This window comes from Methyloceanibacter sp. (assembly GCF_041573655.1).
Lineage (GTDB): Bacteria > Pseudomonadota > Alphaproteobacteria > Rhizobiales > Methyloligellaceae > Methyloceanibacter.
The window spans coordinates 1-41,797 of sequence record NZ_JBFFQD010000021.1 but is presented as its reverse complement, the minus strand read 5'-3'; the positions used below and the strand labels follow the sequence as shown (position 1 = coordinate 41,797).

Annotated in this window: 34 protein-coding genes and 2 pseudogenes; 17 read left to right on the top strand and 19 right to left on the bottom strand. The window is 63.0% G+C overall.

The genetic code is table 11. The features are described 5' to 3' along the window. Together gltB and ABY454_RS07010 are read left to right on the top strand one after the other, a co-directional pair. The coding region (gene gltB, locus ABY454_RS07015) for a glutamate synthase large subunit (RefSeq protein ID WP_372929464.1) at nt 1-3,622 on the top strand (3,622 nt) is incomplete at its 5' end. A gap of 149 nt (nt 3,623-3,771) precedes the next feature. Beyond that, the gene (locus ABY454_RS07010; RefSeq protein ID WP_372929463.1) at nt 3,772-5,187 is read left to right on the top strand and encodes a glutamate synthase subunit beta; all 1,416 of its coding nucleotides are present in this window, start codon (nt 3,772-3,774) and stop codon (nt 5,185-5,187) included. 20 nt (nt 5,188-5,207) lie between these two features. Here ABY454_RS07010 and ABY454_RS07005 read toward each other — a convergent pair whose 3' ends face one another. The 3 genes from ABY454_RS07005 to ABY454_RS06995 all read right to left on the bottom strand — a co-directional run bounded on the left by ABY454_RS07005 (nt 5,208) and on the right by ABY454_RS06995 (nt 9,498). Next, on the bottom strand, nt 5,208-6,407 hold the full coding sequence (locus ABY454_RS07005; RefSeq protein WP_372929462.1) for a DUF459 domain-containing protein: 1,200 nt from the start codon (nt 6,405-6,407) through the stop codon (nt 5,208-5,210). A gap of 72 nt (nt 6,408-6,479) precedes the next feature. Beyond that, on the bottom strand, nt 6,480-8,081 hold the full coding sequence (locus tag ABY454_RS07000; RefSeq protein ID WP_372929461.1) for a lytic murein transglycosylase: 1,602 nt from the start codon (nt 8,079-8,081) through the stop codon (nt 6,480-6,482). Between the two features lie 76 nt (nt 8,082-8,157). After that, complete coding sequence (locus ABY454_RS06995; RefSeq protein WP_372929460.1) at nt 8,158-9,498, bottom strand: lytic transglycosylase domain-containing protein; 1,341 nt, start codon at nt 9,496-9,498, stop codon at nt 8,158-8,160. Between the two features lie 217 nt (nt 9,499-9,715). Here ABY454_RS06995 and galU point away from each other — a divergent pair, with 217 nt between their 5' ends. After that, nucleotides 9,716-10,588: a UTP--glucose-1-phosphate uridylyltransferase GalU gene (gene galU / locus ABY454_RS06990; RefSeq protein ID WP_372929459.1), complete on the top strand. Its 873-nt coding sequence runs from the start codon at nt 9,716-9,718 to the stop codon at nt 10,586-10,588. Here galU and ABY454_RS06985 read toward each other — a convergent pair. Beyond that, complete coding sequence (locus tag ABY454_RS06985) at nt 10,585-12,027, bottom strand: outer membrane beta-barrel protein (protein ID WP_372929458.1); 1,443 nt, start codon at nt 12,025-12,027, stop codon at nt 10,585-10,587. The two genes, galU and ABY454_RS06985, sit on opposite strands and share 4 nt — an antisense overlap. Nucleotides 12,028-12,460: 433 nt before the next feature. On the opposite strand from ABY454_RS06985, the gene ABY454_RS06980 reads away from it, so the two are divergent. The 3 genes from ABY454_RS06980 to ABY454_RS06970 are packed head-to-tail and all read left to right on the top strand — an operon-like array spanning nt 12,461 to nt 15,225. Next, the gene (locus tag ABY454_RS06980) at nt 12,461-13,468 is read left to right on the top strand and encodes an SIS domain-containing protein (protein ID WP_372929457.1); all 1,008 of its coding nucleotides are present in this window, start codon (nt 12,461-12,463) and stop codon (nt 13,466-13,468) included. A gap of 12 nt (nt 13,469-13,480) precedes the next feature. Further along, nucleotides 13,481-14,980, top strand: a complete 1,500-nt coding sequence (glpD, locus tag ABY454_RS06975; RefSeq protein WP_372929456.1) for a glycerol-3-phosphate dehydrogenase — start codon at nt 13,481-13,483, stop codon at nt 14,978-14,980. A gap of 11 nt (nt 14,981-14,991) precedes the next feature. Beyond that, nucleotides 14,992-15,225 (top strand): hypothetical protein, encoded by a 234-nt coding sequence (locus ABY454_RS06970; RefSeq protein ID WP_372929455.1) that lies wholly within the window; start codon nt 14,992-14,994, stop codon nt 15,223-15,225. Nucleotide 15,226: 1 nt separating this feature from the next. On the opposite strand, the gene ABY454_RS06965 is transcribed toward ABY454_RS06970, so the two are convergent. The 11 genes and pseudogenes from ABY454_RS06965 to ABY454_RS06915 all read right to left on the bottom strand — a co-directional run bounded on the left by ABY454_RS06965 (nt 15,227) and on the right by ABY454_RS06915 (nt 22,884). Next, nucleotides 15,227-15,676, bottom strand: a complete 450-nt coding sequence (locus tag ABY454_RS06965; RefSeq protein WP_372929454.1) for an NfeD family protein — start codon at nt 15,674-15,676, stop codon at nt 15,227-15,229. 15 nt (nt 15,677-15,691) lie between these two features. Beyond that, nucleotides 15,692-16,663, bottom strand: a complete 972-nt coding sequence (locus tag ABY454_RS06960; protein WP_372929453.1) for an SPFH domain-containing protein — start codon at nt 16,661-16,663, stop codon at nt 15,692-15,694. Between the two features lie 104 nt (nt 16,664-16,767). Continuing rightward, a complete protein-coding gene (locus tag ABY454_RS06955; protein WP_372929452.1) occupies nt 16,768-17,139 on the bottom strand; it encodes a hypothetical protein in 372 nt (123 codons plus the stop codon). A 91-nt stretch (nt 17,140-17,230) separates the two neighbouring features. Further along, nucleotides 17,231-18,283: a ferrochelatase gene (gene hemH / locus ABY454_RS06950; protein WP_372929451.1), complete on the bottom strand. Its 1,053-nt coding sequence runs from the start codon at nt 18,281-18,283 to the stop codon at nt 17,231-17,233. 55 nt (nt 18,284-18,338) lie between these two features. Continuing rightward, complete coding sequence (locus tag ABY454_RS06945) at nt 18,339-18,791, bottom strand: NUDIX domain-containing protein (RefSeq protein WP_372929450.1); 453 nt, start codon at nt 18,789-18,791, stop codon at nt 18,339-18,341. A 400-nt stretch (nt 18,792-19,191) separates the two neighbouring features. Next, the gene (locus tag ABY454_RS06940) at nt 19,192-19,854 is read right to left on the bottom strand and encodes a peroxiredoxin (RefSeq protein WP_372929449.1); all 663 of its coding nucleotides are present in this window, start codon (nt 19,852-19,854) and stop codon (nt 19,192-19,194) included. A 144-nt stretch (nt 19,855-19,998) separates the two neighbouring features. Next, nucleotides 19,999-21,078, bottom strand: coding sequence for a nickel/cobalt transporter (locus ABY454_RS06935; protein WP_372929448.1), 1,080 nt, complete (start codon nt 21,076-21,078; stop codon nt 19,999-20,001). After that, nucleotides 21,075-21,761 carry a DUF1007 family protein gene (locus ABY454_RS06930; protein WP_372929447.1) on the bottom strand — a complete coding sequence of 229 codons (687 nt, stop codon included), beginning with the start codon at nt 21,759-21,761 and terminating at the stop codon, nt 21,075-21,077. Before ABY454_RS06930 ends, ABY454_RS06935 begins: the two co-directional genes overlap by 4 nt. Before the next feature lie 157 nt (nt 21,762-21,918). After that, nucleotides 21,919-22,088, bottom strand: a pseudogene (locus ABY454_RS06925) (Flp family type IVb pilin). A gap of 234 nt (nt 22,089-22,322) precedes the next feature. Continuing rightward, on the bottom strand, nt 22,323-22,481 hold the full coding sequence (locus ABY454_RS06920) for a L,D-transpeptidase (RefSeq protein WP_372929465.1): 159 nt from the start codon (nt 22,479-22,481) through the stop codon (nt 22,323-22,325). Further along, nucleotides 22,465-22,884 carry a L,D-transpeptidase gene (locus ABY454_RS06915; protein ID WP_372929466.1) on the bottom strand — a complete coding sequence of 140 codons (420 nt, stop codon included), beginning with the start codon at nt 22,882-22,884 and terminating at the stop codon, nt 22,465-22,467. The genes ABY454_RS06920 and ABY454_RS06915 overlap by 17 nt, the downstream gene beginning before the upstream one ends. 317 nt (nt 22,885-23,201) lie before the next feature. Here ABY454_RS06915 and ABY454_RS06910 point away from each other — a divergent pair, with 317 nt between their 5' ends. The 9 genes from ABY454_RS06910 (at nt 23,202) to ABY454_RS06870 (ending at nt 34,403) form a co-directional block, all read left to right on the top strand. Further along, nucleotides 23,202-23,957 (top strand): ImuA family protein, encoded by a 756-nt coding sequence (locus ABY454_RS06910; RefSeq protein ID WP_372929446.1) that lies wholly within the window; start codon nt 23,202-23,204, stop codon nt 23,955-23,957. After that, nucleotides 23,863-25,428, top strand: coding sequence for a DNA polymerase Y family protein (locus ABY454_RS06905; RefSeq protein ID WP_372929445.1), 1,566 nt, complete (start codon nt 23,863-23,865; stop codon nt 25,426-25,428). The genes ABY454_RS06910 and ABY454_RS06905 overlap by 95 nt, the downstream gene beginning before the upstream one ends. Further along, complete coding sequence (locus tag ABY454_RS06900) at nt 25,425-28,880, top strand: error-prone DNA polymerase (protein ID WP_372929444.1); 3,456 nt, start codon at nt 25,425-25,427, stop codon at nt 28,878-28,880. The genes ABY454_RS06905 and ABY454_RS06900 overlap by 4 nt, the downstream gene beginning before the upstream one ends. 36 nt (nt 28,881-28,916) lie before the next feature. Next, complete coding sequence (gene ggt, locus ABY454_RS06895; protein WP_372929443.1) at nt 28,917-30,650, top strand: gamma-glutamyltransferase; 1,734 nt, start codon at nt 28,917-28,919, stop codon at nt 30,648-30,650. 56 nt (nt 30,651-30,706) lie between these two features. Then, nucleotides 30,707-31,714, top strand: a complete 1,008-nt coding sequence (locus ABY454_RS06890; RefSeq protein WP_372929442.1) for an FAD-dependent oxidoreductase — start codon at nt 30,707-30,709, stop codon at nt 31,712-31,714. Further along, entirely contained in the window at nt 31,692-31,889 is a 198-nt protein-coding gene (thiS, locus tag ABY454_RS06885; protein WP_372929441.1) for a sulfur carrier protein ThiS, read from the top strand. The genes ABY454_RS06890 and thiS overlap by 23 nt, the downstream gene beginning before the upstream one ends. Nucleotides 31,890-31,900: 11 nt before the next feature. Continuing rightward, nucleotides 31,901-32,689, top strand: coding sequence for a thiazole synthase (locus tag ABY454_RS06880; protein WP_372929440.1), 789 nt, complete (start codon nt 31,901-31,903; stop codon nt 32,687-32,689). Between the two features lie 8 nt (nt 32,690-32,697). Continuing rightward, a complete protein-coding gene (locus ABY454_RS06875) occupies nt 32,698-33,330 on the top strand; it encodes a thiamine phosphate synthase (protein WP_372929439.1) in 633 nt (210 codons plus the stop codon). A gap of 77 nt (nt 33,331-33,407) precedes the next feature. Beyond that, nucleotides 33,408-34,403 carry a CHAD domain-containing protein gene (locus tag ABY454_RS06870; protein ID WP_372929438.1) on the top strand — a complete coding sequence of 332 codons (996 nt, stop codon included), beginning with the start codon at nt 33,408-33,410 and terminating at the stop codon, nt 34,401-34,403. On the opposite strand, the gene pqqB is transcribed toward ABY454_RS06870, so the two are convergent. From pqqB to ABY454_RS06850, 4 genes are all read right to left on the bottom strand, one after another. After that, nucleotides 34,400-35,338 carry a pyrroloquinoline quinone biosynthesis protein PqqB gene (pqqB, locus tag ABY454_RS06865; protein ID WP_372929437.1) on the bottom strand — a complete coding sequence of 313 codons (939 nt, stop codon included), beginning with the start codon at nt 35,336-35,338 and terminating at the stop codon, nt 34,400-34,402. The two genes, ABY454_RS06870 and pqqB, sit on opposite strands and share 4 nt — an antisense overlap. Nucleotides 35,339-35,461: 123 nt before the next feature. After that, nucleotides 35,462-36,154 carry a response regulator gene (locus tag ABY454_RS06860; protein ID WP_372929436.1) on the bottom strand — a complete coding sequence of 231 codons (693 nt, stop codon included), beginning with the start codon at nt 36,152-36,154 and terminating at the stop codon, nt 35,462-35,464. Further along, nucleotides 36,151-37,596 carry a histidine kinase gene (locus ABY454_RS06855; RefSeq protein WP_372929435.1) on the bottom strand — a complete coding sequence of 482 codons (1,446 nt, stop codon included), beginning with the start codon at nt 37,594-37,596 and terminating at the stop codon, nt 36,151-36,153. Before ABY454_RS06855 ends, ABY454_RS06860 begins: the two co-directional genes overlap by 4 nt. Nucleotides 37,597-37,832: 236 nt before the next feature. After that, nucleotides 37,833-40,661: a TonB-dependent receptor family protein gene (locus tag ABY454_RS06850; protein ID WP_372929434.1), complete on the bottom strand. Its 2,829-nt coding sequence runs from the start codon at nt 40,659-40,661 to the stop codon at nt 37,833-37,835. A 415-nt stretch (nt 40,662-41,076) separates the two neighbouring features. On the opposite strand from ABY454_RS06850, the gene ABY454_RS06845 reads away from it, so the two are divergent. Next, a complete protein-coding gene (locus tag ABY454_RS06845; protein ID WP_372929433.1) occupies nt 41,077-41,526 on the top strand; it encodes a hypothetical protein in 450 nt (149 codons plus the stop codon). An 11-nt stretch (nt 41,527-41,537) separates the two neighbouring features. Beyond that, nucleotides 41,538-41,797, top strand: a pseudogene (locus ABY454_RS06840) (flagellar motor protein MotA); the annotation flags it as partial.

Genomic DNA, 41,797 nt, shown 5'->3' with positions numbered 1-41,797 from the left:
GTGGGACGGCCCTGCCGCCATGGCCTTCACCGACGGCCGTCAGATCGGCGCCACGCTCGACCGCAATGGCTTGCGGCCGGCGCGCTACTTCGTGACCGACGACGGTCTTGTGGTGATGGCCTCGGAGACCGGCGTGCTGCCTTTCGCCGAAGAGAAGATCGTCGAGAAATGGCGGCTTCAGCCCGGCAAGATGCTGCTCATAGACTTGGAGAAGGGCCGCATCATCTCCGACGAGGAGATCAAGGCGGAGCTGGCCGGAGCCAATCCCTATCAGCAATGGCTCGACCGCACGCAGATCCACGTGCACGAGCTGCCGGGCAGCCCTGCACCACCGGCGCGCACCAATGTGAGCCTGCTCGATCGCCAACAGGCCTTCGGCTACACGCAGGAGAGCGCCAAGTTCATGATGATTCCCATGATCCAGACGGGTCAGGAACCCATCGGCTCCATGGGCACGGACACGCCGATCGCGCCTTTGTCCGACCGGCCCAAGCTGCTGCACACCTATTTCAAGCAGAACTTCGCGCAAGTGACGAACCCGCCGATCGATCCGATCCGCGAGGAGCTCGTCATGTCGCTGGTGACCTTCATCGGGCCGAGGCCGAACCTTCTCAACCTGGAAGGCACCTTGAAGGACAAGCGCCTGGAGGCGGCCCATCCCATTCTCACCAACGAGAACCTGGAACGCATCCGCGCCATCGGCGCGGTCGCCGACAATCAGTTCCTGACCGTCACGCTCGACATGACCTATCCGGTCGAGGACGGCGCCGACGGCATGGCCGGTGCGCTCGAGACGCTGTGCGAAGAAGCCGAGAAAGCCGTCCGCGAGGGCGACAACATTATCATCCTGTCGGATCGCGCGACGGGGCCCGATCGCATTCCGATCCCCTCGCTGCTGGCCACCAGCGCCGTGCACCATCACTTGATCCGCGAAGGTCTCAGGACCTCCGTTGGTCTCGTCGTCGAGACGGGCGAGACCCATGAGGTCAATCAGTTCTGCACGCTCGCCGGTTATGGCGCCGAGGCGATCAATCCTTATCTGGCGTTCGAGACCATCGAAGCCATCGTGCCGGAACTCGACGAAGACCTGACGGTCGAAGAAGCCATCACGCGCTACATGAAGGCCGTGGACAAGGGCACCTTGAAGGTCATGTCCAAGATGGGCATCTCGACCTACCAGTCCTATTGCGGCGCGCAGATCTTCGACGCGGTAGGCCTGCACTCGGACTTCGTCGCCAAGTATTTCACCGGCACCAACACGCAGATCGAGGGCGTCGGACTCGAAGAGATCGCGCGGGAGACCGTGGAGCGGCACAAGCTCGCGTTCAGCGACGCGCCCGTCTTGAAGAATGCTCTCGACGTTGGCGGCGAGTATGCCTTCCGTGTCCGCGGCGAAGCGCACACCTGGCGTCCCGAGGTGGTCGCCGACCTGCAGCACGCAGTGCGTGGCGAGCTTCCGGAGAAATACCGCGAATACGCGGAAGCCGTGAACGAACAATCTCAGCAGCTGCTGACCCTGCGCGGCCTGTTCCGCATCAAGAACGCCGACGAGATCGGGCAAACGCCGATCCCGCTCGACGAGGTCGAGCCTGTTTCCGAGATCGTCAAGCGCTTCGCCACCGGCGCCATGTCCTTCGGTTCAATCAGCCGCGAGGCGCACACCACGCTGGCCATCGCCATGAATCGCATCGGCGGCCGGTCAAACACCGGCGAAGGCGGCGAGGAAGTGGACCGCTTCACGCCCATGGAGAACGGCGACTCCATGCGCTCGGCCATCAAGCAAGTGGCATCGGGCCGTTTCGGCGTGACGACCGAGTATCTCGTCAATGCCGACATGATGCAGATCAAGATGGCGCAAGGCGCCAAGCCCGGCGAAGGCGGCCAGCTGCCTGGTCACAAGGTGGACGCCACCATCGCCAAGGTGCGCCACTCGACGCCGGGCGTGGGGCTGATCTCGCCGCCACCGCACCACGACATCTATTCGATCGAAGATCTTAAGCAGCTCATCTTCGACCTGAAGAACGTGAACCCTCAAGGCGACGTCTCGGTCAAACTTGTCTCCGAGGTCGGCGTCGGCACGGTTGCCGCGGGCGTGGCCAAGGCCATGGCGGACCATGTGACGATTGCCGGTTTCGAAGGCGGCACGGGCGCATCGCCCCTCACCTCGATCAAACATGCAGGCAGCCCTTGGGAGATCGGCTTGGCCGAAACTCAGCAGACGCTGGTGCTGAACCGCCTGCGCGGGCGTATCGCCGTGCAAGTGGACGGCGGCTTGCGCACGGGCCGCGACGTGGTGGTGGGCGCACTGCTCGGCGCCGACGAGTTCGGCTTCTCCACCGCGCCTCTGATCGCGGCGGGCTGCATCATGATGCGCAAGTGTCATCTGAACACCTGCCCGGTCGGCATCGCGACGCAAGACCCCGTGCTGCGCAAGCGCTTCACGGGCACGCCCGAACACGTGATCAATTACTTCTTCTATGTCGCCGAAGAGGTTCGCGAGTACATGGCCGCGCTCGGCTTCCGCAGCTTCGATGAAATGATCGGCCGCAGCGAAGTGCTCGACAAGGAGAAGGCGATCGACCACTGGAAGGCACGCGGTCTCGACTTCACCAAGCTGTTCCACAAGCCCGACGTGGCCGCCTCTTTGCCGATCAGAAACACCGAGCGTCAGGACCATGGCTTGGAGAGCGTCCTCGACATGAAGCTCATCGAGCTTTGCCGCGATGCTCTCGAAGAGAAGAAGCCGGTCAAGCTCGACCTGCCGATCAAGAATGTCGACCGCTCCACGGGCGCCATGCTGTCCGGCGAGGTCGCCAAGCGCTACGGCCATGCGGGGCTGTCGGACGACACGATCTGGATCCGCTTCAAGGGCTCCGCCGGGCAAGCCTTCGGCGCCTGGCTGGCCAATGGCGTGACCCTCGATCTCGTCGGCGAGGCGAACGACTATGTCGGCAAGGGGTTGTCGGGCGGGCGCATCATCGTCCGGCCGCCGGAGGAGTCCGGCATCGATCCGGAGAAATCGATCATCGTCGGCAACACGGTGCTGTATGGCGCCATCGCCGGTGAGTGCTATTTCCGCGGCGTCGGCGGCGAGCGCTTTGGCGTGCGCAACTCTGGCGCCATCGCCGTGGTCGAAGGCACGGGCGATCATGGCTGCGAATACATGACGGGCGGCGTGGTCGTGGTGATCGGCCCGACGGGCCGCAACTTCGCGGCCGGCATGTCCGGCGGCATTGCTTACGTTCTCGACGAGAGCGGCGACTTCGAGCAGCGCTGCAATATGGCCATGGTCGACCTCGAGCCGATTCCGGGCGAGAACCAGGCGATGGAGCAGCAGCGCCACCAGGGCGGCGATCTGGAGAGCCACGGCCTTGTCGACTTGACCGACATGACGCGTCATGACGAGGAGCGGCTGCACCGGCTGATCGAGAACCACCTGCACTACACGGGCTCGACCCGCGCGCGGGAGATCCTCGACAACTGGGCCACGTATCGTCCGAAATTCATCAAAGTCATGCCGGTCGAGTACCGGCGAGCCTTGCAGGAGATGGCGCGCCAGCAGGCCGCCGATGCCACGAGCCTCGGCGAAATCGAGATCGGCCTGCGCGGCAACGGCAAATAACCAGGCAGGGATGCGGCCACGCCCTGGAGCTCCAAGCGCCAGGCCGGTGGTCCTGCCACGCGAAGATGCGATACGCTTGAGTGAAGAATGGGAGCGCGGGTCTGTTCGCGCTTCTTTGGTTGAGATTTTGGGGCGGAGAACGTGACCTAATGGGCAAGATCACGGGCTTTTTGGAGATCGAGCGGCAGGAGCGGGGCTATGAGCCGGCCGCCGATCGCGTGCGCCATTTCAAGGAATTCGTGATTGCGCCGGGCGAGGCGGAGCTTGTGCGCCAGGCCGCCCGCTGCATGGATTGCGGCATTCCGTATTGTCACACCGGCTGCCCGGTGAACAACCAGATCCCGGACTGGAACGACCTCGTCTATCAGGACGATTGGTTGGACGCGGCGCGGAACCTGCACTCGACCAACAACTTTCCGGAAGTGACTGGGCGCATCTGCCCCGCTCCGTGCGAGGCCGCCTGCACGCTCAACATCATCGACGAGCCGGTCACCATCAAATCCATCGAGTGCGCCATTGCCGACCGGGCCTTCTCCGAAGGCTGGGTCAAGCCGCAGCCGCCGGAGAAGACCACCGGCAAGCGCGTGGCCATTGTCGGCTCCGGCCCTGCGGGCCTTGCCGCCGCGCAACAGCTCGCGCGCGCCGGCCACGACGTGCATGTCTACGAGAAGCATGCCGAACCTGGCGGCCTGCTGCGCTACGGCATTCCGGACTTCAAGATGGAGAAATACGTCATCGAACGCCGCGTGGCGCAGATGCAAGCCGAGGGCGTGACGTTCCATTGCAACGTCAATGTCGGCAAGGACGTCGCCATCGGCGAGCTGGAGCGCGGCCATGACGCAGTGCTGCTGGCCGGCGGGTCGGAAGCGCCCCGCGATTTGGCCGTGCCGGGCCGCGATCTTCCGGGCGTCCACTTCGCCATGACATTTCTGCCGCAGCAGAACCGCCGTGTGTCGGGCGAGCCTTTAGGCGACGTGGAGGAGATCGTCGCCGACGGCAAGCAAGTCGTGGTCATCGGCGGCGGCGACACGGGCTCCGACTGCATCGGCACCTCGTTCCGTCAGGGCGCGACATCGGTGACGCAGCTGGAGATCATGCCAGAGCCGCCGGAGATGGAGAACAAGGCGCTGACCTGGCCGCACTGGCCGCTGAAGTTCCGCACCTCGTCCAGTCAGGCCGAAGGCGCGGAGCGCGATTTCAGCGTTGCAACCAACCGCTTTCTCGGCGACGGCAAGGTCGAGCAGCTCGAATGCGTGCGTCTCGACGATCAGATGAAGCCGATTCCGGACAGCGAGTTCACCATTCCCGCCGATCTCGTGTTCCTCGCCATGGGCTTCTTGCATCCCGTGCACAAGGGCATGATCGAGGATCTCGGGGTCGATCTCGACCAGCGCGGTAACGTCAAGGCCAATGAGCTGGACTACCGGACCTCGCGGCCGAAGGTCTTTGCCGCCGGCGACATGCGCCGCGGCCAGTCGCTCGTCGTCTGGGCGATCCGCGAAGGCCGCCAGGCGGCGCACGCCATCGACAAATTACTCATGGGAACGACGACACTGCCCCGCTAATTGCCGGGACTCCGAGAACCCTAGCTCGGCGGCCAGGCGAAATCGTCTGCCCGGCCCGACTTCGGCTCCAGCTGTTCGCCCTGGATCAGAACCCGGTAATAGGGCCGCTGCTTCAGCGGCAGTTGCGGCCGCGATGAAGCCAGCGTGAGGTCGGTGACGGCCGAAATGGTCGCCATGGAGGTGAAGCCGCCAGGCAGCTGGCTCGTAATCACCTCAGGCTCCGTCGTCGTCGCGGCCTGCTGCGCCGTGAGCCGATCGGCTGGGGCTGCCACACTTGGCAACGCCGTGGGCCTCACCACGCTGACGTCGCCGACTTGGCTTTCACGCAGCGCGTCCTCTTCCTCGCCACCCTCGGCAACGTTCTGCGTCTTCTTGGGCGCCACCGGCTTCGGCGCGACGAAGCGGTCTTTCACCTTGGCCTGTTCCTGCTCGTTGCCCGCAAGAGGAATATTCCGCTCCGCCTTGGCCAAGTTGATGTCCTTGCGCAGCTCCTTCTCGACGAAATGCGCAAGCTTGACGTTGCCGCGCATGGTGAAGTGCTTCCCATCATTGGCGCGCAACCGTTTCGACTTGCCCGACATGTCCGGCCCATATGCACTGTAGCGGCCCTGCTCGTCGGCGAACCCTTCCCACGTATCGATGAACTTGGCACCGTTGACGAACGCCTTCTCACGGAAGACCTCGTTGAGCTTTTCTGCATTGGAACTCTGGCCGGGGCTGCGCATCACCGGTAGGCCGACCCAGTACACCGCAACATTTGCGGCACGCAGCTTCTTGATGAATTTCTCAACCCGCGCGCCATAGGCCTCACGCCACTCTTCGGTGCCGACCTTCAGCACCTTGCCGTCCTGCTTGATCGGCTGCGCGTCATTGGCGCCGAACATCGCCACGGCAACTTGGTAGTTGCCGTCCTTCATAATCTTGTCGATTTCCCCGTTCCAGTTGTAGCGGCGGGTGTTCACGAACCCCGTCGACTTCTGGGAACGCTGGATGAAGTCCAATGTCGGATCGGCCTCGAAGGCACGATATAGGCCACCCCACAGTCCCTCGCCGAGGGAGTCGCCGACCACGACGATCCGGTAGCGATCGCCGTTCGGAAACGGCGTGATGTAGCTGCGGTGAGCGGTCTGGTTGGTCTGCGCCAGTGCGGGCTGGCCGGAAAACCCCAGCATGAGCGCGGGCAAAAGGCCGAACGCGGCGGCTCCGATGAGAGCCCGCATCAGGCGAAGACCGAACGCACTAAGAACCATCGTCAATCGGACCTCTCCAGAAACGAGAGCAAACCTATAGCATCAATTCGCCGAGGGCGCGCGCTCGAGGGTCATGGTGACAGGCTGCCCAGCGGGCGCACTTTTCGGCACGACGACACTTGCCGGCTGATTGGCCGGGACGGCAGGCGCCTGCGGTGGCGCGACAGAAGCCGGCGGCGCCGGCATTGCGGGCGCGGCCGGGGCCGCAGCCGGGGCTGCGGCAGCAGTCGGGGCCGGAACAGCCGCAGCCGGAGCAGCCGGAGCGGCCGGAGCCGGAACAGCAGCCGCCGGAGCCGGCGCAGCAGGCGCTTGCGCCGGGGCAGGCATCGCAGGCGCGGCTTGCTGGTTCGCAGCACCAACGGGTTGCGGGGCGGCGGATTGCGGGTCGGCAGGCGGCGGGGTCACGGCGCCGATGGGTTCCGGGTCCGCGACGGGTGGCAGCGGTGGTGCATCGGCACGCAGCTTCTTCAAAATGGTCTGTGTCGGATAGCCGTCGACAGGCAGCTTCTTGACGCGCTGATAGGACCTGACGCCCTCCAGCGTACCGCTGCCGATAATGCCGTCCACATCGCCTTCAAGATGGCCGAGCGCGATCAGCAGACGCTGCAACTCCATGCGCTGCTCCATGGACAGCCGCCGCTCACCCGTAGGCCAAGCCTGAACAAATGGCCCATAGCCAGCGAGCCGGTCCGCCAAATGTCCAACGGCAAGAGCATAGGAGTCCGCTTGGTTGTAGCGCAGCAGCGAACGGAAGTTGTTGAGGAGCAGAAATGCCGGCCCGTTCTTTCCCTCCGGCGCAAAGAGCTGCGCCTTATCGCCTGGACGCGGGAAGGGCTTTCCGTTGATCCGTTTGATCCCGGCCTTTTGCCACTGCGCCACAGTCCGGTAGGTCTTCCGGCTGACGCGCTTCGGATTGAACTTCTTGGGTAGCTTGACCTCGTAGCCCCACGTCTGGCCCGGCTTCCATCTGGACTTGCGCAAATACGCGGCGGTCGAGCCAAGCGCATCGGGAATGGTGTCCCAGATGTCGCGGCGGCCATCGCCGTCGAAGTCCACGGCATAAGCCGTATAAGTTGTCGGAATGAACTGGGTATGCCCCATGGCGCCGGCCCAAGAGCCGTTCATGTTCTCAAAGGTCGTGTCACCGCGTTGCAGGACTTTGAGCGCCGAGACGATCTGCCCGCGCGCGAACTTGGCTTTGGTGCCGGAGCAGGCAAGCGTCATCAGAGATTGGATGACGCCCTTTTCGCCTTTGTTGTCGCCGTAGTTGGACTCAACGCCCCAAATGGCAACCACGATATGCCGGTCGACGCCATACTTTGCCTCGACCTGATCGAGCAGCGGCTTGTACTCGATGAGCTTCTCTTTGCCGGTCGCGAGGCGCTTGGGCGAGATGGCGCGGTCGACATACTCGCCGATCGGTTTTTTGTACTCGGGCTGATATTTGGCCGCCTCGATCACCTCTTTATCGCGGGTGATGCCGGCCGTGGCGCGCTGAAACGTGTCCCGGCTGACACCGGCACGCTTGGCGGCGGGCCAGAAGCCCTTCACGCAGTTCTGGAACCTGTCTGCGTGGGCGGGCCCCGAAGGCGCCAGCAGGAACGCCGAGACAGCCCCAAACATCAAGGCCTTAGAAATGTTCATGATTCGCATGGCGGGAACCTAGCAACGGGTGCGGGCGAAACCTAGGCAACATCACCGCCAATTTATGGGGATTTCCCTAATTCGCCGCCTTCAGCACCTGGTTCACCAGGGCATGGCTCGGGTAGCAGGTGAGCGGCTTGCCGAGCTCCTTCTCCTTCTTGCCGATGCTCTGCCGGGTCTTGAACCCCACCAGGCCGTCCACCTTGCCCACGTCGTGCCCTTCGGCCACCAGGACATTCTGGAACTTCAAGATGCGGTCGCGGGTGAACCGCTCCACCGGCTTCCACTTGCCGACAAAGGCGGCCGGAGAGCCATAGGCGATCATGTCCGCCACGTGGCCGACGAACATCGCGTACACGTCCGAGTTGTTATAGAGCTTCAGCACCGAGAAGTTGGTTGTGGCAAGAAAGGCAGGCCCCTTGAGCCCCGCTGGCAGGACCAGGAAGGTCCAGTCCTCCAGCCGCTCTTTGGGAAAAGGCCGCCCCTTTACCCGCTCGACGCCAAGATCGATCCACTCGCGGATCGGCAGCGATTGGTCGGGACCTTGCAACGTGCAGTCGAAATTCTTCGGCAGCGTCACCTCGTAGGCCCAAGGCTGATTGCCGTCCCAACCTTGGCTCTTGAGCGAGTTGGCCGCCGACGCCAAGGAATCCGGAACCGAGTTCCAAATATCGCGCCGACCATTGCCGTCGAAGTCCACGGCGTAATTCTCAACGTCACCAGGCAGAAACTGGACGTGCCCCATGGCGCCGGCCCATGAACTCTTCATCTGCGCGCGCGTCGCATGTTTGAGTTCGATGATCTTCAACGCGCCGATGAGTTGCGGGCGGAACTCGTCCGCGCGCCGGCCCATGAACGCTTGCGTGGCAATCGCCGTCAGCGCGTCGTGGGGCAGCGCGGCACGGCCGAAGCCTGTCTCACGCCCCCAGATGGCAAGGACGACGCTCCCCGGCACGCCATATTGCGCCTCGATTGCCTTGAGGGTCGGTGCGAGTTTTTTGGAGCGGGCACGGCCGGCCGCCGCCAGGCCGTTCAGACTGCGCGCCTTGAAATAGTTCTGCGGCACGCCGAACTCCGCTTGCGGCTTCGGTTTCGGCTTCATGGCCGCAGGCAGCGCGGGACCGCCGGGAACTGCCGGATCCGGCGGCTCGATCTGCGGCAACGACCAATCGAGCTTGAGACCTTTCATCTCACGATCGAAGGTCGCGCGCGAGACGCCCGCCGCTTCGGCCTCCGGCCAAAGATCTTGCAGCCATTGGCCAAAGCGCGCGTCGACCGCGCGCCGATAGTCGGAGACAGCATCAGCTTTTGTGGGCACCGGCAACAGGACCAGCGCGGCCAAGGTGAGCGCAGACAAGGAGGCAAGCGCGGATAAGGCAAGCGCGGCCCTTACCCTCTTAAGCGAAGATTCCCACATGTGCGTTCCCGACCGATTCGCGTTAGGGCGCCGATTGTGACGGGTGGTTTTGACGCTGCAAAGGCAAAAAGGCTCTCGCGGTATAGCCAGCCCCCGGTCACCGTCCCCAGTTGCATAACCTGCAATTCGCTCTTGCTATCGCAAAGCTGTTGGGGGACTTCTAGGTCCTCAAGGGGAATGGAACCCGCTGGTTACGGATCAGTCCAACGAGGAGTGAATGACCGCTCGCGTCCGCAAGGCCGTGTTTCCCGTCGCGGGGCTCGGCACGCGCTTTCTTCCCGCCACCAAGGCGATGCCCAAGGAAATGCTGACAGTGGTCGACCGGCCGCTGATCCAGCACGGGGTCGATGAGGCCTGCGCGGCCGGCATCGAGCATTTCATCTTCGTCACCGGCCGGAACAAGGGCGCCATCGAAGACCACTTCGACATGCAGCCCGAACTGGAGGGGACGCTTCGCGCGCGGGGCAAGACGGCCGAGCTAAAACTCCTGAGCGAGGCCCTGCCCGAGGCCGGCAGCGCCAGCTTTGTCCGCCAGCAAGCGCCGCTGGGCTTAGGCCACGCCGTTTGGTGCGCTCGTGACATTGTCGGTGACGAGCCCTTCGCCGTGGTTTTACCCGACGTCTTGGTGCAGTCGCCCGGCAAGGGATGCCTGGCGCAAATGCTCGACGTTTACGACAAGCATGGCGGCAATATTCTCGCCGTGGAGCCCGTGCCTGACGACGAACTGAAGAGCTATGGCGTGGTGGCGGTCGGCGACGCCGACCGAAACGTCTTTCCCGTGACTGGCATGGTGGAGAAGCCCGCGCCGGGCACCGCACCGTCGAACCTGACCATTCTCGGCCGCTATGTTCTTCAGCCGGAGATTTTCGGACTCCTCGGCGAGCAGGAGAAAGGCGCCGGCGGCGAGATCCAGCTGACCGACTCCATGCTGGCGCTGCTCAAGAGCCAGTCCGTCTATGCGGTGGAGTATGAAGGCCGCGCCTTCGACTGCGGCTCGAAGGTTGGCTTTCTTGCCGCCAACGTGGCCTTTGCGCTGGAACGGCCCGATTTGCGCGATGCGGTTGCCGTCGAAATCAAGAAGCTGATCTAGCGCCGAATGCGCATGCCGATCCGCACGCGGTTCTCCGTGAAGTCATCAAACTCATTGTTGGAGAAGAAGTCCCTGTAGTCATACTCCGTGTATACGGACATATACGGATTGAAGTAGCACTCCGCCGATGCGCCGGTGCTGAAGCGCTGGTCGACCTGAGGCGTGGCAGCGTAGTCGGCAATTTCGTAGCTGACAAAGGTGCCGAGGACAAGATAGCGCCAAATCGCCTGCTGTAGAGATAGCTCATAAAAGCGGTCGATGGCCCCAAGAGAATCCACGAGCGTCGTGGTCGAGACCTGCGACCGTGCAATAAACTCAACCAAAGTCATCGGGGTCGGCTGCCAGATGACGTTAGCGTTTAGCAGGAGTCCCTCGATGGGACCGACGGAGTCATCGATCGAGGTCTGTTCGCCCCAACCGAAATTTATGTCGCCGCTGAGCGCGTCGCTGAATGCGAAGGTAACGCCGGAGAGAGCCGCAAAGCCGTTGGAGTCGCGTGTTATCCCACTCACGGCGATCGGCTGCTCGTATTCCTCCCGGCTAATCTCTCCTTCCACATACGTCGTTAGCCTCGGGTTGAACTCATAGGAGGCACGCAGCCGCAGCTCATCCTCACGGTAGTCCCTGATGTCCTGTTGCGGAATGATTGTATCAAGCACCGGATCAAAGATCCCAAGGCCCGCGTCCCCATAGTGATAGTCCGTCACGGCTCCCTGGACCCGCAGCGTCAAGCGATTGAATGTGTGTTCCGCTGCCGCGTTGATGCCCTCTTGCTGTATGCTCGTCCGAAAGCCCGCGATGTCTACCAGACTGACCGAGTTTCGGCCTTCCTGCGTTTGCGACTTAGTCAAGTCGAGTTCAAGACTGGAACTCCGCATTATATCGAGCCGGCCCCGAAGAGCCGCCGCGTAAGTCTTGGTGTCCTCGACGGGGAACTCCTTGTACCAACTACGGTCGGCCTCGAACGAGGCGGTGAAGGAGTGCCGGGTCCAATTCGATTGCAGCACGAGGTTCGGCGCAAACTCTAAGGCATAGTCCGAGCGCGGAATAGGCGTTCCCAGCACGTTGTCGGTCAGGATCGTGCCGACCTCAGTCTCGGCGTAGAGCAGGAAACTGCCAAGCTTCATCCCGATGGGCATGTAAGGGTCAAGCCGAGTTCGCTCCGGCAGAACCGGCCGGTTGTCCAGAACATTGTCGGACGCGCGTGGCGCTCCCACCAAAGGCGTTCCGGCCGGCATGGTGATCCCAGGGCCCTGTTCCCGAGCCACGTCGACTGCCTGATCGTCTCCATCGCCCAGGCCCCCGAGCGGGGGCGGCGGGGTAGGTGCGGCCGGCAGCGCGGGCAAGGCCGGCGGCGCGGGGGTCAAGGCTGGGTCGTTGGCCAGATTGCCGGGTGTCTGGGTGTTAAAGACGCCATCGGACGTGACGCTCCTGTTCACGGCGTTCCGCTCGGCCTCCCGGCGCTGCCTGGTACGAGAGAGGGGCGGCGTCGCCTCAGAACCACTCTGCGCGCCGATGCTGCCGCGCAAAGGTGGAGCGGCCGGAAGCTGGGCCCCGGGGAACCGACGCATCTTGAGCGGCGGCCGGCGCACAAAGAGCGGCGAGTAAGGCTGCAGCGAGCGCGCCCGCTGCGCTGGACGTGTGGCGACGCGGCAAGGACGCACCTCGATCGAAAAACTCGGTGAAAGGCCTAGAATCCGCGAAAAATCGCGAGGTCGGCACCAACACCCGTGGATACTCAAGCCTAGGAGCAAGAGGGTTAACGGGCCGTTTAGAGGTGTTTCGAAATGGCGCGGGGCCTTGGCGCGCGGCTTGGACCTTTCGTCGCCGCATTCCGTGCTAAAATCGACGCCTCGAGGGGAGAAAAATCACATGTCAGCCGGGTTGAAGCAGGATCTCTCGCACACCGAGAACAGCAGCGAAGCCGTGGCCTCGGCCACGCGGACCCTGCAACTCGAGGCCGAGGGCTTGAGCGCGCTTCAAGCGGCTCTGACGGCGCATCTCGCCGAGAACTTCACCCAGGCCCTCGATATCCTGCGCGGCTGCCGCGGCCGGGTCATCGTCACCGGCATGGGCAAGAGCGGCCATGTCGGCTTGAAGGTCGCCGCCACCCTCTCCTCCACGGGCACGCCTGCCCTTTTCGTGCATCCGAGCGAAGCGAGCCATGGCGATCTAGGCATGATCACAAGGGACGATGCCCTCCTCGCCTTCTCCTGGTCCGGCGAGACCGTGGAGCTTGGCAACATTCTATCTTACTCGCGGCGTTTCGCCGTGCCGCTTATCGCCATCACGTCGAAACCAGACTCCACGCTGTCCCAAGCGGCCGAGGTGGTTCTCGCCTTGCCACAAGCCAAGGAGGCCTGTCCGCATGGGCTGGCACCCACCACGTCGACCATGATGCAGCTCGCCCTCGGCGACTCCATCGCCATCGCGCTGCTGGAGAGCAAGGGCTTCACGGCGCTGGACTTCGGCGTTTTGCATCCCGGCGGTCAGCTCGGGGCACGGCTGAAATTTGTCGGCGACCTGATGCACCACGGCGATCATCTTCCCCTGACGTCCGTAGACACCGTCATGTCAGAGGCGATCGTCGTCATGACCGAAAAAGCGCTCGGCTGCCTCGGCGTCGTCGACAACGACGGCGTCCTCAAAGGCATCATCACGGACGGCGACTTGCGCCGTCACATGGGCGATGGCCTGCTCGTCGCCCGCGCGGCCGACATCATGACGCCCGGACCCAAGACGGTCACGCCCGACCTCATGGCCTCCGCCGCACTCGAGGTCATCAATTCCTCGTCGATTACGGCGTTGTTCGTGGTCGAGAACGGACGACCTGTCGGCATCATCCACATCCACGACCTGCTGCGCGCCGGCGTGGTGTAGGACCCCGCGCGGGTGGGCGGCTCAAGCTTCGATCTCCTTGTTGTCGGCGGCGGGATTCACGGCGCTGCGGTCGCACGTGATGCGGCCGGACGCGGCCTCAAGGTAATCCTCGCCGAGAAGGGCGACTATGCGTGCGCCACTTCGTCAGCGTCGTCGAAGCTCATCCATGGCGGCCTGCGTTATCTTGAGCACGTGGAAGTCGGCCTGGTGCGCGAATCTCTCACCGAACGTGCCGAGCTCTTGCGCACCGCACCGCATCTCGTCGCGCCGCTAAAGTTCTTGCTGCCCATCTATAGCTGGCAGGAACGCAAAGCTTGGTTCGTGCACGCAGGTCTAACCCTCTACGATCTTCTGTCGTTTGGCGATGGGCTCCCGGCCAGCGGCCGGGTCTCGGCAGCAGAGACCGCACACCTACCTCGCCTGCGCCAAGAAGACTTACGCGCGGTGCTGCACTATCACGACTGCCAGACCGACGACGCGCGGCTCACGTTGAGCGTTCTCCTCGATGCGCGCAGCCGGGGTGCCGATATTCTCAACCGCCGCACCGTGACGGCGATCGCGGCGGCGGAAGACGGCTACACCGTGGAGCTCGATGAACGCGGGACGAAGCGCCAGATCACGGCGCGCTTCATCGTCAACGCGGCCGGCCCCTTCGTCCCCAACATCGATGCCATGACGGAGGCCGCCCCGCCGCCACAAGCTTTGCGCCTGGTGCGCGGCAGCCACATCGTACTTCGTATGCCGGACCCGCCGGAGCCTTGCGCCTATACGCTGCAAGACCAGGGCGAACGCATCGTCTTCGTTATTCCCTGGATCGACGGCCGCTTCCTCATCGTCGGCACGACGGATGTCCCCCATGAGGGCGATCCCGGCACCGCCGAATGCTCGCCGGATGAGAAGTCCTATCTCGTCCACGCCTATAATCGCTATTTCACCACGCCGGGCCGCACCGTCACCGAGAGGGATATCGTCTTCACCTGGTCGGGCGTGCGAGCACTGCATGGCGGGACGGAGACGAAGCCGAGCCGCATCAGCCGGAGCCCCACATTGGTCGCGTGCGCCCAAGGCAGCGGCGGCTTCCTCACGATCTATGGCGGCAAGCTCACCACGCATCGCGCTCTCGCTGAAGACGTGCTCGCAAACCTGGAGACGTTGGGCCTCAGCATGAGCGGCTCTTGGACCAAGAATGTGCCGCTTTATGGCGGCAAGCTCGACCGCGCGGCCTTGGAGGCAAAGGCCGAGGCGGGGCCCGACAGTGTTCCGGCCGCGACACGCCACCGCTGGGCTTTCACCTATGGTGACCGGATCGAGGATCTGTTCGCGCGCCTCAAAGCCGACCGCGCATCGGCCAAGGACGTCGCGCCCGGCGTTCTTGAGGCCGAGCTTGAATATGCAGCCGAAGCAGAGGACGCCATGACGGCGGACGACTTTCTGCTCCGCCGCACCAAACTTCATTTGCTGCTTGACGAACCGGGCCGTAACGCGGTCAGAGAATGGTTCGCTGGAACCTGAGTGGAGAAGACATGCCGCAGTTCACCGTCGAAAAGGGAAAACGCTACCGCGCAACCCTCCAGCTCAGCCTCCTCCAGAGCATCGCGACCAACGAAATGGTTGCCGACGAGTTCCGTAAGGCTGGCTTCACCGATGTGGCGGTCGAAGGCTCGGGCAGCACTCGATACGCAACAGGCTTATGGTCCCAGGACAATGCCACCGCTGAGATGCCCAGCGAGGTCTCCGAGATCACAACGATCGCGTAGCTCAAGCCTCGTCGGCTTCGACCGTTAGAACCGAGCCGTCGGTACCGACCACTTTGACGCGCGCACCCTTGGGCAATTCCGGCCCCTTCACCCGCCAAATCGTATCGCCGACATGGACGCTGCCGCGTCCGTTCTCGATAGGGTCGACAAGCTCGTACGACTGGCCGACCAGCTGCGTGGCGCGCTTGTTGAGCAAAGGTTTGTCGCTCTTAAGCGGATTGCCACGTAAATAGCGGCCGACCAGCAGGATCGAGGCGAGCGACAAACCGCAAAACCAGATGAGCTGCCACTGCCAGGTGATGTCGTAGCGGAAGACGATCAGCGCGGTCGCCAAGGCGGCAGCACCGAACCACATAAAGAAGATACCCGGCGCGACCAACTCCAGCACAAACAGAATTGCTGCTGCGATCATCCAGCTCCAAGCACCAAGCTCAGCGAGCGTCTCCATCATCTCTTGTCCTTCGCGTTAGGCCGAGGGAACCGACCCGCCGGAGCGTCCACCGCGCGGCTTCGATTCCTTTTTTGAGTCGCCGAACGCCTCACGAGCGATCTCGCTGACGCCGGCAATCGCGCCGATCACGGACGAGGCCTCGAGCGGCATGAGGAGCACCTTCTGGTTGTCGGCCGCGGCCAGCTCTTTCAGCGCATCCACATAGTTGTTGGCGACAAAGTAATTGATCGCCTGGACGCTGCCCTTGTTGATGGCCTGACTGACCATGTGAGTGGCCTTGGCTTCGGCCTCGGCCTCGCGCTCGCGGGCCTCGGCATCCCGATAGGCCGCTTCGCGGCGGCCTTCGGCGGCCAAAATCTGCGCCTGCTTGGAACCCTCCGCGGACAGGATCTCCGACTGCCGCTCGCCTTCGGCCTCAAGGATGGCGGCACGCTTGTCGCGCTCGGCCTTCATCTGCCGCGCCATGGCGTCGACCAGGTCGCGCGGTGGCTCGATATCCTTGATCTCGATGCGCGTGACTTTAACGCCCCAAGTGTGGGTGGCGTCGTCGACCACTTTGAGCAAGCGATGGTTGATCTCGTCGCGTTCGGACAGAAGCTTGTCCAAATCCATGGAGCCCATCACCGTGCGGATATTCGTCATGGTGAGGTTGAGGATGGCGCGCTCCAAATCGGTCACCTCGTAGCTGGCGCGCGGCGCATCGAGCACTTGGAAGAAGGCCACGCCGTCGACCCGCACCATGGCGTTGTCGCGGGTGATCACCTCCTGGCTCGGCACGTTGGTCACCTGCTCCATCATATTGAGCTTGCGCCCGATACGATCGATGAAGGGGATGATCAGACTGAGGCCCGGAACGAGCGTTCGTGTGTACCGGCCGAAGCGTTCGACCGTGTAGTTGTAGCCTTGCGGCACGATCTTGACCGCCGCGATGACGATAATCACGAAGAGAACAAGCAGGGCGAGGACGAAGATATCGAAGCCGAACATAAGGCACGCTCCCGTGGTATCCGGCGGCGGCGCCGGGTCTTCAATCAACAGATGGGCGAGTTCTATACCGGATTTACGGCCCGCGGGAGTTCAAACGAACGGTTCTACAGCCCCGAATCTCGTGGAGGAAGGAGCTTGAAGATATCCTGGGCGGCCGCCTCCGCGGCGGCATCCGCGGCAGGCCCCCAGCGGCGGCTGAGCGAGCCTTTGCGGATAACCCGGGACTGGGTCACATTGCTAAGCCGGGTGCCGTCGGGGCCGAATACGATCCAATTGATCCGGATATTCTCCTTGCCCCGGGCCGCAGGCGAGAGGCTGACGATGCCTTGGATCTCATACGCATTGATGGCGGGGCTGCCGGTTACCGTGAAACCCCGGTCGAGCAGACGGTTGGACAGCGCCCGCTCCAGCGCCTCTTTGCCGTCGCCCGGCGCGCCGACCACGTCGACATAGGCGGCAAGTTCGTCGGGGGCCAATTCACCGGCACCATGAGCGGGTATTGCCACGAGCAAGCCAACACAAATGCCAAGCACTGAAAACGCGTTCCAGATCATCCCCCGTGCACTCCTACTCGTCGATCCAGCCTTTGAGTTCTCTCTCGATGAGGTGGACCAGGACGCGAATACCGTCATCGCTGTCATTCAGACACGGAATGGAGCTGAACTGTTCGCCGCCATGCTCCAGAAAAATTTCCCGAGCCTCGCCGTCAATCTCTTCCAGAGTCTCCACGCAATCGGCCGCGAAGCCAGGCGTCAAAATGACCATGCGCTTCACCCCATCGCGCGCCAGCGCCTCCACGGTCTTGTCGGTGTAAGGCTGTAGCCACTCCGCACGACCAAATCGTGACTGGAACGTCGTCTTCAGCGCGTCGCCAAGTGGTCCCAATGCCTCCCGCAAAGCATCCGACGTATCCATGCATTGGCATTGATAAGGATCGCCTTTGTCCACGTATTCCTTCGGCAGGCCGTGATACGAGGCAAGGATCACCTCGGGCTCGAAGTCGAGATCGGCCAGATGCGCCGTGATCGAATTCGCAAGCGCCTCGATATAGACGGGGTCCTTGGGGTATGGCGGCACCGTGCGCAGCGCCGGCTGCCAGCGCATGGTCTTGAGCTTGTCGAAGACCGTGTCGTTGACTGTCGCCGTGGTCGCCGCGGCGTATTGCGGATAGAGCGGAAACACGAGCAGCTTTTCGCAGCCCTGCTTGATCAGCGCTTCCACCCCGGAGGCAATGCTGGGCGTGCCGTAGCGCATCGCCCAATCGACGACGATCTCCTCGCGGTGGCCAAGCGTGTCCGCAACCTTCTCGGCTTGCGCGCGCGTGACGGTGCGTAACGGAGACTCGTCGAGTTCCTCGTTCCAGATGGAGCGATAGGCCTCGCCGCTTTTCGACGGACGTGTGGTGAGCACGATGCCGTTCAAGATAGGCCACCACAGGAGCCGATTGACCTCGATGACGCGGCGGTCGGACAGGAACTCCTTGAGGTAGCGGCGCATCGACCAATAGTCGGTGTCGTCCGGCGTGCCGAGATTGACCAAGAGCACGCCGATCTTTCCGTAGGCAACCGAGCGACAGTCAAAGGTGTCGGAGAAAGCTTCGGTTCGCGGCGCTTCGTTCATTTGCGGCATCCTAAAGAGCCCTGGCCCCTTAGATAGGCCATCGGGCCGGATCCGCCTAGCCTTCTTGAGGCGTACCTTGAGCCGCACCTGGAGCGCCGCGTTCCGCCAATTTCTCGGCATCTACCAGAATTTGAGCGTGGTCGAAGGCAAGCGTGTGCGCCCGCCAATCGCCAACCCAGGCCGCGGAGGCGGCATCGTCGCCGGCCACCGGCGCCGGGGCGGCGGGGAGCTTTGCCAGAAAGGCCATAGACACCGTATGTCCACGGGGGTCGCGATGCGGATCGGAATAGACGCCGACCAGCTGGAGATCCCCGACATCCAGGCCCGTTTCCTCATGCACTTCGCGGCGGCACCCCGCCTCGACGGTCTCGCCGAGATCGACAAACCCGCCGGGCAACGCGAACGCGCCCTTGAACGGATCGTTCTTGCGGCGGATGAGGAGGACGCGCGATTGTGAATCGAAGATGACGCAATCGACGGTCACCGCAGGGGTCTTCGGAAATCCCATGGCAATGAAATCTCGGCGAGAATCTGTGGTGAAGTCTTGTAGCGCTGTCTATGCGGCGTGGGCCTAGCGCGTGTCCTGCACCAGCCGCCTGACTTCTCTCAGCGCCATGGCCAGGACATAGGCGAGGAAGTCGAACCGTTCGGACCGCGCCCCGTCATGAGAAGCACGATCTGATCGGCCATCTTCTTCGCACGCTCACGCGAAGCCTCCCCTGCTCCAGGCGGAGGTAGGTCATGAAAGTCAGACATCGATTTCGCCCGGTGATCCGGCCGGCCCCGAAGGCACCGACACTTCGTTCCTAAAATTTGGCTACGAACCGGTTACTCCGCATGCATCCCTTTTACACAAAGTGGCGTGGTGCTTCCAATCTAAACCGATGACTTATCCTCGGAGTTTCAACCTATCCCTTAGGTTGTGGAACGATCCGAATGTAAGGCCGCGGCGCCTTCCAGCCATTCGGGTAGATGGTCTTGGCCTCGTCGTCGGATACAGAACCGGCAATGATCACGTCGTCGCCTTCGTTCCAGTTCACCGGCGTCGCCACGCGGTGCTTTGCGGTGAGCTGCATTGAGTCGATCACGCGCAGCACTTCGTCGAAGTTTCGGCCCGTCGTCATCGGATAGACCAGGATCAACTTGACCTTCTTGTCCGGTCCAATGACGAAGACGTTGCGGACCGTCTGATTGTCGGCGGCCGTGCGCCCGTCCGAAGTGTCGCCGGCGCTCGCCGGCAGCATGCCGTAAAGCTTGGAGACCTTGAGGTTGGGATCGCCAATCATCGGATAGGTCGGCGCCGTGCCTTGCGTGTCCTTGATGTCCTCGATCCACTTCTTGTGGGACGAGACCGGATCGACACTGAGACCGATGATCTTGACGCCCCGCCTGTCGAACTCAGGTTTGATCTTGGCCATATAGCCAAGCTCGGTGGTGCAGACCGGCGTGAAGTCCTTTGGATGGGAGAAGATCACGGCCCAGGAATCGCCGAGCCATTCGTGGAAACGGATCGAACCTTCCGTGGTGTCCGCCTCAAAGTCCGGGGCGGTATCGCCGAGTTGAAGCGTCATGACTGTTCTCCTCACTGTGATACGGGCGCTGGCTTCAGATGTAGGCGGTCCTACGCCCTGACTGCAATTGGCGTGCGGCAAAAAAGAAACGCCATGCTCACATATGCTCCTTTGGGACAACCTACTTTCTGCCCGCGAGGCATCTCAGAACGGGCGCGACGGGCCGAGCGATGCGGCAAACAAGAGAAGGCCGAGCGTGAACACCAACAGCGCCCCGCCGATGGCGCAGACCGTCCAGACCGCGTCAGCCCAGCGGGCGTTGCCGCCGCCGAGCCTGAGCGCAAGTTCACGCGAGCCCAGCGCCATCGTTGCGAGGATCGACACGGTGATCGCTGTCCCGAACGCCATGGCAAAGGTTGCGGCGACGCCTGCCCAGAACAGGCCTTGCGCGAGAGCGAAGATGAGAACCAGCACCGCGCCAGAGCACGGCCGGATGCCGACCGAGAATACGACAGCAGCGATCTTCTTCCACGAGAACGGTCCGGCAAGCTCGCGCGCATCGACCATGTGATTGCAGGGCTCACAGTCTTCATGACCGTGGTCATGATCGTGGTCGTGATGATGATGATCGTGGTGGTGATGTCCGTGGCTATGCGCGCCACCTCCGCGCCGGCGGGGCCAGAGCCGAATGATCTCGGTCACCAACAGATAGAGGCCGACCAGCGCGATGAGCGCGTAGCTCGCGCTCTCCAATTGATTGACCCAGGCAGTAACCTGGAAGCCGGTTGAGTTGAGCGCGACCACCAGAATGCTCACGAGCACAACCGCCGTGAGCCCCTGGAGCGCGGCGGCAAGAAAAGAAATGTAAATGCCCCGGCGCACGGTCTCCTCGTTGGCCAGCACATAAGAAGAGATGATCGCCTTACCGTGTCCGGGACCGGCCGCATGAACGATGCCGTAGACAAAGCTCAAGCCAGCCAGGAAAAGTCCCGCGGCAAGCGCATCGCCCTCCTTCAGACGCTTGACGGCCGCGGCCAATTCCCGCTGCAGCTTCTGCTGGGTCTGTGCAATCCGACTCAGAAGACCGCCCAACGGTCCCCTTGCTTGAAGCGGCGCGGCTTTCGGTGCGGCAGCCTCTGGCGCAGTGAAGGCAGGCGGTGCGGCTGATGGCTGAGACGGAGTACCGAATGCAGACGGCGGACTCGCTTGCGCCATCGCCTCGGCCGAGGCGCCGAAGAGAAGGGCCACAGCCAAAACCACGACCATCAAAGGGAGCCGGGTCATGACGATGCGCAAGTGACGTTGACGGTCTGGGCAAACTGGGAGCCGTAGTCCGACCCAGGCCCAAGCTCGCTAAAGAAAGACTCGCTGAGGGCCTTGGCGGCCTCGGTAGCTTCCGAATCGGGAGTATCCACCTTGGCTGTGCACCCTTCCGCCGGCGTGCCGGAAACCTTCACCGGAGCTTTCTCGGCGAACCCGAACGCCACAAAGAAGGAGGGGTCGTAGACGTCAATCGTGACATCTTTTGCCTTCGGATCGACAGGGGTCTGCAGCGGCAGTGTGAAGTGCAGCGTGATCGCAGTGCCGTCGTAATCGATCAAATAGTCTTCGGGCGGCTTGAGCGGCAGGAATTTGTCGTTTCCCGCCTCGCGCACGAAGGTGAAGTAGCCGAACTCGTTCAGCGATTCGACATTCACCTTGGCGAGCGGGTCGAGCTCCTCCTTGGAATATTTGCCGTCGCCATCCGCATCGAGTCCCTGCACCGCCATGGCGCTATAGAACTCATCGAATGTCCAAGCGTGGCGGATGCCGGTGACTTTTTGATCCGGCCCGAAAATGATCTCCGAGCGCACCGTCGCCCACACATGAGGGTGTGCGGAAGCACTCGGCGCAAGCCCTGCCACGGCCACGCCGATCACCCACAGGCTCAAGAAGAAATGACGCCCGTGATGGGTCCCGTCAATCAACGCCTAAGCTCCCTCGACTGCGAGCGTGTGCTTAAGCCTGAATTATGGAGGATTGGGGGCTTGGCCAGCAACGCTGCGGCCAGGCCCTGCACAAAAAACAAGCGGGACCCAGCTCCGAAAAGCTGGATCCCGCTCATTGTAGAAATCTTTGCGTGGCTTAGCCGCCTGCCATGCTGTTCGCGACGGACTGGAAAGTAGCCGTCAGGTTGGTACGACCGTACCGACGACGGTGATGATGGCGACGGCGATACCGGCAGCGATGAGGCCATATTCAATGGCCGTGGCACCAGACTCGTCCTTGACGAAACGCACAACAGAAGTCCCCATTTTCGACACTCCCTTCCGAGTTCAAACATCCTCACAACGGCCCCGCCCCGGCCAGTCGCCGTTGGAACCTTGTGCGAAAGCTAGCATTGAACTATTATGTACTGGTTAAACTGATCCAACAGCGACGTAGCTTCTATAGTAAACAAACAAAAAACAAAAAATTTGAGAATCGAGCAAATTCGCCGTTTTTTTTAGTCGAATTAACCCACGCTTTACATCGGCTTTACTTAGCGTTCACCACATCACGACAACTCGGGTTCCGACAGGCACGCGCTGATAGAGATCCGCCACGTCCTGATTGAACATCCGGATGCATCCGTGGCTGACTTCATGCCCCACCGTCCAGGGCGCGTCGGTGCCATGGATCCGGTAGAGGCTATGGCCGAGATACATGGCCCGCACGCCTAAGGGATTCTTGGGGGTGCCCTCCCGGGACATGGGCCGGCAGATTGGGGTTTTCGCGCCGCATCTCAGGCGTGGGCGTCCAGCCGGGGTTCACCCGCTTTTCTCGAACATAGGTCTCACCGGACCATCGCGCATCGCTCTTCGGTGCCCCGATGGGATAGCTGATGGTCTGCTGCTGGGGCAGCACGTAGTAAAGCCGGCGCTGGCTAAACTGGACGATGATGGTCCCAGGCCTATAGCCAGGCGGAAACGTCACCAAATGGCGGGCCGGTACCGGCCGGCGCTGGCTAGAGGCTCCGAAGTCGAAGAGCCCCGCCGAGACTTGGTCCGGCGAAAAGGCGAAAAACACGGCGATTACGGCCGCAAAGGGCCGAAGACCGAGGATACGCATCACAAAAACCCCCGTCTGACTTGTTCGTCCGTTTTGGAGCGATTCTGGTTACTGGAATGCAAACGGCTGTCCTGCCGCGGGAAAAACCCCCGAAAAGACAGGCGAAAGGCGCCCCGCCTTGACTTCGGCCCGACTCAAGGGTAAGAACAAAACAGGAACGAGAGTGGAGTACCCTAGTCATGCGTAACAACGTTCCAGACGGCGACCCCAGTGCCCTCGTTCCGCCGGCTGACGTTGACCAAAGAGCAAGCGGATCCACGGGGAGGGTCCTGATTGAGCAGCTACGGGCTTCGATTCGTGCGCTTGAGCAGGTTCCCGTGTCTCTGGCCACACCCCCCGCACCGGGCGCGGCCCCTCCCCGTCCCGCTTGCTCTTTAACGTCGCCCTCCGCCTCCAACGACAACGCGGAAAGCCCTTTTGGCGCCTTCGAGCAAGGCGGCCTGCACGAGGTCAAGCCGCACGCCTATCGCGATACGCCCGCGGCCCTCGGCTTTGCGCTGTCGGTCATTGCCGAGGCCATGCAGACCCGGCGTGAGGGTCTCGTGCTGTGGTGCCTCACGCAGACCGCCATGCGCGAATGGGGCCGCCCCTATGGACCAGGCCTCTTGCGCGCAGGGCTGGACCCGTCGCGCTTTCTCATTGTCGAGACCCGCACCGCCGAAGAAGCGGCCTGGGCGCTGAAAGAAGGCCTGAAGAGCGGCGCGCTCATCGCCGGCCTGGCGCAGACGGACGTCAAGACACACCTCATTGCCCGGCGCCTCGGCCTTGCCGCGCAAGCCGCCCGCACCCCGTGCCTTCTCCTCTCCTCCCACGGGACTGCGGGCGTGCCCGGGACGCTGACCCGCTGGCGCATCGCCACGGAAGGCAGCGCTCACGTCCCTTTCGATCGAAGCGCACCAGGCACGGCCTGTTGGCGCCTCTCCTTGGAGCGATGCCGTGGGACCGCACCCGGCCGGGATTTCCGTGTGGAGTCGCCGCATGAGCCGGGTGGTCTGCGTGTGGCTCCCCCATCTTCCGATCGAACGGCTGAAGCGGGAGAGAGCGCGCTTAAGGATTACACCGCCGCCGGATGACCGGCCCTTTGCTCTCGTGGGCAATGAGGCGCGCGGTCTCAAACTGACAGCCGTCAACGCGGCGTGCGCCCGGAACGGCCTCTCACCCGGCCTCGGGCTTGCCGATGCCCGCGCCATCTGCCCGCAGCTTCTCACCGCCCCCGCCGCACCGGACAACGATGCCGAGATGCTGCTGGCGCTCGCCCGCTGGGCCTCGCGCTACAGCCCGGCCCTCAACGTGGACGGCGATGACGAGCTGTGGCTCGACATTGCCGGTGTCTCTCATCTCTTCGGCGGCGAAGACGCGCTCCTTGCCGATCTCGCAACGCGGCTCGCGCGCCTTGGCCTGACTGCGCGGCTTGGAGCCGCCGAGACGTTGGGCGCCGCGCACGCGCTGGCCCGCTTCGCGAAAGAGACACCCTCCGTCGCACCCGAAAGCGCTGTGCCCAATGAAACGCTCCACAGCACGCTTGCCTCCTTTCCCGTCGAGGCGTTGCGTCTGGAGTCTGACACCGTGCATCTGCTGCGGCGGCTCGGTCTCAAACGCATCGGCCAGCTTTATGCGCTGCCGCGCGCGAGCCTTGAGCGGCGCTTCCATTCGAAAGCGACCGCGGAATGCGTCCTGCGCCGTCTCGATCAGGCGCTGGGGGCGCGGCATGAGCCGCACGACGCTCTCCTTCCGGCGCCGGACTTTGTTGTGCGGCGCGTCTTTGCCGAGCCGCTCATCACCCATGACGGCATCGTCGCCCATCTCGACCAGCTGGCGGCGGCGCTGTGCCAAACCCTAACGAAGGCCGGCCATGGCGCACGGCGCGTTGTCTTGTGGGCCGCACGCACCGACGGCTCCACCGCCGCGATCGAAGCAGGCATGAGCGCGCCCTCGCGCACCGGCTCTCACCTCGTGCGGCTGTTGCAGGACAAACTCGAAGACATCGACCTGGGCTTCGGCGTCGACTTGATGACGCTGGCCGCGCTTGCCACCGAGCCTCTGCGCGAGGCTCAGGCAAATATCACCGTGGACGCCACTGTCATCACGCCCGAAATCCTGATCGATGCGCTGACCAATCGCTTAGGCCTTCGCGCCGTGCGCCGTCTCTTTCCGCAGGCAAGTCACATCCCTGAGCTTGCGCAAGTGGCGCGTGACGCCTTCGCCGGGCTGTCAGACTGGAGCGATGACGCCGGCAAGCCGCAGCGCCCGCTCTTCCTCTTGGCAAGACCGGAACCTTTATCCGTCATGGCCGAGATCCCGGAAGGCCCGCCCGCCCGGTTTACCTGGCGCCGCATCAGCCGCCGTGTGACCAAGGCGCAAGGGCCGGAGCGCATCGCGCCTGAATGGTGGCGCGCGATCACCGCTCACACCACCGCACGGCCGCGCGACTATTACCGCATCGAGGACACCGATGGCTGCCGCTATTGGGTGTTTCGCGAAGGCCTCTATCAAGACAGTGCGGAGGAAACCCCGAGCTGGTTCTTGCATGGGGTGTTTCCATGAGTGGCCCGCGCTACGCCGAGCTCGACGTCACCACGAACTTCACTTTCTTACGGGGCGGATCTCATGGCGAGGAGCTGGTGGCGGCGGCGAAGGCACTTGGCTACGAGGCCATCGCTATCGCCGATGCCAATACGCTGGCCGGCGTGGTGCGCGCCCATCTCGCGGCGAAAGAAGTCGACATCAAGTTTATCGTCGGTGCGCGGCTGCATTTGCAGGACGCTCCGTCTCTACTCGCCTATCCGACAGACCGCGCAGCTTACGGCCGGCTCTCTCGCCTGCTCACCCTCGGCCAGCGCCGCGCCGAGAAAGGCGACTGCACCCTCTTCCTCGACGATGTCGCCGCGCACGCAGAGGGGCTCATATTCATTGCGCTGCCTGACGATGATCCCTCCCCCTGCAAGGGGGAGGGAGTCGCTGCACGAAGTGCGGCGGCGGGTGGGGGTCAAACCACAGCTTTGCGTGACCCCCTCCCCGACCCTCCCCCTTATAGGGGGAGGGAGGATGCGTTACGCGCATTCGAGACACAGCTCTTGCGTCTCAAGCAGAAACTTTCCGCGCCTCTCTATCTTGCCGCGCATCACACCTATCACGGCGAGGATCGCGCTCGCATCGCACAGCTTGCCGACCTTGCACAACGCGCAGGCACGCCGCTCGTCGCCACCGGCGCCGTGCTCTATCACGCAAGCCACCGCAGAGCTTTGCAGGACGTGCTTACCTGCATCCGCGAGAAGTGCACGATTACGGACGCCGGCTTTCACCTTGAAGCCAACGCCGAGCGGCATCTGAAGCCTCCGCAGGAGATGGCGCGCCTGTTCGAAGGACACGAAGACGCGATTGCCCGCACGATCGAGATCGCCGACGCCTGCTCATTCTCGCTGGACGAACTGAAATATGAATACCCGGACGAGCCGGTGCCGGAGGGCAAGACGCCGCAATCGCATTTGGAGGATCTGACCTGGGAAGGCGCCACATGGCGTTTTTCCGATGGCGTGCCCGACAATGTCCGCAGCACGATCAAAAAGGAACTCGCGCTCATCGCCGAGCTCAACTACGCGCCATACTTTCTTACTGTCCACGATATTGTGCATTACGCGCGGCAGGTCGGCATTCTCTGTCAGGGCCGCGGCTCCGCCGCCAACTCCGTCGTTTGCTACTGCCTCGCCATAACCAATGTGAACCCCACGGAGATCGACCTTCTGTTCGAGCGCTTCGTCTCGCCCGAACGTCAAGAACCACCCGATATCGATGTCGATTTCGAGCATGAGCGCCGCGAGGAGGTGATCCAATATATCTACGCGCGCTATGGCCGCGACCGCGCTGGGCTGGCGGCGACCGTCATCTCTTATCGCGGCCGCTCCGCAGTGCGCGAAGTCGGCAAGGCACTTGGCCTCTCGGAAGATACGGTCGCCGCGCTCGCCACCACCATCTGGGGCTTGAGCAACGCTGAGCTGCCGGAGAAATATGTGCGCGAGGCTGGGCTAGACCCTGCCGATCCGTTGCTCGCGCGCTGCCTCGAACTGGCGCACGAGCTGATCGGCTTTCCTCGCCATCTGTCCCAGCATGTGGGCGGCTTCGTCCTGACGCGCGGCCCTCTGTCGGAGACGGTCCCTATCGGCAACGCTGCCATGGAGGACCGTACCGTCATCGAATGGGACAAGGACGATCTCGATGCGCTGGGAATCTTGAAGGTGGATGTGCTGGGGCTCGGCATGCTCACCTGCATCCGCAAGGCCTTCGCGCTACTGAAAGAGCATTACGGCAAGGAGATCACGCTCGGCACCGTGCCATGGGACGACCCGGACGTGTACGACATGCTCTGCCGCGCGGACTCCATCGGCGTCTTTCAGGTGGAAAGCCGTGCACAGATGAACATGCTGCCCCGGCTGAAGCCCCGCACCTTCTACGACCTCGTCATCGAGGTCGCCATCGTCCGCCCCGGCCCTATCCAAGGCGACATGGTGCATCCTTATTTGCGCCGGCGCGACGGCATCGAACCGGTCGAGTTTCCCTCGCCGCATCCGGACCACGGGCCTCATGACGAACTCCACAAAGTGCTCGGCAAGACCATGGGCGTACCGCTATTCCAGGAGCAAGCCATGCGCCTTGCCATGGTGGCGGCGAAGTTCTCCGGGAGCGAAGCCAACGAGCTGCGCCGCGCCATGGCGACGTTCCGGCGCCGCGGCACGATCGGCACGCTGAAGGACAAGATGGTCGGCCGCATGACCGCGCGCGGCTACCCGCCCGATTTCGCGATGCGCTGCTTCAACCAGATCAAAGGCTTCGGCGAATATGGTTTCCCCGAAAGCCACGCGGCGAGCTTCGCCCATCTCGTCTATGTGTCGTCCTGGCTCAAATGCCATTACCCGGATGTCTTCGCCTGCGCGCTGTTGAATTCACAGCCCATGGGCTTTTATGCGCCCGCGCAGATCGTGCGTTGCGCACGCGAACACGGCGTCGAAGCGCGCGAACCCGACATTAATGCGAGCCTGTGGGACTGCACGCTGGAGCCTCGCGCTCAAGGTGCGCGAAGCGAGGGTGTGCAGACAAATCGCGCTCAAGTAGCGCGAAGCGCGGTAGCGCAAACAAAATGTGCGCTGCGCCTTGGGCTTAGACAGATCGACGGCCTGCGCGAGGAACATGCGCAAACGCTCATCGACAAACGCAGCCACGCGACCTATCGCGACGTGCCGGATCTGTGGCGGCGCAGCGGCGTGGGGCGCGCAAGCCTCGAGACGCTTGCCGCGGCGGATGCCTTCCGCAGCATCGGCCTCGACCGCCGCCAAGCTTTGTGGGAACTGCGCGGGTTGCCGAAGGACATTCCCCTGCCGCTGTTCGAGCATGCCAAGGCCGCCGAGACGGGCACGGAGACGAACATCGCCCTTCCCATCATGTCGCTCGCCGAGCACGTGGTGAACGACTACCGCACGTTGCGGCTTTCGTTGAAAGCGCACCCGATGAGCTTCTTGCGCGCGGACGCCACCGCCGCGCGCATTCTGCCGTGCATCGCACTCAAAGAGACACGCAACGGCGCGCGCGTTTCCGTCGGCGGTGTCATTCTCGTGCGTCAACGCCCGGGCTCCGCGTCCGGCGTGGTATTCATGACCATCGAGGACGAGACCGGCATCGCCAATGCGGTGATCTGGCCCAAAGTGCTGGAGCGGCAACGCAAGGTCGTCATGGGCGCACGGCTCATCGTGGTACATGGCCGCGTGCAGCGCCACGAGGACATTATTCATGTGGTGGCCGAGCGGCTGGAAGACCGCAGCCATTGGCTCTCCCGGCTCGACGACGATAGCGCCTCCATGGAGATCAGCCTCGCTCCTGCCGACCACGTCAAACGTCCCGAGAGCGGCGAGCCGGCCCACAATGGAGAGGCGCGTCATCCGCGCTGGCACCCGCGCTGCCATCCCCGCGAGGCACGCATTGTCCCCAAATCCCGCGACTTTCACTGACTGGCGGGCGCGGCTAAACCCGATATGCTGCCGCGCATGAAACACCTCATTATATGCGCGACCCTCGCCGTCCTCGTGTCGGCCGCGCCGACGCACGCCCTAGAGCTGCCCGAAGGCGAAAGCGGCTTTGCGCCGAAGCCGCTCGTCAAGGCCGAGAACCACATGATCGTCGCCGCGCACCCGCTCGCGGCGGAGGCGGGGCTCAAGATGCTGCGCGACGGCGGCTCTGCCATCGACGCCGGTATCGCCGCGCAGATGGTGCTGACCCTGGTCGAACCCCAATCGTCCGGCATCGGCGGCGGCGCCTTCATGCTCTATTGGGAAGCAGCGGCGAAGACGCTCACCAGCTATGACGGGCGCGAGAAGGCGCCGATGGGCGCAACGCCGGAACTCTTTCTCGACGAAAATGGCAGCCCGCTGTCGCGTCCCGGCGCTATGCGCAGCGGCCTTTCGGTCGGCGTGCCAGGCGTGCTTGCCGCGCTGAAACTCGTGCACGACGAGTACGGCAAGCTGCCCTGGGCGGCGCTGTTCCAACCCGCGATCAAATTGGCCCGCGATGGATTTCAAGTATCGCCTCGTCTGTCCAAAATGCTGAGTAGTGCGGGCGCGGACAGTTTTGCGCCGTCCGCAAGCGACTATTTCTTCGACGCGGACGGGCGCCCGCACCAACCGGGCTTCACGCTCAAGAACCCGCAGCTTGCCGACACGTTCGAGATCGTGGCGCGCGATGGCGCCGACGCCTTCTATGAAGGCGCCATCGCCACCGATATCGCAAAGGCCGTGCAGAACGATCCGCGGCAACCCGGCACGCTGAGCATTGAGGATATGAAGAACTACCGCGCCGTGCCGCGCGCACCGCTCTGCGTTCCTTATCGCGGGCGCAATGTGTGCGGCGCCGGCCCGCCCTCCTCCGGCGCCGTCGCCGTGGGCCAAGTCCTCCGTCTCGTCGAGCCGTTCGATCTCGGCGCTACGCCCTTCACGCCGGAAGCCGCGCATGTGATCGCCGAAGCCGAACGTCTCGCCTATGCAGACCGCGCGCGTTATCTGGCCGACCCCGACTTCGTTCCCGTTCCGCTGGAAGGGTTGCTCGACCAAGATTATCTCGCAGGCCGCCGCGCTTTGATCGACAAGACCCGCGCGCAAGACAAGGTCGAGCCCGGCAAGCCGCCCGTGGTGCCACCGAGCGCGTTCGGCCGCGACCGCACCAAGGAGCGAGGCGGCACCAGCCAAGTTTCGGTGGTCGATGGCGCAGGCGATGCCTTCTCTCTCACCACGAGTATCGAGCATGCCTTCGGCGCACGCACCATGGTGCGCGGCTTTCTGCTGAACAATCAGCTCACCGACTTTTCCTTTCTGCCGAAGGATGCGCTCGGCCGGCCGATCGCCAACCGCGTCCAGCCGGGCAAACGCCCGCGCAGCTCCATGGATCCGACCATGGTGTTCGGCAAGGACGGCGCGCTTGAGTTCGTTCTAGGCTCCCCGGGCGGACCCGGCATCATTCTGTTCAATCTCAAGACGCTCTTCGCCCTGATCGACTGGCAGATGAACGCCGCGGACGCCGCAGCCCTTTTCAATTTCGGTAGCACCCAGGACGTGGCGCTCATGGAGCCGGACGCGAAGTGGGATGCGCTCGCTGACGAGCTCGAGGCCTTGGGTCACAAGGTCCGGCGCTTTCCTCTGACCAGCGGCGAACACATCATTGCCGTGACGGAGGACGGCCTTGAAGGCGGCGCCGACCCGCGCCGCGAAGGCGTCGCATTAGGCGATTAGGGGAACTGGACAGACGCGCCCGTCAAAGGCACCCCGTAGAAGGCAGCCCATAGAACATGACCAACCCCCTCAAGATCGCGATACGCGGCGCCGGCGTCGCCGGACTGTGGCAGGCGCTCACCCTCGCGCGGCGCGGCCACGGCGTCGCAATTGTCGAGCGCTCCGTTGAGCCCTTTGTCGACGCGTGCAGTCCTTACGCCGGCGCCATGCTTGCGCCCCGCTGCGAAGAAGAAAGTGCCGAAGCCGTAATCCGCGAACTCGGGACGCGGGGCATCGCCCTGTGGCAGGCCACCTATCCCGACCTTATGACACATGGCAGCCTCGTGGTCGCGGCACCGCGCGACCGTAGCCTGCTCGACCGCTTTGCGCGCATGACGCAAGAGCCCACACGGCTCGACGGGAGCGCCCTTGCCGCGCTGGAGCCCGGGCTCGCGCCGCGCTTCGGCAGCGCTCTCTATTATGAGGACGAGGCACATGTGAACCCGAACACCGCGCTGTCCTTCCTGCTTCGCGCTGTGCAGGAGGCCGGCGTCCAGGTGCACTTTGGCGTGGGCGACATGCCTCAAGGTGCCGACATCGTCATCGACTGCCGCGGCCTTGCCGCCAAGGACGCCCTGCCGACCTTGCGTGGCGTGCGCGGCGAACGCATTCTCGTGGGCGCGCCGGAGATCGCCATCCAGCGGCCGGTGCGGCTCCTGCATCCGCGCTTTCCGCTCTACCTCGTGCCTTGGGGCAACGGGCTTTTCATGGTCGGCGCCACGGCCATCGAGCGGGATGATGCCGGGCCCGTCACGCTGCGCTCGGCGCTAGAGCTGCTCAGCGCCGCCTATGTGCTCGATCCGGCCTTTGGCGAGGCCGAAATTTTGGCGCTTGGCGCCGGCGTCCGGCCCGCCTTCCCGGACAACCGCCCTAGGATTATCCCGGCGAAGGGGTATATCTATGTCAACGGCCTCTACCGGCACGGCTTTCTGCTGGCGCCGGTCCTGGCCGAGATGGTCGCCGATTTTCTTGAGACCGGCGCCGCCGATCCGGAGGTGTTCCTTGCAGATCCTGCTCAACGGTGAACGCGTCACGACCGACGCTTCTACGCTCGATGAGCTCTGCGCCAGGCTCGGCTTTGGCGAGGCGAAGGTCGCCACGGCGGTCAATGGCAGCTTCGTGGCGGCCGGCGCACGGGAGCGCACGGCGCTATCGGAAGCAGACGAGGTCGAGATCGTGGCGCCAAGACAGGGCGGGTGACAGGACAGCATATGCTCGAACTCTACGGCAAAAAATTCACTTCGCGCATGCTGCTGGGCACGGCCGGATACGCCTCGCCCGACATCTTGCGTCAAGCGGTGGAAACTTCGGGCGCCGAGATCGTCACCGTCTCGCTCCGGCGCGAATCCGCCCGCGCCCGCACCGGCCAAGGCTTCTGGGAACTGATCGAGAAGCTCGGCCGGCTTGTGCTACCCAACACCGCCGGTTGCCGCACGGCGAAAGAGGCCGTCGCCACTGCGCAGATGGCGCGCGAGCTGTTCGGCACCACTTGGATCAAGCTCGAAGTCATCGCCAATGACGACACGCTCCAACCGGAGCTGTTTGGCTTGGTCGAAGCGGCCACCGAACTCTGCGCCGACGGTTTCCAGGTGCTGCCCTACACCACCGAGGACTTAAGCGCCGCGGAGCGGCTGGTCGCCGCGGGCTGCGACGTGCTCATGCCATGGGGGTCTCCCATCGGCTCCGCGCGCGGACTACTGAACAAGACCGCGCTGCATTCGATGCGCGCCTATTTTCCTGAAACCCCGCTCATCGTCGATGCCGGTATCGGCACGCCGTCCCACGCCGCCGAAGCCATGGAGATGGGCTATGACGGCGTGCTGCTCAACACGGCCATCGCCAAGGCCGGCGACCCGATAAAGATGGCCGAGGCATTCGCCAAGGCGATCCAGGCTGGACGCATCGCTTACGAAGCCGGGCTCATCGAGCCGCGGGACATGGCCACGCCCTCCACGCCCGTGGCCGGCACGCCGTTCTTCAAAATCGACCACGCGTCCTGACCGCCCACGTGCTCCGTCTCGACCCGTTCTACCCAATCGTTCCCGACACCGCCTGGCTCGCGCGCCTTCTGCCTGAGGGCGTCAAGCTCGTGCAACTGCGGATCAAGGAGGCGGGCGAAGACGTCATTCGCGCCGAGATCGAACGGGGACTCGCGCTCTGCGCTGATCATGGCTGCCAACTGGTCGTCAACGACTATTGGCGCGAGGCCATCGAGGCTGGAGCAGGTCTGGTGCATCTCGGCCAGGAGGACTTGGCGAACGCCGATCTTGCCGCCATCCGGGGTGCAGGTCTCAAGATCGGCATCAGCACCCATAGCGAAGAGGAGCTCGACACGGCGCTCGCCGCGAGCGCGGACTACATCGCCTTGGGCCCGATCTACCCCACCAAATTGAAGAAGATGCCCTGGGCGCCGCAAGGGCTGCCGCGCCTCGCCGAATGGCGCGAAAGGGTCAAGTGCCCCCTGGTGGCCATCGGTGGCATCACCGCCGAACGGGCCCCGGCCGTGCTCGAAGCCGGCGCCGACAGCGTGGCTGTCATAACAGACATTGTGACGCATCAAGATCCTGAACGTCGGACAGGAAATTGGCTCGCTGTCACAAAATCATGGCGGGCTCTGTCAACAGGTTTTCCACACGGCTAGATTCCGGTTTTTCGGTTGACCCTGGACCTGACCGGCGGTCATCATCGGCTTGGGAACTTGGAGGCCTGCAGGGACAGATGAGTTACCGGCTCAATCCGGCTATGCCGATGAGCGAAGCGCTGCGATCTGTGGCGTTGGCTGAGCTCGACGTCGCCCATAGCGCGCTGGCAAGCGCACCTGATCGCCATAAGGGCGTCCACAACGCCCGCAAGTGCTTCAAAAGGCTGCGCTCTGTCCTCCTGCTCGCGCGCCCGGGAATGCCCGAGCCCGTCTTCCGCAATCTGACGGCCCGCGTCGCCAATATCGGCAAGGGCCTGGCAGCCGCCCGCGATGCCCAAGCTCTTCTCGACGCCATCGACAAGCTTGAGCAGAACACGGAGCCAGACGCCAGTGACGGCCCGATGCGGTCGATACGCGGCTGGTTGCACAAGCGCCGCCACGCCGCCGAGCAGAACTTGGCGCAGACCACCGGATCGGAGGCAATGCGCAAGCTGCTCGAAATTCGGCCCGCCATCGCCGGGCTGGCCGTCTATCCGGACAATTTTACCCCCTTGGCGAAGGGTATAGAGCGCTGTTACCGCGCCACGCGCACGCACTTCAAGTCCGCCATCCGCAGCGACGAAGCCGAGGAACTGCACGAGTGGCGCAAAGGCGTCCAGCAGCATTGGCGACACATGCAGCTCCTCACGCCCTGCTGGCCGTCCGAGCTGTCCGCCCGCGCCGAGGCCGCGCGCGCGCTATCGCAACTGCTGGGCGACGATCACGACATCGCCATGTTGATGCACCTCGTCATGACGCCGACCATGACTTTTGGCAGCCCGGAGGACACGACGGCTTTCGTGAAGCGTTGCCGCAAACGGCACAAAGCATTGCGCAAGGACGCGAAGATCAAGGGGGAAAGACTGTTCGTCGAAAAGCCTGGACCTTTCGCCAGCCGCATCCATGCTTATTGGACTACCGCCGCGGTCGGCGTGGACGAACCCGTCGCGGTGCCCGCAGCGCAAGAACCGGTGCAGCAGGACAATGTGGTGGCGATCGGCGGGGTGCGCTCAGGGCGCGCGGGCCAGAGCTAGGCCTTCACTTCCATCCCATCGTAGGAAACTTCCCATCCGGCGGCCTCGACGGCGGCGCGCTCGGCCGAGTCGTCGCGCAGCGCCGGATTGGAGTTGTTGACGTGGATGAAGATCTTGCGGGCGATCCCGAGCGGCTCCATCTGCGCGAGCGTGCCCTTCGGTCCCGACATATTCATATGACCGATGCGGTCGCCCGTCTTCTGCATGAGACCTTGGGCGATCATCTCGTCATTGGTGTAGAGGGTCCCGTCGAAGAACAGAAGTGACGCGCCTTCAAGCCGCGCGCACAACGCATCGTCGAGCCCGGAGCAGCCGGGAATGAAGAAGAAGGACTTGCCGCTCTCGTCCGCGGTCACTTTGAGGCCGATCGTATCGCCCTCCTCCGTGCCGAAACTGCCGCCCGTTCCCTTCTCCTCGTCCTCGAGATAAAGCGGGATCTTGCCCGGTACGTCGAACCCTTCGACCGTCAAGCCAACAGGGCCCTCGGGCCCGACCACGGCGAACGGACGCCCAAGTGCCATGGGCTCGCGCTTGACGAGCTCGGGGTTCAGCACATCAAAAATACTGTTGCCGGCCAGCACGTCCAGGACCCGGGCGCTGCCATAGACCGTCAGCGGTTGGCTCTCGCGCAGGCACAGAAGCCCGGCGACAGCATCGACGTCGCCGTTGCTGAGAACCACGGCCTTGATGGGACTATTCCGCGGCGGGCCGTCCCTGTCCGGCTGCAGCTCGGGCGTCGCATTAATCTGCTGCCTGAGATCGGGCGAGGCGTTGAGCAGCACCCATTGCCGCCCGTCGGCGCTGACCGCAATCGAGGCTTGCGTGCGTGGCTTGACCGTTGGCAGGCCGTGGCGTGCATCGGCCGAGTTCTGACCATTGCAATTCCACTGCGGGAGTCCACCGCCCGCCCCTGCGCCGATGACTTTAATCAACATGCCCGTCAGATGGCGTCTCCGGCACTGCATCGTCAAGATAAAAAGTCCGGCCCATGTCAGAGCCGGGTCAGCGGTAAGCCGGCGTTAAGTCAGCGCACCGTCACGCTCTCACCTTGGCTTCCGTCAGAAATCGTCGATCGGGTCTTCCCCGAGCCTCGGTTCGTGGATGACCGGACCCAAACCGCCATTCTCCGGCAGATGCTGGATGGCGATCCGCATCAACTCGGGGCGGGTGCGTGCGCCAAGCTTGCTCTTCAGCTGCGTACAGATATTGGCGACCGTCTTGTAGCTAACATCGAGCTCGTCGGCGATCTCGCCATAGGGCTTGCCTTCTGCAACCAAGGTCAGCGTCTGAAGTTCACGTGGCGTCAGGCGATCGAGCTTGTGGCTCTTCTCCTTGATGCGCGTAAACACCACGTCGGAGGCAAGGTCATGGCTGAGATAGGACTGACCCACGCGAATCTTCTGAAACGCTTGAACAACCTCCTCAGGCGGTGCGTCCTTTAAGACATACCCGCTTGCCCCAAGCTCCAGCGCGCGGCCAACGACCATCGGGTCGCGATGCATGGTCAGCACGAGGACCGGCGTCTCCTGATCGATCCGGCGTAAGCGCCGCAGAAAGGACAAGCCACTCAGCGCACCGGCCTGCATGGCAAGATCGACGACGATCACATCAGGCTTGCGTTTGCGGTAAAGCCGAAATCCCGCCGAGGCGCTAAGCGCCTCGTCGACCTCCTGGGCCCCGGCGTCCTCCAACAACTTCTTGCAGCCCTGGAGGACAATCGGATGGTCGTCAATCAGGAGAACGTGGGTCAAAGGCTCCCTCCCACAAGCTCAAGTTCGCCGGCAGCTGCGCTCGCGCGTCTAATCGGAATGTCGGTGCGAATCGTGGTACCCTTGTTTTTGGAGTTCCTGAATACGCAGGACCCCCCCACAGCGCGCACGCGTTCGACCATCGTGGCGATGGTCAGGTCCTTCGGCTTCGACCCGGTGAACCCAGCGCCATCGAACCGAAGCGTCGCGCGCAATGTCTCGCGCGCCGCCTTGCCGCGGCCGTGAACCTCAACAATGTCGATATAGACGGTCTTCGCCTTGGCTTTGCGGATTGCCGCCGTGACACCTTCTTGAACAAAACGGTAGAGCGTGAGATCCGCTCCCTCGCCATAGGACTTAGCGAGTTCCTCGATCGTCGCCAAGATTTGGCATTTGGGATGCGCGCGTTGGAGACCCGTGACCAGTTCTTTGATCAGCTGCGAAAGCCCGACCTGTCCGATCGGACCAGGACGAAGCTGTTTCAGGATTTCGCGGTTCATCGCCTTCAACCGGTCCGCGTCGTTCAAGATCTTCCCGACATGTCCCTCGATTTCAGAGGTTTGCTCGTCCGCCAACCGGTTGGCAAAGGTCTTGATCGACGAGGCGTTGGCGGCAATGCCGAATAGACACGCGCCGGCCTCGTCGTGCAGCTCGTGGGCGATGTCACGCCGCACCTTCTCCTGAGTCGTGATCAGTTGCCGGTAGAGCTGGCTGTTCTCCTTCCGTGCGCCGTCGAGATTTCCAGCAAGTCCGTTGAAGCGATCGGTGATGAGCGCAATCTCCTTGACCCGGGAGGGCTGCAGCCGCGTGGCGTAGCGGCCGCCTTTAAGGCTTTGCATGCCGCGCGCCAGGTTGGCGAGCGGATCGAGGACGCGCGCCAGCACAACGTAGAGCATAATGAGGACAAGAGTGTTGAGCGTGAGCCAGATAGCGGCGAGCGAGGCAAAGTCACGCCATGCCTCGGCGATCTCATCGGCGGGCTCTCCGATAATGATGACCGGATCGGCCCGGCTCGCCGAAATCACCCGGGTCGAACGGCCCGACATTTCCGGTCCAACCAAGCGGGCGAACCATTTCGGCGCCCACCGCGATACGGGCTTACCGACCGCAGTCACCGGCGAGTACATGCTGAGTTTGCCGTCCACCATCAGCAGGAGGCGCACATGCCGCAAATTCCTGAGCTCGTCGGGCAACCGCTCGGAGAGTTGGTCGAGACGGCCTTGCTTCGCCAAGTCTCGAATCGTGGCGTTGGCGAAGCCTTGGGCCGTTTCCAGCGAGGCCTCGATCTCGACGCGCGTTGCCGCTCTTGTGTTGAGAATCCAAATCGCGCCCGCCGTGAGCGCCGCCAGGAGATTGGCCACTCCGATGATAAGCAGAAGCTGAGTCCGGACGGACCGCCCATTCCACAGGGCGCTCGGATTGAGCATCTTGGCGATCCGCCGCACTCGATTTTCCCCGGGTTTCTGCATGTCTCCGGACGGCTGTCGTGACGGGATATTAGGTAGCCCAGAAAGGAAAGTTGGGCAAACGGGTCTACCTTTTTTGCAAAGCGCGCCCCGGGCCTGAGCGTCGAGAAAAAGGGGGCGCAGACACGACTGCACCCCCCCCTTGATCTTTGGCTGGATCACTCCGTCAGGCTGCCTCGCCGGCGGCCTCCTCGGCAGCGCTCAAGCTGGCTTGCTCACCACTTAACGCGGGCGCCCGCCATGAGCGAACGGCCGAGACCAGGCTTCACGCCGTCCTCGCGGTCCGTGATGTAGAGCTTATTGGTGAGGTTTTGACCGGAGATGAAGAGCGCCATATCGGCCCCCCCCGGCGTCAAGCTCTGCGGGACCGTGAAGTTGGCCCGCGCGTTGAGAAGCCAGACACTCGGGACTAGGCCGTTTTCGCCGCTCGGATCGCCCTCGAAAGGCGTGTTCACAGCGTCGGTATAGAAGTCGCCGCGATAGACGAAGCTTACGCTGGCATTCCACCCGGCCGTGCTCTCGATGCCCGTCGTAAGATAGGCGACCTCGCGCGGTGCGAAAGGAATGCGGTTGCCGACAATGCTTGCTCCACCGTCGCCAACGCCGGCTGTGATCTCGCCGGCCGCGTAGGTGAAGGTGGCTTCACCGTATGGGTTGAGCTTCCATCCGGTGAACGGTCGCGAGTCGAGCCGCGCATACATCTCCACGCCAGGAATTTCGACCTCGTCGGCACTTGTGAAGACATTATTGCCTGCGGCGGTCGTCGCTGCACCCCGGATCTGGTAATTCTGGATCTGCTTATAGAAGCCGGCCATGTCGAGGGTCACGCCTCTGATGCCGGTTGAACGGATGCCGAGCTGATAGTTGTCGCCAAGCTCGTCTTCCGGCGGGAACGGCCCTTCGCGCTGCACCGGGATGGTGACGCCGCGGTTGTAACCACCGTACATCGTGGTGTGATAGGTGGTCCTCATCGGCTCCAGAGACTTGCCCATCGGCGCGCTCTGCGCCCCGAACAGCCCCCAAGAGAACGAGATGCCCGGAAGCCAGTAGGTCTTGTTGTAGGCGAAGTTCTTGATATCTCTCTCGACGCCGAACACAGCGCACGGCCCGTCGTCAAAGAACTCAAATTCCCGGTCGCCCACTTCGAATTCGCATTCCTCGAGCTCCTCGCCTTCGCCTTCCTCTTCACTCGAAGCGAGCTGAACCACACTCGAGTTGAAGTGCTCGAAGCGTATGCCAGGAACGATGTCGATGGCTGGCGTCGCGTGGATCACTGTTTGGACGTAGGCCGAAATCGCGTCGGCCTCGTGCTCGCTGTCGAAGACAGTGAGACCCTTCTTGTCGCCGTCCTCCAGGATCTCACCTTGGTCGCCCAAGAAGTTGCGGTTAGCGAAGGTGTGACGCTCGAAGCGCACGCCCGTCTGCAGGTCCTGACTGAGCCCGCTGAGGAACGGGCGATTAGCGAACTCGAAACGCTGCTCGCCACCGATATGCTGGTAGGTGCGCAAGCGGCCCAGCATGACGCCTTCTGGGATCAGCACATCGTCGCCAAAGAAGAGCGGACTGAAATCGGTCTCGACCGCCATGGGGTTGGCGCCCTCGAAGTTCTGATACCGGTCGCGGCGGTGATGCATGTAGTAGATGCGCGACGTCGACGTCGTATCCGGGTCGAAGTAGTAGTTGTACACGCCCTGAAGCCGGAAGGGATCGGCGCTGTAGGTGTTGTACCGCGAGCCAGGATTGAAGCAGGTCTTGCAGTGCTTGACTTCGTTGAAGAAGGCTTGCTCGACCGTAGCGGAGCGGAACGCGGGTCCCTCCTCCTCTTCCTCCTCTTCTTCGTCCTCGTCGTTTTCGCCTTCTTCGTCCTCTTCCTCTTCGAACTCTAGATTGGCTTCGTCGTAATTGTCGCGCTGGCGCATATAAGCTGCCGAGAACACGAAGTCTGACTGGGTGCCTTGCCAACCGAGCGCGGCATAGAAGTCGTTGTAGCGGAGCCGCTCAGTGTCCCAAGCGCCTTGCACATTGGCGCCGGTATAGGACACGACGGTGCCCCAATTGCCCCAGGTCTGCCGGTTGTGCACATGCCACTTCGCTGCAGAGCCGTCGTCGCTGCTATTTCCATCAAGACTCCCGCCATTGGTCGACACCGCGCCGCCTTCGCCAGAGACCACCGTCTCGTTCGGTCCGAACGGCTGAATGTTGCGGAAGTTGATGGCGCCAAAGTTGTTGTTCGGCGCGTAGATGATCGAGCCCTTAATGACCTCGACCGCCTCGATACGATCTGGCGGTGGGACATAGTGCACCGAGGGATCGATGTAGAGGCTCATATTGATCGATTGGCCGTCCTCCATGACGAGGACTTTGCGCGAACGCCGCGGGTTCGAGCCACGAATGCCGACACCGCCCTGATTGCCCAGACCGTCGTCATTGACGATGGTGACGCCGGGCACCCGCTGCAGGATGTCATTGGTGCTGAGCGGGTCTTGCTCGTTGATCTGCTGCCGCGTCACCCGGCTTCCCGCCTCGGAGAAGTCCTGCAAGTTCCCGGGGAGAATGCCGTTGAGCGGATTGACCGGTGATTGCGCCCCGTTCATGGCGCGCTCATAGGCGCCCACAGCGCCAGGAGGACCATAGAACCCAGGTACGGGCTGGGTGATCAGCGTCGAGGTGTCGAGCTCAGGCTCAATCGGCTCAGACTCTGTGGGGCCCGGCGGCGGGGCCGGGACGTCGGCTACGACCGGCGCCGGACGCGGCCGCGGCTGCGGCCTTGGCTCGGGCTCAGGCTGAACTTCGGCCTGGACAGGCTCCGGCTCGGGCTCAGGTGTGGGCTGAATGATCTCGACGGCCGGAACCTCGCCCTCGATGAACGGTGTTTCGCCGTCGACTGCCGGCGTCTCGCCGTTGACCGCCGGCGTTTCGCCGGCAGCCGAAGGCGTCGTCTCTTCGGAGATCGCCTCATTCTCGGTCGTTTGAGAAAAGCCCTCAGTCGGTACTAGAGCAGCAATTATGAGCGCAAGCGCGCCTCCGCAAACGCGAAGTTTCATTTTCAATGCCCCCCGGCACGGTCCATTCTTGGACTCGTTTGAATAGTCCCCTAACAAAATGTTACCATTCGCTGGGTTGGATATCTAGCCGGACGTAGGTGCCAACTAAAAGCATCTATGATGGGAAGTTTTGGTAACAGCGATACCAAAGTTCCCAATGACAAGATGTTCATGGGCAAGATGCTTGAATGGCCTCAACGGCCACGCTAAATAACCTTCGGCACTTCTAAAGGGCCACTAGTTTTTGGTTTCGAGGTCGGTCCGACTCGCCGAAATGCCAGTTTAGATACTGGCGCCGTGCGCAAGGTCCCTCAGCCAAGATCGAACATAAGAAATCAGGAGCGGCGCGAGCCGTATTGTCGTCCGTCGGCAACCAAAACCTGATTGTCTAAACTGGCTGAGTAGGGAGGTTCGTGTGCGCTCAACGTCTGGCAGGGTTCAGTGGTTCAACACCGGTCTCGGAGTTTTGCTGGTCACGGCAGCTCTTCTTAGTCCCGGCACAGCGACCGCCGAAGAGGGAGAGATCGCTATCGAGCTCAACAAGCTCGAGGCTCACAATAGTGATTGCCGCGCCTACTTCGTCATCGACAACAAACAGGACACCGCCTACGACGCCCTGAAGCTCGATTTCGTGCTGTTCCGGCCCGATGGCGTCATTGGCCAGAGATTTGCGGTCGAACTTGCGCCGCTCAAGGGCAAGAAGCGCACCGTGAAGCTTTTCGACGTTGCCGACACCGCCTGTGACGACGTTGGCAGCTTTCTCATTAACGACGTTATGGAATGCAAGGCCAGCACCGGTGACGCCACCGACTGTTTGCAGGATATTTCGGTTTCAAGCCGAACCAATAATCCGTTGACCAAGTAAGGACGCGCCCCGTGGAAGAAGAAATTACAGTCACTGCCGCGACCACCCACGACTACTCAGTCTGGGGCTTGGTCATGCAGGCGGATCCGGTCGTCAAGGGCGTGATGATCCTGCTCGTTTTGATGTCGATCGCCTGTTGGGCCATTATCTTCGAGAAACTGGTTCGCATTGGCTGGCTAAACGGGGCGATCCGGCGCCTGGCCCAAAGCCGGGACAGCCGGGCACGCGGCGGCCTGAGCCGCACGGTGCTCGAGGCTGGCGAACGCGAGCT

Excerpts from the sequence above, each read along its gene's own strand:
- ABY454_RS07010 (WP_372929463.1), top strand. The coding sequence starts at position 3,772 with ATGGGCAAGATCACGGGCTTTTTGGAGATCGAGCGGCAGGAGCGGGGC.
- ABY454_RS07005 (WP_372929462.1), bottom strand. The coding sequence starts at position 6,407 with ATGCGGGCTCTCATCGGAGCCGCCGCGTTCGGCCTTTTGCCCGCGCTC.
- ABY454_RS07000 (WP_372929461.1), bottom strand. The coding sequence starts at position 8,081 with ATGAACATTTCTAAGGCCTTGATGTTTGGGGCTGTCTCGGCGTTCCTG.
- ABY454_RS06995 (WP_372929460.1), bottom strand. The coding sequence starts at position 9,498 with ATGTGGGAATCTTCGCTTAAGAGGGTAAGGGCCGCGCTTGCCTTATCC.
- galU (WP_372929459.1), top strand. The coding sequence starts at position 9,716 with ATGACCGCTCGCGTCCGCAAGGCCGTGTTTCCCGTCGCGGGGCTCGGC.
- ABY454_RS06980 (WP_372929457.1), top strand. The coding sequence starts at position 12,461 with ATGTCAGCCGGGTTGAAGCAGGATCTCTCGCACACCGAGAACAGCAGC.
- ABY454_RS06970 (WP_372929455.1), top strand. The coding sequence starts at position 14,992 with ATGCCGCAGTTCACCGTCGAAAAGGGAAAACGCTACCGCGCAACCCTC.
- ABY454_RS06965 (WP_372929454.1), bottom strand. The coding sequence starts at position 15,676 with ATGATGGAGACGCTCGCTGAGCTTGGTGCTTGGAGCTGGATGATCGCA.
- ABY454_RS06960 (WP_372929453.1), bottom strand. The coding sequence starts at position 16,663 with ATGTTCGGCTTCGATATCTTCGTCCTCGCCCTGCTTGTTCTCTTCGTG.
- hemH (WP_372929451.1), bottom strand. The coding sequence starts at position 18,283 with ATGAACGAAGCGCCGCGAACCGAAGCTTTCTCCGACACCTTTGACTGT.
- ABY454_RS06945 (WP_372929450.1), bottom strand. The coding sequence starts at position 18,791 with ATGGGATTTCCGAAGACCCCTGCGGTGACCGTCGATTGCGTCATCTTC.
- ABY454_RS06940 (WP_372929449.1), bottom strand. The coding sequence starts at position 19,854 with ATGACGCTTCAACTCGGCGATACCGCCCCGGACTTTGAGGCGGACACC.
- ABY454_RS06935 (WP_372929448.1), bottom strand. The coding sequence starts at position 21,078 with ATGACCCGGCTCCCTTTGATGGTCGTGGTTTTGGCTGTGGCCCTTCTC.
- ABY454_RS06920 (WP_372929465.1), bottom strand. The coding sequence starts at position 22,481 with ATGTATCTCGGCCATAGCCTCTACCGGATCCATGGCACCGACGCGCCC.
- ABY454_RS06915 (WP_372929466.1), bottom strand. The coding sequence starts at position 22,884 with ATGCGTATCCTCGGTCTTCGGCCCTTTGCGGCCGTAATCGCCGTGTTT.
- ABY454_RS06905 (WP_372929445.1), top strand. The coding sequence starts at position 23,863 with ATGAGCCGGGTGGTCTGCGTGTGGCTCCCCCATCTTCCGATCGAACGG.
- ABY454_RS06900 (WP_372929444.1), top strand. The coding sequence starts at position 25,425 with ATGAGTGGCCCGCGCTACGCCGAGCTCGACGTCACCACGAACTTCACT.
- ggt (WP_372929443.1), top strand. The coding sequence starts at position 28,917 with ATGAAACACCTCATTATATGCGCGACCCTCGCCGTCCTCGTGTCGGCC.
- ABY454_RS06890 (WP_372929442.1), top strand. The coding sequence starts at position 30,707 with ATGACCAACCCCCTCAAGATCGCGATACGCGGCGCCGGCGTCGCCGGA.
- ABY454_RS06880 (WP_372929440.1), top strand. The coding sequence starts at position 31,901 with ATGCTCGAACTCTACGGCAAAAAATTCACTTCGCGCATGCTGCTGGGC.
- ABY454_RS06870 (WP_372929438.1), top strand. The coding sequence starts at position 33,408 with ATGAGTTACCGGCTCAATCCGGCTATGCCGATGAGCGAAGCGCTGCGA.
- pqqB (WP_372929437.1), bottom strand. The coding sequence starts at position 35,338 with ATGTTGATTAAAGTCATCGGCGCAGGGGCGGGCGGTGGACTCCCGCAG.
- ABY454_RS06850 (WP_372929434.1), bottom strand. The coding sequence starts at position 40,661 with ATGAAACTTCGCGTTTGCGGAGGCGCGCTTGCGCTCATAATTGCTGCT.